This is a genomic window from Acinetobacter sp. GQ146, from assembly GCF_059758585.1.
In genome coordinates, this window is sequence record NZ_JCAXDV010000001.1 from 461374 (window position 1) to 517305 (window position 55932).

Genomic DNA, 55932 nt, shown 5'->3' on the forward strand with positions numbered 1-55932 from the left:
TTGATTGATTGGCTTCGTCAAAAAGTCGGTTATGGTGCAGGTCAAGCTGGTGTATTCACTTCAGGTGGTACACAGTCCAACTTGATGGGTGTGCTACTTGCGCGTGATGCTTGCATCTCGAAAAACTGGAAAGATGAAAACGGTAATCCGTGGTCTGTACAGCGCGATGGTATTCCTGCCGAAGCCATGAAGAACGTTAAAGTCATTTGTTCTGAAAATGCTCACTTCTCTGTGCAAAAGAACATGGCGATGATGGGTATGGGCTTCCAGTCTGTGGTCACTGTTCCTGTAAACGAAAATGCTCAAATGGATGTAGATGCTTTGGAAAAAACCATGGCACATTTACAGTCAGAAGGCAAAATCGTTGCGTGTGTGGTTGCGACTGCAGGTACGACCGATGCGGGTGCAATTGATCCACTCAAGAAAATTCGTGAAATCACCAACAAGTTTGGCGCGTGGATGCATATCGATGCGGCTTGGGGTGGAGCACTGATTTTATCGAATGAATACCGTTCAATGTTAGATGGCATTGAATTGTCTGACTCGATTACGCTGGATTTCCATAAGCACTATTTCCAAACCATTTCTTGTGGTGCATTCTTGCTCAAAGACGAAGCGAACTATCGTTTCATGCACTACGAAGCTGAATATTTAAACTCAGCCTATGATGAAGAACATGGTGTTCCAAACCTAGTATCGAAATCTTTACAAACAACTCGTCGTTTTGATGCGTTGAAATTGTGGATGACGGTTGAAGCATTAGGTGAAGAGCTTTATGGTTCAATGATTGATCACGGTGTTAAATTGACACGTGATGTTGCTGATTATATTAAAGCAACAGATGGTCTAGAGCTTCTCGTAGAACCACAATTTGCATCAGTATTGTTCCGTGTCGTGCCACAAGACTACCCAGTAGAGTTGTTGGATACATTGAACCAAAACGTTGCCGATGAGCTATTTGCTCGTGGTGAAGCAAATATTGGTGTAACCAAGGTTGGACAAGTGCAATCATTGAAAATGACGACACTCAGCCCAGTTGCAACTTTAGAAAACGTGAAGAACTTGTTGTCACTAGTACTTGCTGAAGCAGACCGTATTAAAGGTCCAATTCAAGCAGGCACCTATACGCCAGCAATTGACTAATCGTCATGTTGTTCAAAAAAGCCCGGAAATCTTCCGGGCTTTTTTATGGCTGAAATATTCCATTGTAGACAGCATTGATGCAACTCCCTGTACTTGCATAAAGGCTACAGGCGAGGTTGTTATACGGTTTTTCTAAACATGGCTTGTTCTAGCAAGCGTTACTGCTAATGTAGGGGGGCGATCAGCTTACTGTACAGCCACATAAGCAAAAGGCGGATGTCCTTTCCGCCTTGTTCATCGAGTCAAGTCAGTTAAGGCTTAACTGGCATGCGGGAAATTATAGTTTTTGTTTTTAATCATAAAATGATTCTGTTCCTTAATTTTTTTCAGAACAATGTAAGATTTAATATGACCAATAAAACTATAAGTAAGTAAACGTTCAGTGACAAAATGAGAAAGCTGCTCCAAATTCTCAGCAACGACTTTAAGAATAAAATCTGCATCGCCGCTGATGGAAAAAGCATCTTGAATATTGTCTTCGGCCTCGATTAACTCTTGAAATGCCTGTTGCGACTTGGCTTCGTGAGTTCTTAGATTGATATGAATCATGGCAGTGACCTCAAATCCGAGCGCCTGTTGCTGGATTCTTGCAGCATATCCCAATATCACACCTTTTTGTTCAAGCAATTGTCGTCTTCTTGAGCACTGTGATGCCGATAAGCCGATTTGATCTCCAATCTCCTGATTGGTGAGTCGTCCATTTTTTTGTAGTGCCTGTATGATTTGCCAGTCAAACTTATCCATTGCATAAAATCCTTTTGTGATACACAAATCTTGTATTTTTATTCGAATCCGTTTCCATTATGCACGAAATTTAGCACGTAAATGAAATATTATTTTTCTAAGTAATAAAAATTTGTCTCAAAGGATAGAGCAATGTTCATAGAAATCGGTGAGTTTTTAAATCTACGTTTAAAGCAAATGGGTATCCAGCATCTTTTTGGTGTCCCTGGTGATTTTAACCTGTCTTATCTCGAACAAGTCGAAGCGGATTCAGAACTCGAATTTATTGGAAACTGTAATGAACTGAATGCAGCCTATGCTGCGGATGGTTATGCACGCATCAATGGTTTTGCTGCATTGGCGACGACCTATGGTGTGGGTGATTTAAGTGCCATCAATGGTATTGCGGGTGCTTATGCCGAGAATGTGCCATTGGTTCATATTTCAGGGATTCCACCCTTGCATGCGGTACAAAAGGGAATTCTGGTACACCATACTTTAGTGGATGGCAACTATGACAACATTATGAACTGTATGAAAGAGTTCACGGTTGCACAAACCCGTTTAACACCAGCAAATGCAGCCTTTGAAATTGATCGAGTGCTACGTCAGTGTTTCTTAGACCGTCGTCCTGTGCACATCCAGTTAGCTTCAGATATTACGCATGTCAAAATTGAAGTGGATGAACAACCACTAGATTTAAGTTATCCATCCGTTGATCCTGATGTGCTGCAAAGTGCTGTGAGTCGCTTATGTGAAGTGCTTGCACGTGCTAAAAAACCAGCTTTATTAATTGATAATGAAGCTTCGGTATTTGGTGTAACATCTTTGCTGAATGATTTATCGCAAAAATGTTCAATTCCATTTGCCAGTATGTCGACTGCCAAAAATATTATGGATGAAGGTTCAGCACGCTATGTGGGGACTTATGTGGGTGGGGCAAGCCAAGCACATGTAAAAAATACGATTGAGCAATCAGATTGCTTAATCGGGGTTGGGGTGCGTTTTACCGATGTTGGTACAGCTGTGTTTACCCATAAAATTGCCACTGAAAACTACATTGAAATTAAACCCTATGGCTTGAATATTTTTGGACAAGACTATCCGGGCATTGAAATTGGTCAACTACTGGTTGAGTTAAATAAAAAAGTAGCTGCACGTAAAGCACCTAGTTCAGTTCTGGAAAAACCATTACACAGCAGCGTCAAGGACGTTCCAGAGCAACAAAAACTGAGTCAAGATGTACTTTGGCAGTCTATAGCGGGCTTTTTGAAAGAAGATGATGTGATTATTGGTGAGGTTGGTACATCAAATTCAGCATTATCGGGCTTAAAGCTGCCTGCAACGGCCAAATATATTTCCCAGCCACTTTGGGGTTCAATCGGTTATACCTTGCCTGCGTTATTAGGAAGTTCACTGGCTGCACCAGAGCGTCGCCAAATTTTATTCATTGGTGATGGTTCATTCCAATTGACCGTACAAGAATTGTCGACCATTATTCGCCATGGTTTAAAGCCCATCATTTTCTTACTCAATAACGGCGGTTATACCATTGAACGCCTGATTATGGGAGAAAATGCAGCCTATAACGATATTCAAAACTGGAATTATACTGCGATTCCAAGTGTGTTTAATGGGGTACGGGACCATAGCACTTATGTGGTAGAAACCGTGGGTCAACTCAAAACAGTTTTAGACAATGTAGAGCAAAATCAAGGTTTAACCTTTGTAGAACTCAAACTCCCTGCAATGGATGCACCAGCCAGTTTGAAAAAATTTGCTGAAGTGATTGCACGTTTTGATTATGGAGATCGAGCGTTTGATTTGTTAAAGGAGCGTACTCAACCAGTTGCTTGTCAGAATGTTAGCTCATTCTGAATAGAGGACAGGACGGTCTTCTCTAAAAATAGGAATAATATTTAGGTCAGCTTATGCCCGAGGTGCGATTATTGTACTTCGGCTAGGCTGCTGCAAAAAAGTGTACAGGACGTCACACAACATCGGAGATTAGATTATGGATGAAAATAATCAGCATGTATTGAAACAAGGACTATCCAACCGGCATATTCAACTTATTGCACTGGGCGGTGCTATCGGAACCGGTTTATTTTTAGGTCTTTCCCAAACGATTAAACTGGCTGGGCCATCAATTTTATTGGGGTATGCCATTGCCGGGATTATAGCCTTTTTAATCATGCGCCAATTGGGCGAAATGGTGGTTGAAGAGCCTGTGAGTGGCTCATTTAGTTATTTTGCCAATAAATACTGGGGCAAAATGGCTGGATTCATGTCGGGTTGGAATTACTGGGTGCTTTATGTACTGGTCAGTATGGCTGAATTGAGTGCCATTGGTACGTTTATTCAGTTTTGGTGGCCGGAAATTCCAACATGGCTGACGGCATTATTTTTCTTTATTTTAATTAATGCCATTAATTTGGTGAATGTACGATTCTTTGGTGAAACTGAATTTGTCTTCTCCTGTATTAAGATTGTTGCCATCTTAAGTATGATCGGCTTTGGTGCTTATCTTTTATTTTCAGGTAATGCAGGCCCGCAAGCGGGTATTGCCAATTTATGGCAACATGGCGGCTTTTTCCCACATGGTATCCACGGATTTGTCATGGCGCTTGCGGTGATTATGTTCGCGTTTGGTGGCTTAGAGCTGATTGGTATTACTGCGGCAGAAACCAAAAATCCTGAAACGACTATTCCTAAAGCAGTGAATCAGATTGTTTACCGTATTTTGATTTTTTATATCGGGGCCATTGGTATTTTACTGTGCCTATTTCCATGGAATATGGTGGCAGAAGGTGGTAGCCCATTTGTACTTATTTTCCAGTCATTGAACAGTAATGGTGTAGCAAATGTCTTGAACTTTGTGGTGCTGATTGCCGCGATCTCGGTATACAACAGTTGTATTTATTGTAATAGTCGTATGTTACACGGCTTAGCCGAACAAGGTAATGCCCCTGCATTTTTGAAAAAAGTAAATGCTCGTGGTATTCCAATGCCAGCAGCAATTGTTTCGGCATCTATTACAGCCATCTGTGTTTTGGTGAATTACTTGATTCCTGGGCAAGCTTTTCAGCTCTTCATGATGCTGGTTGTTGCAGCCTTGGTTATTAACTGGTTGATGATTTCAGTGACCCATCTGAAATTTAACAAAGCCATGAAATTGCAAAAGCGTCTTACCAAATTCCAAAGTATTTGGACACCTTGGAGTAACTATCTTACCATTGGTTTTGTCTGCTTTATTTTGATTATCATGTTCTTAACTCCTGATATGCGACTGGCTGTGATTTTAGGTCCAATCTGGATGGCTGTTTTGGCATTGATGTATTTCTTCAAATATCGTAAGAAAATAGAGGTTTTGCCAGAAGTGCAATCAAACTGATAGCAGATTGCGACTCATGCAGGGATTGCTCGACGAAAGTTGAGCAATCCTTTTTTATCTCTAACAAGCTCGCATTTGAGATGCTGGAGTTGTCATATGCAGTTTAGTGTAATGGATTGAGATGTCATAAACATTTCACCAAGAAGAATGTGGAATGCTTCAAAATTCAATTGATGCAGTGCAAATAAGCATTAAAAAATGACATTCAGATGAATTGTTACACTTTACATATTGGAATGAAATAATAAAAGTAAGATTATAATTAATGTTACATGCTGAATTTAAAAGAATTTTAAATAAATCATCACTCAAGCATCAAATATCATAAAAGCGTCATATTGCTGTAACTTATTTGTCATATTTTAAAATCAAAATGCACATATCGAAAAAAGTACAAAACTGAATAAAAAAAGTGGCGTACTCCAAATTGCATACATATTAAGAGAGATGAGCATGCGCTTAAACCACATCGCACTTGCATTGGCAGTAACAGGGGCAGTTGTAACCACAACTGCAAATGCAGCACGTGACACAATCCAAATTGCGGGTTCTTCTACAGTACTTCCATATGCAAGTATCGTAGCAGAAGAGTTTGGTAACACCTTCCCACAATACAAAACTCCAGTAGTGGGTTCTGGTGGTACTTCTGGCGGTTTAAAGCAATTCTGTGCGGGTGTGGGCGACAATACAATTGATGTTGCAAATGCTTCTCGTAAAATTAAAGATTCTGAATTAGCAGCGTGTAAAAAAGCTGGCGTAAACAAGATTCAAGAAATCAAAATTGGTTATGACGGTATTGTATTTGCATCGAATTCAAACAAAGCGGCTTATAAATTAAAGCCATACCATGTATTCGCGGCTTTGGCTGAAAAATTACCATCAAATGGTAAATTGGTGCCAAACCCATATACACGTTGGAATCAAATTGATAAATCACTTCCAAACGAAGCAATCACTTTGGTTATTCCAGCATCTAACCACGGTACGCGTGAAGTGTTCCAAGAGAAAATGGTTGAAGCAGGTTGCGAAGCTTATGATTACTTCAAGAAGTTAGATAAAGATGCTCAGAAGAAAGCATGCTCAACTTTCCGTAAAGACGGTAAAGTCATTGAAATTGCGGGTGACTATACTGAAACATTGGCGCGTTTGAAAACTTCTCCAAATGCAGTGGGTGTATTCGGTTTAGGTTTCTATGATCAAAACCGTGACAAGTTACGCGTTGCAACAGTAAACAACGTTGCACCTTCTGAGAAAACAATTTTGAATGGTTCGTACCCAGTTTCACGTCCATTGTTCTTCTACGTGAAAGGTGAGCACCTTCAATCAATCAAAGGCTTACAGCAATACACAGAATATTTCTTAAGCAAGAAAGTATCTGGTAAAGGCTCTAAATTGGAAAAAGCAGGCTTGATCTCTATGTCAGACAAAGAGCGTGCAAAAATCCTTGCTGATTTTAAAGCAGGCAAAGCGGTTAAGTAATTCGGTGAATTAGGCAAATGGTGGGATCTCCCACCATTGGCTTTTTGTACTTAGTGAGTTTTTTCAAAGAATGAAAATTGAAAAAACGGTGGAGAATACATGAATCTGCTACTTATAGGCGTGTTACTGGCGTTAATTGCGATAGCTTACCAAATTGGTCTCGCAAAAAGTCGTAACTTAGCAGGTAAGGGAAATAACTCAGCAATGTTGCATTCGCGCCCAGGTTATTATGGGGCATTGGTTGCGCTGTGGTGTGGTATCCCTGCTTTTTTAATTTTGATTGTTTGGAATATTGTTGAGCCAAATATTTTGCGTCACATTGTGATGAACAATGTTCCTGCAAATGTGTTGAGTGGTTTAGACGCTGCGGGTGTTGAAGTACTTCTAGATCGTGTACAAGCAATTGCATCAGGTTTTGGCGTGAGTGATCAAGCTGCTCCATATGAAATTGCGGCTGCACAACAATTGGCAAAAGTTGAAAGTATTGGTTCATTTGCAAAATTAGCCGTGGTAATTTCTGCCGCTTTAGCCGGTTTGGTCTGGGCAAAAAGACATGTACAAGGGCAGTATCGTGCTCGTAACCAAGTAGAAAAAATCATTAATATCGGTTTGGCATTGTGTTCGGGCGTGGCAATTCTGACAACGGTTGGTATTGTCATGTCGATGTTTACTGAAGCCATGCATTTCTTCCGTTTTGTCAGTCCAATGGATTTCTTCTTTGGTACCGAATGGAACCCAGGGTTTAGTACTTCAGGCAATGCAGAAGGTAGTTATGGTTTGCTCCCATTAATTTGGGGAACCTTGATGGTCAGTGGTATTGCACTCCTGGTTGCCGTACCTTTAGGTCTTATGATTGCCATTTACTTGGCTGAATATGCTTCATCAGGATTTCGCTCTTGGGCTAAGCCTGCGATTGAAGTCCTCGCTGGGATCCCGACCATTGTATATGGTGTATTTGCCTTAATGGTGATTGGCCCCTTCTTTAAAATGCTAGGCGAAACAATTGGGTTGAATATTAATGCGACCAGCGCATTAACTGCGGGCTTCGTGATGGGTGTGATGATCATTCCTTTTGTGTCGTCATTATCGGATGACATCATTACACAAGTGCCTCGTGCATTACGTGACGGTTCTTTAGGTTTAGGTGCAACCAAGTCGGAAACGATTCGTCAAGTGGTGATTCCAGCAGCCTTACCGGGCATTATAGGTGCCTTCTTATTGGCAGCTTCACGTGCAATTGGTGAAACCATGATTGTGGTACTTGCGGCAGGGAATAGTCCATTGCTGCACATTAACCCACTCGAAGCAGTGTCTACCGTGACAGTCACGATTGTTAACCAGTTAACAGGGGATACAGACTTTGCTAGTCCACAAGCACTGGTGGCTTTCGCTTTAGGTTTGACCTTGTTTGTCATTACATTAGGTCTGAACATTGTTGCACTGTATATCGTGCGTAAATATCGCGAGCAATACGAATGAGTACATCAAATTCTTCTCCTATGGGTCAAACTTTCGATCCACAAGCTGCGGCTGAATTACGTGACAAACGTAAAAAGACCATTGAGAATTCATTGGCTAAGCGTCATCGCAAGGAAAAAACCTTCCGAATTTTCGGCTTGGCAGCAGTAATCTCTGGCTTATTCTTCGTGGTTTTGTTGTTCGGCAGCATTTTGGCAAAAGGGTTACCGGCTTTTTGGCAAACCAGTCTTTCTGTTCCAGTCTATTTTGATCCAAGCATTATTAATGCTGGGCCTAAACCTGTTCAAAGTGCAGGTGAATCTCCAGCGCATTACCAAGAGCGTTACGTGGCTTGGCAAACCGAGATGGGCATGGTGGATTGGGATGCACTCATCGTGAATGGCATGATCAAAAAAGATCCTAATTTGGCTGATCAGCGTGATGATTTGACCAGCATCTACACAGGTTCTGAATCATACCGTTTACGTGACATGGTATTTGCTAATCCATCTTTGGTGGGTAAAACTGAAGAAATTAAAATTCTGACTGAAGCAAATGTGGATGTATGGTTAGCTGGAAATATTGATCGTAGTCTTCCGGATGATCAACAGCAGTTAAGTCCTGAAATTCGCCAACTGGCAGATGACTTAAAAGCTAAGGGCATTATTGAAAATACCTTTAACACCAAAATTTTTACGAACCCAGATTCACGTAGTGCACCAGCAACTGCAGGTTTGGCAGGCGCATTCATGGGCTCATTGTTCATGATGTTAATCGTGATCTTCATTTCGATTCCGATTGGTGTGGCTTCTGCAGTCTATCTTGAAGAGTTTGCACCAAAGAATGTGCTTACGGACATTATTGAAGTCAATATTAACAACTTGGCTGCGGTTCCTTCCATTGTGTTTGGTTTGTTGGGTGCGGCAATTTTTATCGGCTGGATGCATCTTCCAATTTCTGCACCTGTGGTCGGTGGTTTGGTCTTAAGTTTAATGACCTTACCAACGGTAATTATTACCACACGTGCCTCGTTAAAAGCCGTTCCACCTTCGATTCGTCAAGCTGCTTTAGGTCTGGGTGCTTCACGTGTACAAACCGTATTCCATCATGTTCTGCCGTTGGCATTACCAGGGATCTTGACGGGCGCCATTATTGGTGTTGCACAAGCATTGGGCGAAACTGCACCGTTATTATTGATTGGTATGAGTGCCTTTGTTGCCAGCGTGCCAACCACTCCATTAGATCAATCGACCGCCTTACCTGTGCAAATTTTCTTGTGGCAGGGTAATGAGTTACGTAACTTCTTTGAAGGACGTACTGCGGCAGCCATTATCGTACTTCTTGCATTAATGATTGGATTAAACAGTCTTGCAATTTGGTTACGTAAGAAATTTGAAGTCCGCTGGTAATTGAGGGCAATATATGAATACTGTAGTAAATAACTCTTTAGAGCAGGACAAGTCAGTGAATCCACAACAGACTCAATTTACATCTCCTGATGCTGATTTAAATCGTCAAACTTCGTTTATTTCACAGTTTGATACGCAGGCTTCTGCAAAAAAAGAAAGTCAAACGGCTCAAGTCAAACTGAGTACTTCGGATGTTCATGTCTACTATGGTGAAGCTGAAGCGATTAAAGGAATTGATTTAGAAATTTATCAAAACGAAGTGATTGCATTCATTGGACCATCAGGTTGTGGTAAATCAACTTTCTTGCGTACTTTAAACCGTATGAATGACACGATCGATTCTTGTCGTGTCACGGGTAAAGTGATGCTTGATAATCAAGACATTTACGATCCAAATTTAGACGTGGTGTTGTTACGTGCTCAAGTGGGTATGGTATTCCAAAAACCAAACCCATTCCCTAAATCAATTTTTGATAATGTGGCGTATGGACCAAAGTTACATGGTTTGGCGCGTGACAAATATGATTTAGAAGAAATTGTAGAAAATAGTTTGCGTAAAGCTGGTCTTTGGGATGAAGTTAAAGACCGTTTGAACCAACCGGGTACAGGTTTATCAGGTGGTCAGCAACAACGTTTGTGTATTGCGCGTACCATTGCAGTAAGCCCAGAAGTTATTCTGATGGATGAACCATGTTCGGCACTCGATCCAATTGCGACTGCAAAAGTAGAAGAGTTAATTTCAGAACTTTCGAATCAGTATACGATTGCGATTGTCACGCACTCTATGCAGCAAGCCGCACGTGTTTCTGATCGTACCGCTTACTTCCATTTAGGTGATCTCATTGAAGTGAACTCGACAGAAAAAGTCTTTACTCAACCTGATCATCAGCTGACAGAAGCTTATATTACCGGTCGCTTCGGTTAAGCGAAGAAAAACAGCAAAACCGCAAATTTAAATTTGCGGTTTTTTTATTCCCGTGAGAGGCGGATATATGCAATCAATTGCACTGTATTTTTTGCCGATTGAATATTGCGATATTCTTGCAAAATCTATATTGAATTTTCGGAATAAAAGCCCCATCTTATAGTCAGTCTAAACAAAATTGAGAATTACTTACATATGTTATTTCAATTGCCCAAGTTGCCTGCGGAAATACGAGTTAGTCACTTAAATGCACGCGTAAATGAACAAAGAAAAAAAATCGGGCAAACCACAGCTTCTAAATTAGAATTATTGCAATTGAGCCAGCAGCTTGCTAAAGAAGCTCGCGCGCGCAAAAAAAATAATCAAAAAGTTTATGTATTGGACTTTAAAGGGGATACCGCAGCCTCTGCTGTCGATAATATTCGTGAAGAAATTACCCTGATTTTAGCGACGGCGAAAGCGGGGCGTGATCGTGTGGTGGTGCGTCTAGAAAGTCCAGGTGGTATGGTTCATGGCTATGGCTTGGCGGCAGCCCAATTGGTTCGTCTGCGTGACGCAGGCTTTCATTTAACCATCTGTGTAGATAAAGTCGCTGCCAGTGGGGGTTATATGATGGCTTGTATTGCCAGTGAAATTATTTCTGCACCATTCGCTGTGGTTGGCTCTATTGGCGTTGTGGCACAAGTGCCAAACTTTAACCGTTTATTGAAGGAACACCACGTCGATTTTGAATTGTATACCGCTGGGCAGTTCAAACGCACGGTGACCATGTTTGGTGAAAACACGCCTGAAGGTAAAGCCAAATTTGAGGAAGAATTGCAACAGACACATGAGCTGTTTAAGCATTTTGTCGAAAAATATCGTCCACAACTCAATATGGAGAAAGTGGCCACAGGCGAACACTGGTATGGTCGTGATGCCTTAGATTTGAATTTGGTGGATAAGCTACAAACCTCAGATGAGTATTTACTGGGCTTATTACCGCAACATGATGTCTATGTAATTCAAACCCGTCGCAAACCGACTTTGGGCGAGAAAATTGGCCTACAAGCTGCGCAAATTGTAGATTCGATTGTGCCTGTGGTGATGAATAAGGTGATGGAAAGCTTATCTAGTGCAAACAGTAACTTGGTGCAAATGCGTGATCCAAAGCTTTAAATAGATACTTTCCTTTAAAAAAAGGTGCTGTTATAGGCACCTTTTTTAATGCTCTCGACAGGGAAAATTATCTTGAGTGGCCTAATCAATTAGGCATCATCCGAATGGTCGGAGAGGAGTAGTTGTCCAATCCCATAGATAATCGCCCCGATTGTCGCCAGAAGCATATCTTTATGTGCATCCCACATGTCACCTTGTTGCCCATTGTAGTTTTCGGCATCTTCAGGGGAGAGTCCCATAGCAATCAGCCATTCAATCCATTCGTAGATTAAACTACTTGCCATGACAAATTGGATCACTAAAAGAAAATATACATAAGGCTTCAGTGTTGGGAGCCAAACTTGAAGAAGGCGATAGAAAAAAGGGTAGAGGAATAAACCATAAAATAAATGCACGACACGATCATACATATTGCGTGTCCATCCCATGGTTTGATTTAAATCAAACTGGAAGTGCTGAATTAGCCACTCATTATACGGCACATAGGAGTAAAGATAGTGTGCAGCAAGAATATGAATCAGTAAAAAAGCCAAATACAAAACATAAGTAATAAAGGTTAAGCCGATTTTGTAGAGGGCCAACAATAAAGTGATGAGCATCAATACTGTACCGACTTGATGCAGTAAATAAGATTCAAATTCCAGTGGGTCAATACTGGCAACGCCAATTGCCAGTACAACAATGGCTAAGCAAATATAATGTTTAAGGTGAAGTTGATACTCTATCATGCTGTTATTTTCGTCAGTACATAAACATAGGGCATAAAAAAAGCGAAGCCGTAGCCTCGCTTTTCAAATTAACAGCTAATTAGATTTTAGCAATTAATTCTTTAATTTGTTTGGCTTGTTCAGCAGCATTACCCGTGTAGCTAGCAGGTGTCATTTCAGCCAAACGCGCACGGTCAGCAGCAGGCACAGCTTCAAGTTCTGTACCATTGACAAAGTCCACCATCATGTCGCGTGTCATTGCTTGACCACGAGTAAGGGCTTTCAATTTTTCGTATGGCTTTTCAACGTTATAACGACGCATAACTGTTTGAATTGGTTCAGCTAATACTTCTTGAGCGTTGTCTAGGTCTTCAAGAATACGCGCAGCATTCAGTTCAAGTTTACCAATACCTTTTAAGCAAGCTTCAAAAGCGATTAAGCTTTGTGCAAAACCAACACCCATGTTACGAAGCACAGTTGAGTCAGTTAAGTCACGCTGCCAGCGAGAAATAGGAAGTTTTTCACCTAAGTGCGCCAATACTGCGTTGGCAATACCTAAGTTACCTTCAGAGTTTTCGAAGTCAATTGGGTTAACTTTATGTGGCATCGTTGAAGAACCCACTTCGCCTTCTTTCAATTTTTGTTTGAAGAAACCTAAAGAGATGTAACCCCATACGTCACGGTTAAAATCGATCAGAATAGTATTGAAACGACGTAAAGCATCAAAAAGTTCCGCCATGTAGTCATGTGGCTCAATTTGAGTGGTGTACGGGTTGAAGTCTAAACCTAAAGATTCAACAAATGCTTGTGAATGCGCAGGCCAGTTGATATCTGGGTAAGCAGACAAGTGAGCGTTGTAGTTACCCACAGCACCATTAATTTTGCCAAGCAATTCAACGTTTTGGAACTGCTTGATTTGACGCGCTAAACGATACGCCACATTCGCCATTTCTTTACCCAAAGTGGTTGGGCTTGCAGTTTGACCGTGGGTACGAGAAAGCATCGGTTGTTCAGCATGTTTTTCTGACAAAACAACAATTGAATCAATGATTTGTTGCATAGAAGCAACCAGTACATCACGACCATTTTTTAACATTAATGCGTGAGACAAGTTGTTAATATCTTCTGAAGTACATGCAAAGTGAATGAATTCACCCGCATTTTTAAGTTCATCAATATTGGCAATTTTTTCTTTTAAGAAATACTCAACTGCTTTTACATCGTGGTTGGTGGTACGTTCAATGTCTTTAATGCGGTTTGCATCATCTTCAGAGAACTCAGCAACGATAGCATCTAAAGCTGCATTGGTTTCAGCAGTAAAAGCTGGAACTTCAACAATCTCTGGGTGGTTCGCAAGCGCTTGCAACCAACGCACTTCAACAGTCACACGAGCATGAATTAAACCAAACTCAGAGAGGAAAGGACGGAGTGCGTCACATTTGCTAGCGTAACGTCCATCTAATGGAGAAAGTGCAGTTAAAGCGTTCATGGTGATTCCTTAAACTTTGGAATAAAACGTAAAACGAAAATTTCGTACAGCATCCGGTTAGACCACCTGATACTGCAAACGAGCGAGATCTTGAATATCTTGGAGCAATTTACGCTTGCTAAAGATCATGCCCCAAGAGTTGCCGCCTAATTGACGCCACAAATGTGCCATTTGTAGACCCGTAAACAAGGCAGCACGAATTCGATTGGTGTGTCCAGCATCTTTAAATGCTTCTGCATTACCGCGAACCATAATGCGCGGATTGATTTGACCTGCGGTTTCAACATAGGTCTGCGCAAGATTGGCAATAATGCTGGGATGGCTGTAGTTATTGTCAAAAAATGAGAGTTGTTTCAGAATTTTTTGTTGTGATTTTTCAATAATTTCAACGAATTTAGGATTGCTATACACTTTCTTCTCGAGTTGTAGTAATGCCATGGCGTAAGACATTGGAAGTTTCGTGTTGGACAGCTTGGGTAAACGAGATTTTGGTGCTGGATTGAAAGGCTGGGTAATGCTGCTTTCGAGTGTCTTTAGACCTAATGAAATATCTGCAAGTTGATTGAAAAAATCTAGAGTTTGGCAAGACTGATTGGACGTGGGACGAATATTTAAGCTGGCTTTGATCAGCTGCTCTAAATAGAAGTTTCCGCTATCTCCGATGCTCTGTCGTCCAGAAATAGCGGTCATATGGGTGAGTTGCGTTGCCTGAAATACAGCCGCTAAAGCCAACGCTCGATTTTGGCGTTGACTAAGCGTTTGAGGCTGTTGAAACGGTAACTCAACCATACCGAACAATCCTTTTAAATAAAATCAGGTTTAGGGGCATTGGTATGGTGAATCACACCACCACCTAAACATACATCATCAAGATAGAACACAACACTTTGACCCGGAGTGACAGCACGCTGTGACTCATCAAATTCGACGCGAACGCCATTCGGCATCGTGTCATCTTTATATAATACGCAAGCTTGATCGGGTTGGCGATAACGCGTCTTTGCTGTACAGCGGAAACCTGTCGCAGGAATCTCTTGTTCACCTGCAACCCAGTCAATCGATTCGCTCCAAAGTACGGTACTGTGCATCAATGGATGCTCATGACCTTGACCAACGACAAGACGATTATGCTCAATATCTTTGTGTAATACGAACCAAGCACCTTCTTCAGCACCTTTCATACCACCAATGCCAATACCGCCACGCTGACCGAGCGTATAGTACATTAAGCCGTGATGTTCACCAACCTCTTTGCCATTATCCAGAACAATTTTTCCAGGTTGTGCAGGTAAATATTGTTTCAAGAAGTCATTAAAACGACGTTCACCAATAAAACAGATGCCTGTTGAATCTTTTTTCTTGGCAGTCGCTAAACCGAGCTGTTCTGCAATACGACGTACTTCGGGCTTTTCAATTTCACCGACAGGGAATAAGGTCTTGTTAATTTCACGGCCATGAACCGCATGTAAAAAGTAGGTTTGATCTTTATTTTTATCTAAACCACGGAGTAAAGGCGCATACTCCTCACCACGAGAGTTGGTCATGGTTTCACCACGACGGCAATAATGACCTGTGGCAATAAAGTCGGCACCTAAATTCACCGCATGGTCGAGGAAGGCGCGGAATTTAATTTCTTTATTACACAGGATATCTGGGTTAGGCGTACGACCCGCGGCATATTCAGCAAGGAAGTGTTCAAACACACGATCCCAATATTCCATCGCAAAATTGGCGGTATGTAACTTAATCCCGATTTTATCGCAAACGGCTTGTGCATCAGCCAGATCTTCCATGGCAGTGCAGTATTCGGTGCCATCATCTTCTTCCCAGTTTTTCATGAAAAGTCCTTCAACTTGATATCCTTGTTGAAGAAGAAGTGCGGCAGATACAGAAGAGTCTACACCACCAGACATACCGACGATGACACGTTGTTGCATAGGATTAAGCATCCAGATTTGAAATTAAAGGAGAGTTTTGGTGCTCATAGATGAGCGATAAAGGGTATTTTCGACCTGCCAGCGCATCTTTCACGGCTTTAATTACCAATGGGCTTCGAGCGCGAGCTGTTTCTTGAAGTTCGTCTAAACTCATCCATTTGGGACCAATAATGCCTTGATCAAGTTCAGCTTCAGGAAAATATTCTAAGACATGTGCTAAAAAACAAAATCTAAAATAAGTACGGTCTGGAAACATGGGCGGGGTATAGGTGTAAATGCCCAATAAAGCATCGACCTCAACCGCATGACCTGTTTCTTCCATGGTTTCACGCACAGCCGCCTGAATAATGCTTTCACCACATTCCACATGTCCAGCAGGCTGGTTAAACACGGTATGTGTGATCCCTTCACTGTGTTCTTCAACAAAGAGGAACTTTCCGTCTTTTTCAACGACAGTAGCAACGGTAACATGAGGCGCCCAAGCGGTCATAAAAAACTACCATGGAATAAAAGGAGTATTCTACAAAATTTAGGGGGGGATGGCTATGTTGATGGGGAGTTTTCTTCGAGCTAATCCATTCTCTGTTGTTTAAATTATGAAGCTTTATTCCCTAGATGCTATAGATTGATGCATGGGTTTGAGTCAACAGGTATTCGATAAATAAATGCCATGCCAATGTGCCAAATTATGAGTCGCATTTTTGCAAGATTTTAGGGAGTAAAATCTAACACTCTTATGTTGATGTATGATATTGATTTTAAATACTAAATGTGTTGAATAGAGAGTTTTAGTTTCTTGGAAAAGTGGCTAGCGTTATACTTGTGAAATTCACATCTGCTAGAAAAATTATTCGAATCTAACGCTATTGCTATTTCTAGATGCTTAGTCTATTTTATTGAGTATGAATTATTCTTCCTTACCGAAACGACCTCGTGGTAGACCAACCAAACATGGTGGTAACTATGCAGACACGAAAGATGTGTTAATCCGCAGAGGGATCGAGTTGCTGACTGAACGTGGTATGAATGCCATGAGCTTGGATGATCTGATGAAATCAGTTCAAGTTCCTAAAGGGTCTTTTTATCATTATTTTGCAAATAAAGAGGCTTTTATTTTAGAAGTTTTGGACGCTTATGAACTTTATTTTGTGAAGCGATTAAAGCAGTTTTTAAGCCAACCCGAACTTTCTCCATTGGAAAGGCTGCAAAATTTTGTAAAAGATGCGGGTGAAAAACTGCAAAAATACGACTTTAAACGAGGTTGTATTTTAGGCAACTTAGGCCAAGAAGTTTCGTATTTGCCGCCTGAGATCATCGCCCGAATCGAAAGTATCTTTAAGGTATGGGAGAAAGTAGTTTCTGATTGTTTGTATCAGTCAGATTCACCATATAGCGTTGTTGAGTGTGATGAAGCTGCTTATCAGTTTTGGATTGGATGGGAAGGTGCGGTGCTGAGAGCGCGCTTGGTCAAATCTGCCAGTCCTTTAGATGCATTTTATCGCTTATTTGCTGTCAGTGTAGAACAGCGAAATCGTGTTAAAAATTAAGTAAAAAATGAATGCAGATGTATGCATTTATTTTTTACTTAATTCTAGACAGGTCGTCTAATTAAATGAAGAGGAAGTTCTATGTACAAGGGTATTGAAATCACTAAAGATGATGCGGGTTACAGCTCAAAAATTACAGAGATTGCTGCAAAGCCTTTACAAGAAGGAGAGGTTAGAGTCGAGGTAAAGTATTCAACATTAAATTATAAAGATGCTTTAGCCATTACAGGGCGCGCTCCAGTGGTACGTAGTTTTCCGTTGACCCCAGGCATCGATTTTTCAGGCGTAGTGATTGAATCAAGACATCCAGCATGGACAGCGGGAGATGAGGTTGTGTTGAATGGCTGGGGCGTGGGTGAAAAGTATTCTGGAGGACTGGCTGAACAAGTCACTGTTTCAGGTGATTGGCTCATCAGAAAACCTTCTATTTTTTCTTTTAAAGATACGATGATCATTGGTACAGCAGGTTATACCGCAATGTTGTGTGTCATGGCTTTACAAAAACATGGTATTAAACCAAGTGATGGAAAGATTTTAGTGACAGGTGCAAATGGTGGAGTTGGTAGTATTGCGATTATGCTTTTGAAGCATCTGGGTTATGAGATAACCGCTTCAACAGGTCGACCTCAAGAATCAGAATATTTAACTTATTTGGGTGCGAGTGAAATTATTGATCGTGCTGAATTAGCTTCATCAGGTAAGCCATTGAGCAAAGAAATTTGGGCAGGTGTAATTGATACTGTCGGTAGCCATACTTTAGCCAATGCATGTGCTGGAACCAAATATCGAGGAGCTGTTGCTGCGTGTGGTTTGGCTGGTGGTATGGATTTTCCTGCTACAGTAGCTCCATTTATTTTGAGAGGAATCACGTTATATGGCATTGATAGTGTGATGGCACCGATCGAATTAAGAACAGAAGCTTGGCAGCGTTTGGCTACCGAATTAGATCAAACAAAATTGGAAACAGTAACGACTGAAATTCAGTTAACGGATGCTATAAATATTTCAAATGATATTTTAGATGGAAAAATTAGAGGTCGAGTAGTTGTAAAATTATAATCTGAAAAATTCATTCATAAGGGCGTATTGATGAATAAGACTGACGGATCAATATGATTACATTTTGTGGTCAAGGAGCATTTTTTCGTCTTCTAGAGCCATTGCTGTTAAACATAATGGTGCATCTTTAATAATTTTAAAAAAGCCCCAAACTATGGGGCTTTTTAATTAATCTTGCTCTCGGTAATTATTCGCCACCTTCACATAATGACGTGCAGAATAAGTTAGAAACTCTTTTTCTTTATCCGTTAATGGACGTACCTGCTGTACTGGACTGCCAACATACAGATAACCACTTTCCAGACGTTTACGCGGTGGAACAAGACTGCCAGCACCAATCATCACGTCATCTTCGATAATGACATCGTCTAAAACGATACTGTTGATTCCAACCAAAACTCGATTGCCAATAGTACAGCCATGCAAGGTTACATGATGCCCAATGGTGACATCTTCACCAATAATAAGGGGAGAACCATTCGGTTTAGCGTCATTCTTATGGCTAACATGCAGCATGCAGTGGTCTTGTACGTTACTGTGTTTGCCAATTTTAATGCTGTTCACGTCTCCACGAATCACAGCAAAGGGCCAAACTGAAACATGATCAGCCAGTACCACATCACCAATCACAATCGCAGCATCATCAACATAGCAAGAGGCATCAATTTTGGGTTTGCTATCAAGATAAGGGCGGATATTTTTTTTCATATTCATACAGCATCATTCAGCAATTTACCCTAGAGTATAAAAGAAAAAAGCACTCGTATTTGCATACGAATGCTTTAACTTTAGTTTAAGCAATCAAGTCTTAAAATAAGTTAGCGAAGAATTGTTTAATATGGTCGAGTAAACGTGCGAAGAAACCTGCTTCTTCAACTGACTGTAACGCGACTAATGGCTTTTCAGAAATCACCTTGCCGTCTAAGCTTGCAACATATTTACCCACCACTTGACCTTTTTGTAGAGGTGCTGTGAGTTTAGGCTGTACAACCAATTGGGTTTTGATGGCATCAGCTTTGCCTTTAGGCATAGTTACGTTGAAGTTTTCTGCAAGTCCAATTTGAACTTCATTTTCTTTACCAAAATAGACTTTTGCTTTGGCTAAAACTTGGTTGGCAGGTTGTACTTTTACCGTTTCAAAGTTTGCATAGCCCCAAGCCAATAAGCTACGTGTTTGTGATGCACGTTCCTGAATTGTTGGCGCACCAAAAATCACAGAAATTAAGCGCATTGGACCACGTTTAGATGAAGTGGTTAAGCAGTAACCTGCTTCTTCAGTGTGACCGGTTTTTAAACCATCTACGCTTGGATCAGTATAAAGCAGGGCATTACGGTTGCCTTGTTTAATTCCATTAAAGGTAAATTCTTTTTCAGAATAAATTGGATAGTATTTTGAACTGTCGTGAATAATATGTTGCGCGAGTGTCGCCATATCTTTTGCAGTTGAGTAGTGACCATCTGCAGGCATACCAGTTGAGTTGATGAAATGCGTATTGCTCATCCCCATACGTTTCGCTTCTTCATTCATCATGTAAGCGAAAGTACCCTCATTACCTGCAATGTGTTCTGCCATTGCTTTAGATGCATCGTTACCTGATTGAATGATAATGCCACGTAACATTTCTAATGCTGTCGCTGTGCCATTAAGAGGAACATACATACATGATTCGGTACTACTGCCACGACACCATGCAGATTCGTTCATGCGGACTTTTTCATCTTCAGTCAGCTCGCCCTTCAACAGTTTTTGTTCAATGATGTAACTGGTCATCATTTTTGTCATTGAAGCAGGTGCTAACTTTTCATTTTCATTTTTTGCTGCGAGGATTTGCCCCGTCTCATAGTCCATCAAAACATAAGATTTATTATTGAGTTCTGGCGGCGTAGATAAGACAGTTGCTGCGAAAGAGAAACTTGGTAATAGTAATGTTGCAGCAAGGGCGCTTTTACGGATCATTTCTAGCGGGTTCCAATATCTTGATATAAGCAGAAAGAACCTAGCATTCTAGGGTAAAGCATAGCCGACTTCCACCGGTGAAATCGGCTTATTGCAAAAGTATTGTAACCAATTTGTTTCAATTGCTATAGCTGGTTAATTCTTGACAGATTTCTTGGTTTTTATCATTGCCTGCATTTTGGGCATCTAATTTTGCTTCAGCTAAAATCGGTTTAAATGCTTTTGCTTGGCTAAGTTTGGCAAGGGCATCCACGGCATTTTTTTCTTCAGGCATATGCTCTTGCACTAACTTGGCATAGCCTTGTTCAAAGCCGTCTTTATTTTCGACTAAGCTTGGGCAAATTTCTGAAAGTACATAAATGGCAGCAAGCTCTTGCTGTGTCACAGTTTGATTGAGGGTGACTTCAATATTTTCATCTTTGCTTTCTTCTGCGTGGCTGAATGAAAAAGTAAGTGTTGTTAACAAGGCCAATGAAGCCATTTTGAAAGCTTTTAATTGCATAACCAATAAACTCAAAAAGTAAATCTATTTGCGCTAAGGTTAAACCGATTGCAAAGAAATGGAAGGGGATAAATGTATATAAATGGTTGAAATGATAAATAAGTTATGAACGATACTTTTCTACATCAATCTACGAATGCCTGAATATAGAAGCCATTCGTAGATCATGTACTTAATTAAGCTTGATATTCAACAACATCCATACAGACTGCTTGTTGTTCTTCTTTGCTGGTTTCATGCGCGGCTTTACGCGTTTCGTGCAAAATTGATTGGTATTCAGCATCTGACTGTAGTTTGTCTAAGGTCATCGCAGCATCAGAATGTTCTTTTAAATACATTTGAGTGAGGGTATTTACGTTACTGTTGAGTTTGGCATTTTTACCAATAAGGGCAGGGCAAACTTCTGCCATCACTTGAGTTGACGCAATGTCTTCTTTCACCATGGTATTGGCTTCTTCCTGAGTTAAGCCTTCGGTAGCATTGACAGCTTGAGCAAAAATAATCGCGCAGCTTAACCCCATAAAACGACGAAGTGATACATTTTTAATCATTGTAAGACACTCATTTAATGATTGATATTGCGCGTTAATATATATAATTTCACATATAATTCAATGAAATGTTCTAGTCAGTCACTTTTTAAAAGGCGTGTTTTTTTGTGAATATTCTGATTGCGAATGCGCATCTAATATCTATATTATTGTTTATAATAAATTTATTTTACTTTATTGGTTATATTACCCGTTAAGTTACCCGTTTTTATAAAAGCAATAGGTATAATAAAGCCTGCTATGAGCAGGCTAAATTTTTTGGTTTAAATTCTTCAACTTTTTGCTTCACATAAGACTCATGCCAGTAGACATCTTTCTTATTTAATCGCACTGGTTGTTCAATTTCACCCAATTTGACCTTATTGTAAAACGCATCTTTTTTAATTGAAAGCAGCTGCATAAATTCTTTCGCTCGCACGCGACGATCAATATTCATCAAGTCGCCTCCTTCAAACTTTCCAACTTCATAAAAGTAATCCAGTGCGTATTTGCACGCTTACCACTAATGTGACCAAACACTGGCTTTTGATCTGTTAAGGCTAATATTTCACTAACCTTAATTTGAGTTTCATTCCACTTAAAAATCAAAACGCCACCATTGGCCAACACGCGAAAGCATTCTGCAAAACCTTTTTGAATATCTTCACGCCAGTTTTCCTTTAGCTTTCCATATTTCAAAGCAAGCCAACTTTGTTTGCCAGCTTTAATTAGATGTGGTGGATCAAACACTACCAAATTGAATTGACCATCTTTGAAAGGCATCTGACGGAAATCCATTTCTAGATCTGGTGATACCTCAAGAATGCGTCCATCACACAGAATATGATTTTCAGTTCTGATGTCACCGAACAGCACGTTCGGATTTGTACGATCAAAATGCATCATGCGAGAGCCGCAGCATGGATCAAGGATTCTTGCTGTCATGACTTAGCTCTTGTGCTTTGATCATCGTTTAAAATATTCATAACTATCGCCAGAGTTCGTATTTAATAAACAGTGTTCCATTCACTATTAGCATCACGTCAAACCATAAAATTAGACATTCCATGTGAACCAACCTTCGAGAGTTGTACTCGGTGTAATTGTTTATTTATCTACCCTGACAAATCTAGCTCACTTAAGTGAACTTTCTTATCCTTACACTGGCAATTTTCAGCATCTAATGTATCGATATAGTGTTGACCACTTATTTCATAGAGAAGTGAAATTTTCTCATTGGAATCATTAGCTGCTTTTTGTAGATTTACCATATTTTTAGGATAAATTGTCATAATATCATGAGCTTTTGATGGTTTTGACGAATCCATGTGGGCTGATTTTTTTACTTCAGATATCGACTCCATTATTTCCTCCAAAGTGCTTCTTTAAACTTGGCATCAATCACCAGTTCCTCAATTTCACCAACACTGACGTTGTGGAAAATGTGGTCCATCTTTGCCCCGAACACTGTAAGTGTTCGGGTGATTGTTGAGTATTTGAATTTCATGATGCATTCCCCAGTGGGCTAAAGAATGGATCTAACTACGCACGACGTTTTTGTACCAACTCCATTAGCTTTGGTTGGATGAACTCATCGCATGAGGAGACATCAATTTCTAAAGCATCCAATTCAGTAAGATCCACAGCTTTAGAAATGCGAACTGATAAGGAGGCATCATTAACTGGTGGATTCAACTCAACCAAACGAGCATTGATTGCATCAATCAAAGGTTTACGCTGTTCTTCGGTCCAAGAACCTGTGTATTTAACAAGTGCATTTGCTTCTGCAGGTGTTTTAGCATTCTTAACGCGCTGAATGTATTCATCCAAAGACTGCTGATATTGGATAAGATTTTCAGCATCTTGTTGAAGTTGCTTCAAGCTTTCTAAACCGAGTATATGTTCATTACTGGCAAAAAATGATTCACGCTTTAACTGGATGCGATTTGTAAGTTCAGCATATTCGCTTGCATGAACTTTTGATTTATTTCCCTCGAGATTGCGCTCAACTCCTTGTAATTCATAGTCAGACTGGCATTTCTCAATTGCATCAACGAACTTGTGAATAGCAGGGTCAGATTCATCAAAGTGATCAGTTTCAATTTCTCCAGATTCTTTCGCTTTTAATTCTTTAGTTTTATCCGCAAATTCACATAGACTATTTTTCTGGTCTTCACTTAAAAGGCTATTTTGTGTAGCTTGGCTAAGAATTCCATTTATAGTCTCAATAGAACTAGTATTTGCTATTCCTGATTTGTGAGCTTGAAAGACCTCTTCAGCAGAAACATTGGATGAGTATGTTGTTTGCCCTCGTGACTCAATATCCGGAACTTGTTCCAACTCTGGCTTAGTTGATACCTTGCCCTCATCACTTTGTTTTTTGGATGCTGAACGTTTCTTAGGTTTTTCATTACCAAGTCTGGTTACCAAGCATTCGCCAATTAACTCGCGACCTAAAACTTTAGATAGAGCTCGCAATTGAAGTTTGGCATTCTCTTCATCACGTTGTACAAACCCTGAATTGATAGAATCTATAAGTGCACTACAAGTCATCTTGCCGAATTCACTGATATAGATAGTCTGACCATAAGTATTGGTGACATATACATCCTGACCTTCTTGAATTTCTTCAAGCTTTAAAGGTCTAGTAAATGTGATACCTGCAACTTCAATTGTTTCGATTTTGATGCAAAATTCATAACCGGGTTTAGCAAAAATAGTGGCAGGGAACTGGCCTATATCATCAAATTCAATTAAGTCACCAATAGCTCGGCACAAAACAGTCTGACCAGCCATCATTGCAGCAAAAGCTTCGGTACCATTTAAAATATTCATGTTCTTATCCTTTTAAATTATTAGTGACGTAATGCTTGCTGCTGTTGATTTTGTTGAGGAGGTGCTTCATTCCAACCCATCTGATCTGCTCGGGCACGGCAAGCTCGGCGAATGGCTTCGTTGTATTGTGTATTTGCAAAAGTATTAATCGCTTTGTCGAGTGTTTGAGGTCTTTTAGCTTCACGAATCGCTACAAGGGCATCGTTATAGCGTTGCCCAATGGTTTTTTGTTGTTGGTCATTACCATTTTGCTGGCTGGATCTTTGTTGATTACCTGTATTGCGGTTTGCCTGTTGAGTCTGGTTGTTGTTCTGCTGCGAGTTATTTCGCGCATTATTATTGACCTGATTATGGTATTCGTCAGAATCATAGTCTTTGGTGTCATCAATCAGAAATAAGCCATTAAGGGCATATTTACGCGCATAAGAACTGGACGCACCAAAAGTTTGAGCTACATCCATACCTTTCTTACTGATCTCTACACCTGCATGGGCTTGAACCGTAGTTTCTTTACCATTGGCATCGGTAAAGATAACTTTTGCTGTCACGACTACTACAGGTCCAACTTCCTGAACTTCATCAGTAATGACCAGTGAAGCATTGTATTTTTGCAGTAGGGGTTTAACTGCTTCCAGAATGTCTTCACAGTTACGGTAGTTATAGTTACCAAAGGTATTACGCTTGCTTTTAGGTGCTTTAAGTTCAAGTTGAATAAGCTGTAATACGTTCACAGGTTGTTCTACAGCATTTGAGTTTTGTTGATTTGTATTTGTCATGTCCGTTACTCCTTAAGCCCAAACTCGTCCCATACGTTTGTTAAACGCACGACGGTCTTGTGAAGGGATGTGTGAAGACTGCAAGCCAGTTGCTAAAGCTTTACGTTTCTGAAAGGTACGTTCACGTTTAAAGTTTTCGCGGATCCATGGCTTGCTTGCATGGGTCTCATCAGTAACTAAGACCAACTCACCAGACTTGTTTTGCCAGAAAATATCAGCACCTTTTTGGACATAGACCGTAGGACCAAGGCGCATAGTTAGATTGCGGTTTGCATCCATGCTGATGAACTCAGCAAATTTTGTTTTGACTTGAGCATTCATGAGTTTTGCTCCTGTTCTACTTCACCAAGGATGATTGAACCTTCTTCTGGCAAATCTAAATACCAGCAGTAGTAACCGGGACCGCTATGACCATCCTTTCTAAATTCGATAGCCATTTCAGTTTCAAGCTGGAACTGTAGGTCATCACCTTCCTTGGCTTCTTGAAAAAGGTCAGGTGCGCCAAATTCAACAGCTTCTTTAAGTTGCTGGCAGGACAGAATTACACTTCTTGCTTCTTGCTTCTTGCTTCTTGCTTCTTGCTTCTTGGGCTTTAGCTAACTCAGCAAACATGCGCTCAACAATTTCAGTGAAAGAACAGCCTTCCATGCTGTGATCTGCACCAAATTTACAAAGCTTATGGATAGTGCTTAAGTCGTGAATTTCGATAGTTTCTGGATTACTCATGGCTGAACTCCTGCTTTAACGATGTGTTCAACTTGAGCAGCGGTTGCATGTTGATCCACCGTGCAACTGAAAAGACCTGAAATAATCGAAACGCTACAGATGATTGCAGTGATAGAAGCGCGCACTAAACCTGATTTGCTTTTGTACTGCACTGTATTGGCAGCAGTAGGGTGCTGGTATAGATGAGAAGTCGTGCAGCTTGGGTTCTTTTCGAACTCTGGCATTTGACTGTGGCATATAGTTTGTTTCATACTTGTCTCACTCTTAGAGTAAAAGCACATTTGATTTCGAGGTCTGGTGTGCTTTTTTGTTATCTGGTGAAATTAAGTTTAGTAAACTGAACTGTATGAGTCAATAAATATGTTTAGAAAAATGAACTTTATTTATAATTAACTAAACTTAGGTTCCAAAAGGCAAAAGAAAACCCATCACATGGATGGGCTAGTTTGCGCTACTTTGTTGTTACAGGTCTTGTGCAAGTGACCTTGATAGCAGCTTATAAAATTTTCATTTCAGATTTAAGAAATAAAGAGCTTAGCATTGAATATTGTCTTTTCCTTTGTAGTAATCCAAAGCTGATTTCAAATCACGATCAAGTTTTACTTGAGTGTAATCTTGAGGGAAATCTTTAAGTAAAAGTGGCGCATACTCTTTGTTGTAAAAATTCGGATACTCAACACATAGGATCTGTTTACGCTCAGCTATAGGGGTTTGAGGGTTATCTAATTTATCAAGATACCCATCTATAATTGCATCTAACTTCTCGAATTTTGCTGATGTATCTGAATCATTCACTGGGGTGGATGATTCTTGTTTTGAGCAACCAGTAAGAACTAGTAGAGTCACAAAAGTAAAAAGAAATGTGGATCTCATTGAGTCACCTAATGAAAAAACTAGGGGAGACCCCTAGTTTTCAGTTTTCAATTATTGGCTGGAGGCACGCTTAAAGTTTTCATCATTCATACAGTGCTCAAGGCTATCCCTGAGAATACCAACCATTCTGTAAATGTGTTCAGGCTTTTCAATAAAAATTTGCCCATTATTTTGAACTTCCAATCCAGCGCGTTCAAGTTCGATTTTCCGAGAATCATCAACAGTAACATTGAATTGTATTGTTGGTCGCTTGCGATTCACATCATATCTAAAGAGCCATCTATTCGTTTTACTCTGATAAAGGACCGAGTAGTATGATTCTGTATCACGACCTTCGAGCTCAACTTCAGGAAATAACTCAGTCACAATTCTAAGCAAGTCTTGCTCTTCTTTAGTTGTAATAATTTTCTCATTATCAGGATTAACAATATAATCAGGCTCTGGAGCAACTATTGTTGTTTTAGGTTGCTCCTCAACCACTTTCTGTTCAACAGGTTGAGCTGTAATAATAGTAGGTGAAGACAAGCCTTTTACAACAGTATCACTTATAGCTTGCTGAACTGCTTGTTGCACAAATGGCTGAATTGATTCTAAGAATTTTGTGTTTAACTGTCTTTGGATATTTGCTTGTTGCGCTACGTAGCGAACAAAATCTATATCTACTTCATTGATACTTTTTTTAATAACTGTTTTAAATTGTTGGATATATTGATTTTCTTCAGCAAAAAATCTTAGTTTTTCTGCATGGAAGTTATCATGCTTGAATTCTGCTAATTGCGTTAGATCCTCAGGGTGAGCTTTCGTAAAATCAATTGTTAGAAATGGTTTTTCATCCATTACATTTGTATTTATGAGGTCGGTAAAGAAGCGCCACTCTTTACCATTAGTTATTGCTCCAATAGTAACCCCTAAGCTACTGTTAAAATATCTAGATAACTGGGGTGCATGATTGGTCAAATCAGATGAATATGGTTTTGCTTCAATAAACATAACAGGCTGACCATTGCAATATAAAGCATAATCAACACGTTCGGTTGCCTTTACGCCTGGGAAATCAGCAGCAAATTCTGCAAGGACTTTAGTTGGGTCGTATGGATTAAAGCCCAATATATCAAGCAATGGCAGGATTAGGGCCTGCTTTGTAGTTTCTTCTGTAGTGCAATGACTGCCTACTTTTTTTACATGATCGATATGGTCTTTAAGCCTTATTAAAAAATTATCCATGTTTTACCCTCTGTGTTTTATAAGTAATTTATTTAATTAATTATATTTTATTGTTATAAGGTTGCTGGGATTTACCCAGCTCGCCAAAATTGACGCCCGATAACTTTAAAATTTTTGCCGTTCTCTTCAGTTACGACTTTATCTCTATATTTGTCATTAAGACTATGAAGAATCAATGAACCATCAGCTTCTTTGAAAATCTGTTTGATCATGCCGTCACCAGCAAGGTAAACAGCGTAGATCTCACCATCAACTATGTCTGTTTGAGCAAGATTGATACCTACTAAATCACCATCTTTAATGAAATCAGCCATGCTATCACCCTTAGCTTTTATGATTTTCATTGTTTTTTCAGTGACATTCTTATCTTTTAAAAAAGATGGTGAGAAGGGGATTTTTCCATTGATAACATCAAAGTGAAACTCAATAGACTCACCTGAACCACAAGAAAAACTTGCTTCTACAACATCGATCCAAATGAAGTGGTCTCTGAGATCATCAGTGACGATAGTTGGCTCAATGATTTGAATAGAATCATTTGATTCCGATCCTTGACCGGTCAATATCCATTCTGGAGTTGTTTTTAATGCTTTAGCAAGCAACAGCAATCTATTGCCAGTAGGGTTGTTTACTCCACTGATCCAGTTTGTGACAGTTCCTTTGCTAGCACCTGTTGCCGCAATAAGGTCTTTATGCTGCAAATCAAGCACTTTCATTCTTTTTAAAATTCTATCTGCAGTACTTTCCATAATCACAACTTCCTAAACACTGTTCAAAATACTAAACAATAAAATTGACATATTCCTAAACTTATAGTTCAATAAACTAAACATATTAGTTCTGGAAACTAAACATGACAGTAGATGACCTTAAAGACTTTTATAAGGCTGAAAGTGATGCAGGACTTGCGCGCATCTTAAAGCGCAACCGTTCGGTTATTCACTATTGGAGAGAAGGCGGAATACCCCTTAAAACTCAGGCGACATTTCAAGTCCTCACTAACGGAAAATTAAAAGCAAATATCCAGCAACTCACCGCATAACCAATTATGTTTCGGTCAATGTTTTAAATAAACGTGAAATAAAACAGGGATTTCACAATGCAAGAAATATCACTAAGCAGTGAAGCACAGACGGCACTTTTTAAAATGATTAACCAGACTAAGGGTATTTCTCCAAAGGAAATTGCTCAGGTTACTGGTGACTCGCATAACACAATTTGCAACTACGGCAACGTAAGAATGCCAAATCACTTACCGAGCTTAAAGAAGCTTGAAACCATCATGATGTTCACGCAAAGCCCTGAACTTCTAAAAGTGTGGGCGCATCAATTGGGCTATGCATTAGTTCCAGTGAATTGTGATCCAAGCAAGCACCATGAATTGTCGATTTTTGAGGCAATGATGCAGCACAACATTAAGAGTGGTAAAGCCAACCATGTTGTGTATGAGGCTTATGAGGATGGGGTGATTACACCTGCTGAGTACGAAGAGATCCATCAACTTACTCAAGGCTTAACAGAGCTGATTGCTGCGGTTGATCAGGCAGCGCTTAAACAAATGAAGAAATACACGGCCAATTTTGAAAAAGAAAAAGCCTGACGTGCGAATCAGGCTTTTTCGGCAATTCAAAACACTTGCGGAGATGAATATGAGATCAAAATTAGCACGAGAATTTTTATTGTTCAATAAAAAATTTCGAAAAAAGTGATACGCAAAAAAATAGGTCTGTTGAGTTAGTTCAGACCTACAAAAGTGCATCAACCTTTTCACAGTTGAACATTTTTTATACCAAGTTTTATAAGAGTTTTCAAATGAAATTAAAGGAATTTAACGCAAACAAGTCTGTTGGTTTAGATCTAGCTTCTATATCAATTTAAAGGTTATTAAAAATGAATGTGAGATCGAATTCTGCGCGAAAGTTTTTATTGTTCAGTAAAAAATATCAAAGAGCGATTATCAAAAAAAAGCCTGAACATTTAGTTCAGGCCTATTAATGAGCTTCAATCCTTACGGAGTTGAGTATTTTTTATACCAATGTTTTAGGGTGTTTGCAAATGAAATTATACGAAATTTACATAAAAAAAAGCCCGACGTGCGAGATCAGGCTTTTCATATTCAAGAATTTAGGAACCCAAGAATGAAAACAAATTTAACACAACACCCATGTTCTGGCAAATGCACTGACTTTAAAGAAGAACAGTGCGCTACTTGTTTGCTGAGCTTTGAGTCACAAGCGGACTTTTTATCTGGTGATGTTGTGGTGCTTAAAGAACTCAATCTGCTTTTAACGACAGATTTGATCACCCTAAAGCATTTTGATGGGAAGTACTGGCATACAGATCATCGTATTGGCCGTGTGTCGGGATTGGCCATCCGTACAGCTACGGTAGCAGAACTGAATGCCAAACATCGTCTAAGCCAAATCGAACACTCAATAGCGGAGGTTCCATGATTACCAACAAGGTACTTAAGAAACAGCCTGAGTATAAACATGTACAAGGCGTTCAGTCATGGTATGAGCCAGCACTTCGCACTCTAGATGAGCTATTAGATATCCGTAGAGCAAATCTACGAAAGATTAACCGTGATGAAGCGAATGCCGCGGTGATGCGTGATGAATTTCTCGAGATGCTCATGAACGAACACCGGTTATCAGCTTGGTATGCAGGAGAAATCATAGCAAGCCTGTTACGTGCCGAGCGAATCATGATGTTTGGTCGCTTTATACAAATAATTGAAAAGGAAGGTGAAGCGTGAGCCTAGATGCAACGATATGGGCTTGGAAGGCAGATATTGAAAGTTCCTCCCAACGCTTAATACTACTCTCACTCGCTGATCGGGCTGGTGAAGATCATAAGTGCTATCCGAGCTTAATGCGGATGGTTAAAGATACCAAAATGAACCGTAAAACCATCATCAAGGGATTGGATGATTTAGAGCAAAAGCAACTCATCAGATTTACGGGTGAGATCGTGGGTAATGGCGTAAAAGTTTATCAACTGATCGGCATCATTGGCCGTGAAGAAGAAAACACCAGTACCAAAAAGGGGACTAGTGCTAAAAGCGGTACTAGTACCAATTTAGGCACTGGTTCCAATATTGGTACTAGTACCGAAAATGGAACGGGGAGTAGTACCAAAAACGGTACCGAGACCAGTACCGAAATTGGTACACAGAATCTCCCAAGGAATCTTCCAGTAGAATCTAAAAACAAAAAAGATTGGCTTTGCTTCAAAAAACTTCGTGAAGAAATTACTTTGGCCGATGACAGCATCGATCCAAAAATCATCCTGACAGCGAAATGGGCAGAACGGGAAAAACGCGCATTCGAAATTTATAACCGAGATAGATCTCTTTGCGATGAACTCATGAATTTCCACTTTGCTGATTGGCTGATCACCGCATATCGAAGCAAATATTCCCAAGACACCAAAGCTGGATATGGCAAAACACCTGTAGCCAACAATCCAAAACACCTTTCTGAAAAACAGATTGCAACCTTCGCACAGAAACTTTCACACCATCCTGAGTTTGCAAGCAAGTACAGCGAGCCGGGTGAGTCCTTTGAAAAACTGGCAGCGCGTATCGCCGTGAAACTTGAAGATCCAACTCAAGCCAAAAAGTGGGAACCATACCTCAAACAGGTTGGATTCTCTGGCACGTTGCTGGAGGTGGCATGAGATACGGTTCAGTTTGTTCTGGTATAGAAGCAGCAACAGTTGCATGGCATACACTTGGATGGAAGCCGACATGGTTTGCAGAAATAGAAAAGTTTCCGAGTCAGGTTCTTGCATACCATTATCCCGATGTGCCAAATCTAGGTGACATGACAGCAATTGCAGAAAAAGTAAAAAACAATGAGGTGGAAGCACCTGAAGTTTTAGTTGGCGGCACACCATGCCAAGCATTTTCTGTAGCGGGGTTAAGAAATTCTTTAGATGATGATCGTGGACAGTTAAGTCTCGAATTTGTGAGATTAGCAAATGAAATTGATACAGCAAGATCTATTCGAGGACTTAAGCCAGCCATTATTATCTGGGAAAACGTACCAGGAGTACTCAATACAAAAGACAATGCTTTCGGTTGCTTTTTGGGAGCACTCGCAGGTGAAGGGGCTGAGTTGCAGCCGACAGGGCGAAAATGGACGAACGCTGGTTGTGTGTTTGGACCACAACGACAAGTCACTTGGAGAGTCCTTGATGCTCAATATTTCGGACTCGCCCAACGACGCAAAAGAGTGTTTGTTGTCGCAAGTGCTAGAGCAGAAAGTGTCGCCGAAATACTATTTGAGCGAAAAAGCTTGCACCGGGATATTGCGCCGTGCGGAGGCAAGAAAAAAAGTACTTCCTCCAGTAGTGAACTTCACACTTACAGAGCAAGCACGACTATTAGCGGGAAAACCTACACTCCACCCATTTTAGCTTCTCATGGACAAAAGAAATGGCTAGGTAATCAGGAGGCTTTCTGTGGTGATTACTACATTAAACATGCGATTGGAGTTGGTGGATGCACGACAAATGCTGCTATATCAAATGAACTCTATCCAACACTCATGGCAAATAACGATCGAGGATATGTTGTTAAAACTTACGGGGTACAAGGCAATATTATTGGGCGATCTATTCAAAATGGTGGGGGATTTAAGGAAGAACAAGCGCCAACCTTAACCAGTGCTGATAAGCACGGTGTTTTGTATTGTGGGACGAAGAATGATCATTTAAGAGACTTATCACAAAATATTGCACCAACTTTAAGGACGGGTGGTAAAGGTGGTGGAGCTATAAATCAAGCTATATTTTATTTTGTTCCCCCTAACATTTTTTATTTAGCAAGATATCTCACTGAAGTTGAGTGCGAGCGTTTACAAGGCTTTTCAGATAACTACACCAATATCCCCAAAGCAGCATCCACATCAAGATATAAGGCACTTGGCAATTCAATGGCTGTGCTTGTCATGCGATGGATTGGAGAAAGAATTAGTCTTTATTTAGGTGGGGTTGCATGAGTTCTATCAGCGTTGCTCAGTACCGTGAAATGTTCCCACAACCGAAGAGAAAGAGCCAAGGGAACAAGTTCAAAGCCGTGAAAGTCGAACTTGATGGAATGACCTTTGACAGCAAGAAAGAGTTTGAACGGTACATCGAACTTAAAGCGATGCAGCAATGCGGGGAGATCCGAGATTTAAAGCACCACACCAAATTTGAATTGGCACCGAAGACAAAGATTGAAGGGGAGAAAAGAGCAAAACCAGCATTACGATACTTTGCTGATTTCACGTATTACCGCATTACTGGAGAGTTTGTAGTGGAGGATGTGAAATCAGTAGCGACAAGAAAATTAGCGAGTTATCGCAACAAGAAACACTTGATGAAAACAGTGCACAACATAGACGTAAGAGAAGTTTGAGGATAGAGCATGAATGCAGCGGTTAAAACAGAAGTGATGGATTGGTCTAAATACAACATTGATGGCTGGTTGGAGCAGTTTGGGGCTTGGTGTGAGACTGTTCGTATGAAAGGTGGTGGCTTACCAGATGGACTGCATGTGAATCAAATCTATTGGTTGATCCAAGAGGCAGATAAAGCTCCACGCAACAGTAAATCATACATTAAGTGTGAAATTGGTGATTTCGAAGCTGATCATATACAGGCTTTGCTTAAAAGCATTTTTAAGAGTGAAAATACTGATTTCACAACTAAATTTGCATTGATGTGCTTAGTGAAAAATAAAGTAGAAAACAAAGGCCTAAGTAAAGTTGCTGAGGAAACCAATCAATCTAAAGCACAAGCAGCAATTATGGTTAGTTGTGCTAAATTCTATCTATCTGGACATGATAAAAGATTGCGAATTTAGTAATGGATAAATTTACATTGGTGGTGACAGCTTCTCTTAAAGCTTATGATCAATTACTTAAAGCTTTGGGAGAGACTTATTTTGAATTTTCTATTAGTAAGGAATTCAAAATTGACAATAAGGGATATATTTACTTTGAGTTCGGCGATAGGGAGGTCGATGTTTGTACGCTACCTACCATTGAATATTTATATAATAAAATCCAAAAACTTAAAGAAATGGGTGAGACAGTAGATATTAGAAAAATCAAGGCTTGATCGTCTAGACGCAATATGGCATATTTCTGCTATAGTGGACGAAGTTATACAAATTCACTAAATATTTAAAAGCTCATCAAAAGATGAGCTTTTTTGCATTCTGAAATATGAAATTTTTATTAATGTGTATTTTAGATGCATTTTAGTATTGCAATCCATTTAGATTTTCTGCAAAATTCGCTTCAGATTTAGTAGATAGTTCCCTGACTAATCTTTTAAATTTTAATAGCCTGCAATACAATTTGCGGGCTTTTTTTATGCCCTTAGAAATGTTTTTTGCTTAAGCAATATCAGGGCACCCAATGCGCCATTAGCTCAGTTGGATAGAGCATCCGCCTTCTAAGCGGATGGTCGCAGGTTCGAGCCCTGCATGGCGCGCCATTTTTCTAGTTTACATATTGCAAAACAGGCTCAGGATAAATACGTCATAAAAAGTACAACTGGTGGGCCTGAGATCCAGACATAGATGTTATCGAAGAATAAAGGTAAAAATTACACATGATGATTATGAGCTAACTTTTTTCAATAAATGACTAAAGTATGTATATCAATTATCTTTATTTGAGAAATTAGTTTAATGAACTTGCGTGAATATTCATAATTCTTCAAAATGCGCGACACATCTCTCATATTGATATGTTTCTTCAGAGTTTGGGTCTGCATTAATCCGTAGTGCAGACCTTTTTTTTATGGCGGCACTGTTATTCGTTGTGGTTTAAACTGAATGCCACCACCCAGATTCTCAAGCTCATCCTAAAGTGGGCTTTTTTGTTGCTTCAAGTTCTTATATGCTCTAAAAAAATTCTGAGCATCATCATGAGTGTTTTAACAAAAGAAGAAGTTGAATGGTTACTTGCGAGAGCAATTAAAGAAAATGATGAGCTAAGAAAAGAAAATGATGAGCTATCTTTGATTGTCGCGGATGCGCTTGAAAGATTAAAACTTGCTGAAAATATGACTATTGAATCACAAAAAATGCTCAATAAGCTTCTTGAAGTAATTAAGACGAGATATGATGCAGAATTCAATATTGGTGATATGCAGAAGTGATTAATTTAACGTCTTCTGAAGTTGAAAGACATACAAAATCAGCAAAAATATATTGAATTCTCTTTCAAAAACTAGGCTGAATTCGCGCCATATTTAAGTAGATAATTCCCTGACTAATCTTTTAAATTTTAATAACCTGCAAAAGATTTTGCAGGTTTTTTTATTGAAAAAATATTGTGTAAGTGCGATAACTAGAACAGTTAATCACAGGAAGTGAAAATTGAGTAATTTGCAATAAACCTGTGATAGCTTTTCAGTTAGGTGTAACCATAAATTTATTAACCAATTATATAAATACGGTATTGAGATGTTTGTAAGAATAAATGATGTATTAGTAAATACTACTCTAATTCAATACATAGAAGTCAAAAGAGACGGAGCAACCAACTATGTAAATGTCCACTTTAATGTGGGGAGTATAAAAAGAATTAGGTTTAAGAATATTGCCGAATTAAATGACTTTTTAGAACAATTAGGTTCTAAAAACCCCCAATGCTTCAATTGTGCTGAAGTGGTGTGAGAGTACACCAAAAACTCTGAGTAACCGATTTACTATCCAAGATAAGAATAGAATTTGGGGTGCTCTATAACATCAGTTGTACAAATGTAGGGTTTCTTTAAATAGAGACTCTAAAATTTCTATTGAAATGCCTTTTAGGATTTATTATTTTTATAAAAAATTAACAGGGAATATTTAATTTATTAGTTTTAATCTAATTTTAGTCTAAAGAACTAGGGAAAATTTAATTTAAAATCATGAGGATAATAAAAAATGTGTGACTTAATTTTAGATTTAATTGATCAGATGGTTAAAAAAAATCAAGAAAAGGACGAGAAGATTAGCAAATTATTAATTGGTCATGGGTTTTATAATAAACTTATGGCAAACCCGCGGTTTGCTGAAGAGGTTATAAGTTCAGCATTAGATCCAGATGAGCGTTCTTATCGTGGAGTAAGGATCAAGGTTACTCATAATGAATATGAGCTAACATTCTTGACAGAGAACCGAATTAGCATTAGCAATATAAGCATCTAAAAAACAATAAAAATCTCTTGATTGGTTGTGCTTATTTATGCAAAATGTGCGACATATTTTTTGCGCTGTAAGTTTTTCAGAATTTGGCCTGTTTCTAACCCTAGAACAGGCTTTTTTTAATGATAACGAAACAGAAAATTGATCAGTAGTGTGTTTATTCAGTGGCAATTAAAGTAGGGTGTAGCTATAAACCCCAATATAAAACTTCTGTGCTGATCAATTTAAAATCAGATTTATTGTGAATTAAATGTGATATTTATCAAAAAATTACGAAATAAACTGATTGATTGATCAGCAAATACAGAGTAATTTTTTACATGGTTAGACGAAGTTAAATATCGCCTAGCTGGAACGACTGACACTCGGAAAGACGAGAAATACCATAACTGCTCACAGTAATGTGAGCATTTTTAATGCCCTGAGAAATGTTTTTTGTGTAAGCAAAATCAGGGCACCCATGGCGGTACTTTTATTCGTAGTGGTTTAAATTGAATGCCGCCACCCAGATTCTTTGAGCTCGATCAAATGATCGGGCTTTTTTATTACGTATCATTTCTGTGCTTTATTTTACGTATTAGTTTAAAGTTAAACTATCGTTTAAAAAAACAACACATGGTGAATGTAATGAGCGATATTACTTTAGACTTTTTAGATGAAACATTAGATAAAAACGAAAACAAAGACAGGAAAATTAAAAAGATAAGAATAGGTTACAAGCTGTATGAAAAATTCAGAAGCTCTTCTAAATTTGCTGACGAAGTTGATAATTCAGCTTTAGATCCTGACAAGCGTTGTTATCGAGGCGTAAAAGTTAAAATTACCCATGATGATTATGAGCTGACTTTCCTAACTGGTGACTAATTTTTTAAAAACATTTGTTTATATAGGGTATAGGGCGTATAAAGCAGGCATGTTGATGTGAGACAGAGCAGTCTGGTAGCTCGTCGGTTTGATAACGCGAAGGTCGTTGGTTCAAATCTAGCTCCCGCTTCCAAAGTAAAATCAAAGTTTATAGCCCAATCTCATAAGATTGGGTTTTTTTATGGTGGCATTCTTCTTCAAGTAGATTAAGGTTGAATAGTGCCACCTGATACCTCCACCATTAGTTTGGACACAGAATCCATTTAAACAGATGGCTGTATGTTCTAGCGCCTGAATGGTGCGCTTGATTTTGATCAAAATGCTAAAGCAATTAAATTCTATTATTGATGTTAATTTAATTCGAGATTTTGCTCAGAAGCTCTTTTACATGTCTAATTCTATAGTCTGATGGTTCCGTTTCAATGAAAGAGTAGTCATAAATATAGATAGCTTGGGTATTAAAAATACCATGACCATCATATTTAATTTGAATCCTGTAATCGCCTTGAGTATCTATAAAATAAATTTTGGTCGAGAGAACTCTTAATCCGGGTAAGAAAAAGTTGTATACCTTTTCTAGAATTTTTTTGAGATCAATTTGTGATATATCAACTGCGTGATCTCTATTGCTATGATCTGTAAGTGTTGGATTAGTAAGTACAATCCATGTTTCTAAGAAGAAGTGAGGGTGAAGAATTTGGACGTTGATATTGAAGTCATCACCTTTGTCATTGGTGTATTTCAGTTTAATGGTCATGCAAGACTCTCACTTTTATAAAGAATATTTGTACTAGTCTCATTTTTTTTCAAAATTGAATTAAAGGCAATGTTAAAAGTTAACTATGCAATCTATTTGGGGTGTTATTTATCATGGAGTTATGTGCGTATAAAACCTTAACTCGGAAAGTGCTGCCAAAAATTAAACCTCGTACCAAACCACTACCTAAAGCTACTCAAAAATACTTAGATGCATTTGAGCGAATTAAAGAAATTCTTGATCGCATGGAAATTAAGTATGAAGAATACTTTCATTTCAAAACGACTAAGCACTGGCGTTTTGACTTGCACCTTATTGAATATCGGATGTTGATTGAAATTGCGGGTGGGCCTTGGTCAGGTGGTCGTAAGGGCAAGCTTAAAGACAAAGCCTGGAGCATAGATCGATATGATCATGCTGAAGAGATGGGATTTCGGTTTATGCAGTTTGTTCCAGCAGATATTGAAATGGGGCGAGCAACAACTTGGCTTAGAAATTTAAAGGAAGCACATGGACCAGATCAGACCATTCCCGCCAACGGATCTGATTGATCAGGCAGAGGAAGAAGAGGCAATACGCCTTGCGCCCGCCGTGGAGCTAAAAGACTGGGTGATTAAAAACTTCTTAACGCTTGGTGGTGAACTTCATAATCCGGACCACGACCATATTGCTGAGCTACTACATGATGACGAAACATTCTTAGCATTTGCTTGGGCTTCATCTGCTTGTATGGCTAAAAAGCGAATGGTATTGGGTCAATGTGAAAAAGTGATGTTTAACCAAGGTGGTTGGAAGAAAGCACGCCAGGAACAACAGATGCGGGATTGGTTTGGCTATGTGCCTGTCTATCTCATTACTATTGATGCCAGTTTTTGTGAAAACTCGAATGACCATGACTTTTGTGCATTGATCGAGCATGAGCTTTATCACATTGGTGTTGAGCGCGATGAAGATGGTGAAATCATCTACAGCGACCACACTGGTTTACCTAAGCATTACTTGGCTGCTCATGATGTAGAAGAGTTCATTGGTGTGGTTAAACGCTGGGGAGCAAATGAGAACGTGAAAAGGCTTGTTGAGGTTGCTAAGCAAGCGCCGTTTGTATCAGAGAAGAATATTGCTGCGTGTTGTGGGACCTGTTTGATCGGGTAGTTTTCAATTTTTTTTGCCCACTTACCTTGATGTACCTTGATGGATGGTGAGTTATGGCAAGACTAAAAAAAGCTGAAAAAGTCTTTATTGTACGTTCACTTGCACAATTTATGACACCCACTCAAGTCGTGGGGGAGATCAAGGAAAAATTCAACATTGATGTATCACCTCAACAGGTGGAAACTTATGACCCAACAAAAGTGGCAGGTGCGGATTTATCACAAGAATTTGTTGACCTGTTTAATGAGGCACGCAAGATTTATATCGAACAGCCGATCTATAACATCGAGGGCGCCAATGACATTGTTCAGTTAAAAATCCTCAGTGATCTTTTAATGAAAAAGAAAAACAATACTCGAGATGCAATCAAGCTTTCAGATCAGATCCAAAAAATCATCAAAGGGTTTTACGAAAAGAAAATAGAAATCACTGGCGCTGATGGTGGACCACTACAAACCACGACCGTTCAAGCAACCCAAGAGCAAGTAAATGAAGCTGTGAGGAAAGCCCAAGAGGAATACTAAATGGATCTACAAACACAGGTAGAGAAAAAGCTGTGTGAGGATGAGCATTTATATTTCACACGAAGATTCTTTAAGCCTCGAATGGGCTTTAAGTTCATGGTGAATTGGCACCACCAGTATGTCGCTTGGCTAATTGATGAGGTGATTAAGGGCAATATCGCCAACCTAGTGATTAACGTTCCTCCAGGTGCGGGTAAAACTGAATTAACGACAAATCTGATACCGCGTGGACTTGCACTTAATGCTCGCTCTCGTTTCCTGTATTTGTCATTTTCACAATCCTTGGTCGAAGGTGTATCTGATACAGCCCGTGACATAGTGAAGTCTAAGGACTTTCAGGCTATGTGGAACTTACAGGTATCAAATAGTACAGATTCAAAGAAAGAATGGAAAATTACTGTAGATGATTACGATGTCGGGCATATCTACGTTGCGTCAATGGGTGGTCAGGTTACTGGTCGCCGTGCAGGTACATTAGCTGAACAGGGCTTTACGGGTTGTATCATTATCGATGATCCACTTAAGCCAGAGGATGCCTTCAGTAAACTCAAGCGTGATTCAGCAAACCGTAAAATCCTAAATACGGTGAACTCACGTAAAGCCAAGTCTGATACGCCAATCATCATGATTATGCAAAGACTACATGTTGAAGATCCAACGAACTTCGTCATGACAGGTAATCTACCAGGTGATTGGGAACAGGTCTCAATCCCGGCTCTGATTAATGATGCCTACATTGATACTTTGCCTGATCACATTCAGCGTTTGGTACCGAGAGATGTTGAACGTGATGAAAAGGGACGTCAGAGTTACTGGCCGCAAAAAGAAACTCTGAAATCTTTGCTACAGCTTGAAAAAGGTGGGCAAGACAAAGAGGGTGCCACGGTATCAAGATATACCTTTAGTAGCCAGTACATGCAGAATCCGAAAAAACTGGGTGGCGATTTAATCAAGGCTGAATGGTTTGGATCTTATAAGGACCTGCCTCCGCTCCAATGGCGTGCAATTTATGTCGATACAGCCCAAAAGATCAAAGAGCACAACGACTTTACCGTATTTCTTTTGGTTGGGTTGGGTAATGATGGAAAACTCTACCTGATTGACCTGCTCCGAGGTAAATGGGAGGCACCTGAGATGAATAGGCAAGCCAAGGCATTTATTGATAAACATAAGGACTATACTTATGAGACTAGGCCTATACGTTGGATGAAGGTCGAAGATAAAGCACATGGTACCCAATTGATTCAAAACCTCGGAACCTATGCGGGTGTGCCAGTTATTCCAGTACAGCGAAGCACAGACAAGCTGACACGGTTTATGGACATTCAAGTACCACTCGAAAATGACTTTGAAAATAAACCAGATGATCGTTTTGTATTACTGCCAACCAGTGCACCGTGGACTGCTACCTTTATTGAAGAATGTGAATCCTTTAATGCTGCAATGACACAAGATCACGATGACCAAGTGGATACATTGATCGATGCGGTAGAAGAAGCAACGGTAATGCAGAACTATCAAGAACCAATGACGGGTTAAGTTATGGCAAAGAAAGACAAAAAGAAAGAATCGAATAACCCCCAATCTGTTGGGGGTTATTTGTATTCGCAGCAAGCCGAAATGGCATTTCTGAATTTTCTGACACGCATGCCTGATCTGGATGAGGTGTTAAGAAAGGCGGGTGTACCACGTCATCGATTATCAGTATTGATGTATGACGATGAGATCTATCAGTGCGTAGAGAAGCGTCAAGATAAACTCGAAGCTGCTCCATTTCGCTTAGAACCATCGGAAGGTTTGCCTTCTCAAATCATTAGCAGTGAACTTAAAAAGTGGTGGTCTGAACTGGTCTTAGGCACTCAAGATGCACGTTGGTATGGATATTCAGTTCTTGAAGCTGTTTATACCAAACCTGAAAATCCATCGTTATTCATTGAGGGTCCCAACATTACCACGTTCATAGGCTGGCAATGGGTAGGTAAAAAGCCGATGCAGTGGTTTGAGCCTAAGAATGATGGGCGATTGATGTTATTGCAAAACTACAATGATCAGCGCCGTGATATCGAGTGTGATCAGCAGTTCAAGCACTTCTTAACCCAGTGCAAGCCGAGTTTTGAAAACCCTTACGGTGAAGCCTTATTTAGCCGTCTGTACTGGTTGTGGTTCTTTAAAAATGGAACGACGAAATTCTGGGCGAAGTTCGTAGAGCGCTTTGGTAATCCGATATTAAAGGGCAAGTCAAAGAATGTGCCAGCTATGCTTAAAGCATTACTCAATGCGCATGCAAGTTCGGTACTTTCACTTAATCCCGATGAAGATGTAGATATCATTTCAGCTTCAACAAATGGTAATGGTGGATCAGCAGCATTTGAGAGTTTTGATAAGAAGATTGAACGAAGTGTTCAAAAGTTAGTACTTGGCCAGACTTTAACGAGTGGAACGGATGGAGCAGGATCTAGAGCTTTGGGCGAGGTTCACTTAGAAGTCCAGAACAATAAGGTTGATGCTGATATCAGGATGATTACTTCAACCATTCAAGCCATGATCGATGCGATTTGTGCCTTGAACAATTGGGAGCGTCACATCATCGTAATTGGGGATGAGAAATCTTTGAATGCCTCTAAGGCTGATCGTGACGTGAAGCTAAAGAACGCCGGTGCCAATCTAACGAATCAGTACTTCATGCGGGAGTATGGCTTACAGGATGGTGATGTTTCAGATGCACCTCAAATCACTGTGCCATCACAGTTCAAAGCTTTACCACAAAGAGCCTTTAGCTTTGCCGCCAGTACCAAGATACTCTCGCCAGAGCAGCAAGAAGTTGAAGAGCTTACGGATGAGCAGCGATCGTTTGAGTTACTTGATCAGAAGCAAGTAAATGAGCTGATTCAATCCAGTGAAACACCTGAGGCTTTGGCATTTAATCTGATGAGGCTTATGCCAGGTGCAAGTGAAAGCCAATTTACGGCCAATCTTGAAATGGCTTTGTATGCAGCGGATGTGCTGGGGTATGTCACGGCAAGTGGGGATAAATGAAACCAATCACTTTTTTAGAGGCTCTGCATTTCGCTCAGTCTCGTAAAATCGTATTGCCGGATGAGTTCTACTCAATGGATCTCAATACACGGCAATTGGCAACTACTGTGAGTTTTCTGTCTGGTATTGAGCAGATTGAGACTGTCATTAAGTCGCTCAATAAGACCTTGGCAGAGGGTGGAACATTCAATGACTTTCAGAAGTTGATTCAAGAAAATGAGATCGTGCTGAGTAAGCATTATCTCAAGAATGTTTTCCGAACCAATATCCAGACAGCTTATGGCCATGGACGTTGGCAACAGCAGCAAAAGAATAAGGCGAAACGTCCTTATTTGATGTACTCAGCGATTGATGACACACGGGTACGTCCCAGTCATTTGGCATTGAATCGAATCATCAGACACATCGATGATCCATTTTGGTTGCTGTATTACCCGCCGTGGGGATTTATGTGCCGATGTACAGTGATTGCTTTGACAGAGAAAGAAGCTCAAAAGCTCGGTATTACTTCTGATGAAGATCTACCACAAATTGCAGAGGATATGGGGTGGTCTACCAGTCCATTAACATTCGGTGAGATGCAGGATGTAGTCGATCAGAAGATCGCTGACTCAATTCTGGATAAGGAATATCTGCTCGAGCAGAAACAAGTAATTCAGGCCGAATGGACTGCTAGCAAGAAGCTCACAAGCCTGTTATCTCCAATGAATGATTCCAGCCGAGATCTATTCAATACGATTGCCGACACGGTGGTACCACTTGATCCGACACTCAGACCAAGTGCGATCAAGACATTGGTTGATTATGTACAAGGCAATGCTGCTGCATTAACAGCTTACGTCCAGAAGCCTGCTATCTCGTTGGCAGAGGAAGTGCTTAAGCGTTGGGTGAAAGAGGATATGGCCAAGATTCAGGCTGTATCGGCAAATACCATGGATGTCGTCACAGGATCTACAACACTGGCTTATGCAGCTTCGCTTGAAGTGGGCAAAGTCATTACGCTTGATTCGCCGTTACTGCTTACTGGAGCACATTCAAACATTGTGATTCAAATCGATAATGCAAAGGGCTTGGGTATTGATCTTGAAAAGCTCAATGCAGGGCAAGGTGTGTTGTTTGAAATGGGTTTGATTTTTGAGGTGGTTTCGGTGGAGATGGTGGAGGGTGAGATGATCTATACATTAAAGGCATTGGTGAATTAGATGAGTGAAAAGTGCGAGTCTTGCCGACGTGTATTTAATGGTCGAAATGGTAATGGTTATTCACCATGTAGTTGTGGGAAGAAAGTGGTTGTGATTGGTGGACCATCAAGAGTGAATAATCTTGTTCGTGCTATGTGCTGCGCTCTATCGCGATCACCAAAGAAACCATGAGTAGAAATTAACTGAAGCCGCCTAATGGGCGGTTTTTTATTGAGGATAATAAAATGCGTGTAATAGGTATTGATGATTCAAACTATGTTGTGGTTGAAGAAGGTGCAAAGCTGCCTAAGTTCATCCGGACAGTAAAAATCGAAACTGCGGAAGAAGAGCGTCAATTACGATTATTTTTAACAGGCGCCTTACAGGTTGATGCAGATGGTTGCCACTCAATGGGTTGTGACTTTGGGTTAAAAGCTTTAAATCAAAATCCAGATGTATTAAATGGAAATGTGGCTTTGGGTATGAACCCTAATGGGAGTAATGCATTAGCGGGTAGCAATACTTCAGAAGCCGCTCTTAAGCTAGATTATTCTCTCGAAGAGAAGTTGCGAATAATTGATACGTTGGCATCTGCGATACAGCGCAATGAGCCAATGATGTATGAGCATACAAAGGAGGCTGAAACAAAACTTCTAGCCCTAGTTAAAAGTATTTAAAACACAATCATTCAAAACCGCCTTTATAGGTGGTTTTTTTATGCCTGAAATTACTCAAAAAACTCAGGTAAATAGATAGCAGAATCTTAATCATAAGGTTCTGAAAAGCAAAAAGCCCATGACGGCAATCATGAGCTTTTTAAATCTCAACCCACCGACTAGAGTAAGAGGAGATACAACTTATGGCAGATTATATCACAGCAATTACAGGATTGATCAATATGACATCAGGTTTATCAATGGGAATGTTATTGTTTTATTTAGTGGCAGCCGTGCTATGTATTTTGGCTTGGAAATTACCTGAATTAATTAAAGCATGTCGAAAAGCAAAAGATGATGACTAGAACTAGAGCATCAAATCCCATACCGCCGTAAAGGCGGTTTTTTTATGGAGCATGAAAATGCCAGAAGAACAGAAGCAAGATCATTTTTGCTTTCGGCTCGGTGATCTAAGCGTAGATCCTATCGAGGAAGGCAAGAAAAAGCGCACCTTTTCAGGAATTGCTTATAGCGGTGAAGTCATTACAGATCACTGGTATTGGAGCCGCGTGATTTTTGATTTAGATAGCATGCAGATCAAAGGACGAATTCCTGCCTTACTGGAACATAGTTCTCGACAGCGAGCAGGCGCAATCAACTCCCATACGATTAGTCATCAAGAGGGTTTAGTTGTCCATGGCGACTTAATGAGTAATGAATTCGGTACTCAAGTAGCCCAAGACTCTGATGACGGCTTTCCATGGCAAATGTCAGTACGTATTGAGCCAGCCAAAACTGAAGAAGTAGCTGCAGATCAAACCGTCATTGTGAATGGAAAGACACTTCAAGGACCAATCACGATCTTTCGTGGAGGTCGAATCCGAGAAGTTTCATTTTGTGCCTTAGGTGCAGATGAAAACACCATGGCAGTAGCCGCAAGCCATAACCCCACTAACCCAACCAAAGAGGAAACGGACGTGACTGAACTCGAACAGGCGAAAGCCGCACAGAAAAAAGCTGAAGAAGAACGTGATGCTGCTCAGAATGAACTGAAAAAGTTCAAAGCAGATAAGCGTGAAGAAGACATTAAAGCACTGGAAACGACTTTGAATAAGCAGTTCAGTGCTGAAGAAAAGACTTCATACACCAATATGGATGATGCTTCATTTGCATTCATGTCACAGCAACTAAAGCAGTTCTCAGGACAACAACCAGCACCACCTGCAGGTCAACAACAGCAAACTAACACCGTTCCATCTCACTTACAGCATTTGTTTAGCCATCAAGCCACAGGTGGTCAGGGTGGACAGCAGGGGCAAGGTCAGCCGCATGGCTCTGCATTAGATCAAGCATTCGCACAATTTGCTGCAGCACAACAAGGAGCTCATAAGTCATGAGTCAAACAATTACAGAAACTATTGTCAGCAAACAGCTGATAGTTGGTGATGGTGTACGAACAGAAAACGCTAAACCCACTACGGGCACTGCATATAAACGTGGGGATCTCGTACACGTTGATGCAAATAACGTGGTAACACACCCAACATTTACGGGGAATACGTTAAGTGCGTGGGAAGCCATTGTCGTGACCGACTTTACGGCAGAGCAATCGACTTATCACGTCAATAACGGGCTGGAGATGCCGATCTATGTACAGGGTCCCTTCGATGTTGAAGTGGTGACTGTGAATGGTACGGAACTCACTGCAGCTCAGGTAGATGGCGTTCGGGCACAGGCATTAAAGAACAAACTTGAATTGCGCAAAGTCGCGGAGTAACCCTTAATGAGTCAATCATTTACATTCCAAAATATGCCAGTTGAATTACTGGACGTACCTCAACTGGTTTTGTTGACGGATACCACTCAACGTGTAGATACATGGTTGATGGACCGTTTCTTCCCTCAGCGTGTTTCATACACCGATGATGTTGTTCCAGTAGGTGAATTGAATACAGCAACCCCACTTGCTCCATTTGTCACACCGACAGCTGCTGGTCGTCAGATCAAAGTTGGTGAGTCAGGTAAAGTGAAATCGGTCAAACCGGCTTATTTAAAGCCGATGATGACGATCACACCTAGTAAGTCTCAAAATACGGCTTTGATCTCTCAATTACGTCGGTTTGGTGTGATTGCAACAGGTTCAAATCGTCTTTCTGATGCGGATCTGCTTTTGATTGACCAAGCTCAGAAAGCTTTATACCTTCGCCAGTCAATTGAAAACCGAAAATTGCTGATTGCACGTGATGTCTTGCTCTACGGCAAAACCACATTCGCCTCGGCTGACTTCCCAATGTACGAAGTTGACTATGAGCGTAACCCAGCTTGTAACTTCACTCCATTGATCAAATGGGGGCAAGTAGGTGCAACTGCAGTAAAAGACATCCAAACCATGATTGACTTGTCAGTTGAACATGCCGGTGTTTCTCCGAATATGGCATTAACGACATCTAAGGTGTTCAATACCATGATTAAGGATGCTGAGTTTAAAGAAAAATTCATTGCGCCGTATGCGGGTATTAGCGTACCGATCACGCCGACTTTTGATCACTCTGATAAGCCGCAGTTCCGCGGTACGGTCGATAACATCGAAATCTGGACCTATGATGCCAAGCATAATATGGGTGGCAGTGTAGAGCGTTTCATTCCTGAAGATTTCTTTGGGTTGATTTCTGATGCAAATGGCTGGATTGCTCACTGTGCCCTGCAAAACGTAGAAGCATTTGGTCAGGCTTTAGAGTTCTATTTAAGCCAATGGCAAGAAAAGAACCCATCTAGCATTCAATTGCTTGCTGAGTCTTCACCATTAGCCGTACCTAACAACAAGAATGGTCTTGTTGGTGGTCGTGGCTTTGTATAAGGAATGAATAATGACGAAGTACATTGCAAAACAGTCCATTGGTCCTTTCCGACCAGGACAAGAAATAAAAGGGCTTGAAGCGAATCAACTTCAGGCCCTTTTAGCATCTGGGGCTATTGAAGAATATCAAGAGCCCGAGGAACCTAAGGCGGATGGTACTGCTGCACAGTTGGCAAATCTTGCCGCAGAAATCGCAGAGCTGAAGGCGAATGAAGAAATTCTCATTGTTGGTAAAACTCAAGCTGATGCAGAAGTTGCCGAGCTGAAAGCGAAGGTTGATGGTTTGGAAAAATCGCTGAATGCTTCTGAAGCTGCTTTGAAAAAAGCGAATGCCGAGGCTAAGAAGGCCACAACGCCAACTGAAAAATAAGTAGGTGATCTATGTATGCAACGCGTGAAGACATAGAGGCTCGGTTTGGTGCAGGGGAGATGGAAAACTTGGAAGCTATGCAATCCACCTCGAATGCAATTGAGGAAGCCCTTCGTGACGCTGCTGAGGAGATTGATAGTTATGTGGCAGTGAAATACAAGCTGCCACTGCCTAGCATCCCAAGTACGTTAAAACGAGTCGCATGCAATATTGTGCGATATCGTTTGTATTTTCAGCAACCAACTGAAGAAATTGAAAATCGCTATGAAGCAGAGATTAACTATCTCAAGCGAATCGCTGATGGAAAGGCTGTTCTCAATATTCTTAATGACCAAAACCAAGTCACTGAAGAAAAGCCAGTGAATGCTCCAGCAACGATGCCGATCGGCAGTACATATCGTGGTGGTGTATTTGGGGATGCAACTTTAGACATGATGCCTAGCATCAAGTGAGGTGAGGATGGCCTTCTCGATATCACTAAAAGCAAGTGATGAATCACCGATTATTGCAGTACTTTCTAGAATAGCTGGATTTAATAAAACTCAGTTATTTGAGGAAATTGGCGCGTACGGAGTTACATCAACTCAGTTCCGATTTGCTGATCAGCATGATGTGAATGGCAATCCATGGAAGCAATCTTGGAGAGCCAAAGCGCAGAATGGACAAACAGGTCGTGATACAGGCGCATTGATGAATAGCCTCAACCATCAAGTTTTAGCAAATGGTGTGGAATGGGGCTCAGATATTGAGTATGCGCATGTTTTTCATTTTGGTGCTCATATTGTTCCTAAGACGGCTGAGTACCTTGTTTTTAATGTGATGGGACGCTGGCGTAAAGTCAAAGAGGTTGATATTCCAGGGCGAGAGTTCTTGGGTATCAATGAGGATGATGAGAGCAGCATTCTAGATATTATTGGAGCACATATTTTTGGCTAATTTTTTTGCTGTACGAAGTGAGATTGCGCAGAAGCTTGCTGACGTGGTTGGTTTAAAAAAGATCTACACACCAAACAATTCTGTCAAAGTCACTGAAATGTCGCAAATCGTGCCTGCGGCCCACGTTAATTTTGTGCGGATATCACCCTCTGATAGTGCGGGCAATGGAAAGGTCAATATGCTTGCCAAGCAATGGTCTGTCACGGTTGCTTGTCGTAATGCGCAATCACAACAAGACGATATCAGCGCTGTAGCGGATGAAGCGGGTAGTTTTCTGCAAGAAATCATTGAGCTATTGAGTGGTTGGCAACCACCATCTTCAGCTAGACCGTTAAGTCTTGTTGCTGTGCGAGATGGTTACGGTCCTGCATTTGTCTATTTAACGGCCATATTTGAATCAAAGGAATTCATATGAAGCAATATAAAGCCCGACAACCCGTCGGGCGTTTTCGTACTGGGGATATTGTTGGTGGCTTAACTGCTGCACAGATCCAAGACTTACTGCAGCGTGGAGTGATTGAAGAAGTGAAAGGAACTTCAGAGACCAAGTCTGCAGCAACAACTAAAACAGCAAAAGAGGTAAAAGCTGATGGCGAATAAACCCGATTTAATTTCCCTACAAGGGGAATTGTTTTTAGCAAAGATGATTAATGGTCAGCCTGCTGCATTATTACCTGTGGGAAATATGCCAGAACTTCAACTTCAAATCAGTTCAGAATCTACAGATCATTATGAATCTAAAACAGGTATGCGTGCCAAAGATGCTGTACTGCGTAAACAAACGGGTGTTTCGGTCAGTGGTACGCTTGAAGAAGTAACCAAAGAAAACCTAGCAATGGTTATGAGTGGTAAGTCTATTCAAGTTGCTGCTTCAACGATTACCGATCAAGCGATTGGTGCGGTTAAAGCTGGTGAAATGGTTGATCTAGGCATTCGCAATCTAACAGGTGTTTCATTCAAAGGTCCTGCTGATGCAGCAATCACAGCTGATAAGTACACTTTGGATGAAGTATTTGGAACTGTAATTTTCAATGAAGAAATTACTGATGTGAAATGGTCTGGTGCTGCTGGAGCAATCACACGAACTACAATCGCAGATAACGTTGGTGGTGAATACCGTTTCTTCTTTAAAGGGGTTGATACTTATCAGGGTGACAAGGTTGCGGTAACGCTATGGCGCCTTGAGCTATCGCCTGATACGGAATTTGATTTAATTCATGAAGACTTCGCCAGCTATAACATTGAAGGTGAGTGCTTGGCTGATATTACCAAGGCGAACGATGCAGAGCTGAGCATTTTTGGCCATATCGATCGTTTCTCGGTTACCACTTAATGTTTTAGAGGCACAAAGAATTTCAGGCGCATGAGCGTCTTTTTTTGTGCCTGTTTTTAGGATTCCATCATGAATGATTTCTTTATTGCTGCAAACCGTAGCTTGAGCCTAGGAGTTGGTGATGTTTCACTTGAGGTTCGGCAAATTACGATGAGTCAGTTTGACCTATGGGTGAGTGCTGCTGATCCCATAAAAAATACACTGGGCACTGTGAGTGATTATTCAGATGGGATTCTTAAGGAGGTACTTGAAAAGCATTTGATTGAATGTGTTGTGATGCTTCAACTCATTACTGATCTAGACCATCAGTCGATCTTAAGAACAGCACAAGATCAAAGGGTATTCCTTCAATTACTGCAAACTGCTCTTAACGCTAATCAACCCTATTTCGTTGATAAAGAGCAGAAATTAAAACGCCGTAAGAAGCGAACTGAAACAAACGATAATGGTTCAACTTGGTTTGATTCATTCCAGTTGTTGGTATCACATGGCCATAGCCATGAAAGCATTATGAATATGACATATGGTGCCTTTAAGTTCTATACGGAAGCAGTGGTGAAACGTGAAAAGCAGAACATTGCTACGCAATCCAATATTATTCGTATGGCTCATCATGCCGCAGCCAAGCCATTTAAAAGTTTTGTTGATGAATTAAAGGAATAAAAATAGACTAGATCACGGAATATGGGGGTATTCATGAAAAAACTTATAATTTTAGCTTTAACTGTTATTTCTACCGCTGTTTTTGCAGCTGAGCGTACGACAAATAACTTCAGAACCAATTCAGGTGATTTGGTTTCTGTTGGCCAAACCGAAGCAGCTCTTATCGAGAAAATGGGTAAGCCTAGACCAAAACATTACATTCTTGATGATGGTCAGTTTTACTGTGCAGCAACGGAGTATGTTTACCGTGTTGATTTGCAAGTATACAAAGTACTGTTATGCCGTGGAAAAATTGTCAAAATTGAATGGTGGAATGCTTAGGATTGAGTATGGCTGAGATATTTTCAATAAGCCGTGCAGCGAGTAATGCTGCTGGGATCTAAACCTTACATCGTGAGCGGTAAAACTGTTTAAAATCAATAGGTGTAAAAAAACCTTGTTCGACTACCAGATCAAACAAGGTTTCTGCGTTAACACTGGAATATTAACAATCTCAATTTAGCACAAAATTTTTCAAACACAAATAGGTGAAATTACGAATCAATTTGACAGTTGATTTGATTTTCATACTGAACGGATGAGCTAAGTATATATAAGCTCTTTTGAGAGAAGGCTCTCAATACAAATTTTGAGTGTGAAAAGTATTGCCAGTGATCGTGGTTGAGATATCTCTCAGGGAAAAGTAAAGAGATGTATTTTAAATTGTAATTGCTAATGTGGGTTATCAAAACCAGCTGTGCCTATTTGAAAACCTGAACTAATACTATGCCAATCAGCAAAACCTAAAGGGTCGCATTTTAAATGTGACCCTTTTCTTTTATGTGGCCGTTTAAAGCTAAAGGAATATTCATGTCTGGAAAAAATTTAACTTTTAAATTGGTGATGGATGCAGACACGAAGGATTATGTCTCCAATACCAAGCAAGCCCAAGATGTTACGGTTAAAGTATTTGAGGAAATTAAGAGAGAAGCTGAGGAAGTCCGGAAAGCTTCTGAGTCTATTTCTAAGGAACTTGAAAACATTGTTCCTAAGGGCACCAAAGAATTAGTTGAAAGTCTTACTCAATCACTGACTAAAGCTACAGAAATTATTAATGGTGCTGGCGAACATGCAATCGAAGCCGCGAATAATTTTACTGATTTTGGTCGTAAGTCCGAAAAAGCGATTGATGTAGTTAAGTCAGATCTAGCCGAAGCAAAAAAGAAACTTGAAGCTTTTGCGAATACTAATGCTACTCCATCTGACATTGAGCGTGCACAGACAGAAATAGATCAACTTGAAAAAGAAGTACAACAGGTTGATCAGGCTTTTGATAGCTTTAACGGTGCAGTCGCAGATGTTGGCAATCAAGCAGAAACATCAAATGCAAAAGTAGAAACACTTTCAAAAGGGTTTGGTGCAGCCAAATTCGCCGTGACAGCCTTAGTTGGAGCAATGGGGGCATTAGGTATTGGGCTTGGCTTACGTGAGCTTGCTCAAGCAGCAGATTCTTATACCAACCTCTCAGCACGAATCAATATTGCAACTCGTGAAGGTGGAAACTTTAATCAAGCCATGGCCGGTGTGCATCAAGTTGCCTTGATGACCAACTCTAGCCTTGAAGCTACTGGTGATTTATTCACTCGAATCAATACGATCAGTAAAGATATGGGGATGTCACAGCAACAAGCTCTGGATCTAACTAAGACGGTTACGCAGGCAATTCAAATTGGTGGTGGTTCAGCCCAAGCGAGTGAAGCAGCTGTACAGCAGTTTATCCAAGCCATGCAAGGTGGGGTGCTCCGTGGCGAAGAGTTTAACTCCATCATGGAAAACGGCTATGGACTTGCTGAGGCATTAGCTAAAGGTTTAGGAGTTACCACTGGTGAACTGCGTAAGATGGCTGAGAATGGTGAGCTTTCATCAGAGCGAGTCATTAAGGCTATTCAATCTCAGTCAGCATCGATTCAAGAAACATACAGTCAATTCCCGACAATGATTTCCAATGCTCTGCAAAAGATTGCTACCTCTTGGCAGATCTTGATTGGTGAAATGGATCAGGCAAATGGTACATCGGCAGCTGCAGCAAATGCTTTATCAGCCATCGCGGATAACCTTGGAATTATCAAGATGTTCTTTGATGATGTTGGAGAGGGCTTTAATTGGTTCGGTAGCAAATTGGCTGAAATAGATCCTTCTACAATTGAGGCGATTAAGTCTACTTTGGCTGAAACATATGAAACTATTAAGAACCTTGTAGCGAGCTTTGCTGGTATTGCGGAAACTGGTTGGAGTGCATTCACATCAGTCTTAGATGCTGTCTCTCCATTATTTAGTGCACTACTCAGTGGGCAAAATGATGTAAGTGGTTTAACCACATTATTTAATGTGTTTCGAGTTGCACTTGGCGTGGTTTCAGATGCAGCAACTGGTCTGAATATTGGGTTGAAATTGTTGTTAGCTGGACTGCAATTTCTATCTGGAGGCTTATCAGCACTTCAGGCCAAAGCATTGGACTTTCTTGGGTTTGATGCTTTAGCAAAACAAGCGCAGGATGCTTCAGACCGGTTATTTGCCCAGGCAGAAAAAAATGCAGCTGAAGCAAAGAGGCTGGCTTTGGAAACTAAGTCCGCCGTCGTGTCAGCCATTGAAGATATGCGCAAGACTGAAGCAGAGAAAAACGCTGAGCGTGTTGCAGACAATCAAAAAACACTTAATGACTTAAAAGTCCAAGAGGAAAAGCATAAGGCTGATTACAAAGCTATTAGTGATGAGCGTCTTCGCTTGGAGCAACAATTATTTGATGCTCGTAAGACTGGCAATCAAGCATCTATTGATCTGGCCACTAAAGGCTTGGCTGAACTTGATGCCAAAGAAAAGGCATATCAAGCTGAAAGCCAAAAAATTACAGATGCCAAGATTGAGTCAGCGCAAGCTATTGCGACAGCCATGATTCAATCAGCTGATGCAGCTGGCATGGCCCAGCTTAAAGTGCTAAATGCTGAGCTTGCTACACAGGGTTTAAAAGCTGAGTTTGATAGTACTGGTAAGGTCATTGTCAGTGCTATGGATAATGGCGCTAAAGCAACTGAAAACCAAAGCAATGCAACGGATAAGGCGCGTAAAGCAGCTGCTGCTCTGGGTATTGATTTAGATATAGCACTTAATCGTGTATCAGAAAAATTTGCTTCAGATCAGGGCCATTTAAATAACTATGCGAACGGTTTGGCAGCTATGGGGGCAACAGGTGCTCAGGCCACCGAACTAATTTATCAAGGTTGGCGAAAGTGGGCTGAGCAAGCTAAATCACCAGCCGAAATAGATGCCGCAAAAGCTCAACTTAGCTCTTTTGAAAAGCAAGGCGTGTTCTCTGCGAAACAAGTAGAAATGGGAATGCGTTATCTTGATGAGGTGAATGGCAAACTCCCTGAAAATATTTCTGAGGTTGAAAAAGCCTACAAATCACTTGGTGTAACGTCCAGTGCGGAAGCCAATAAAATGGCAGATGCACAGATGAAAGCATTTAATGTTATGACCAAGAGCGGAACGGCTTCGGCTGAGCAGATCCGCCAAGCATTAATCAACATGGCAGATAAAATCTATGCCTCTGGTGATGCTGCAAAAATTGCTTGGTATGAGGGGCAGCTTGCAGCAAATGGATTGGCTTCGAGTGTAGATGATGCTGGTAGGAAATCTGTTTCCGCTATGAATAGTCTGGATGATGCAAACAAGCGCGTCGGTGACTCAGCTCGCGCAGCGATTAGTGGATATCGAGAGTTGGGTCGTGCTGCTCAAGAAGAAGCGAAGAACTCCATTGATGCCTGGAACGAGATGATGGATGCTCGATCTAAGGCCGAGAAGGAGAGCACGACGCAGCGTGTAGGTGCTGATTTCACGACTTATAACGTTTCTGATATCCAGTCGAAATTGAACAGTATGGGCTATGACGATGCTGAAGCCGCCAAGATTGCCAAGAATATTCTGAATCAAGCTCTTGAGATTGATAAGAATAAGGCGCGAGAAGCTAGAGATACTGGAGGAATATTTGGTGACTACAATGCTAAGGCATTTGAGAAGCTAATTGCTCAGGGGCAAACCTCAGCTTTTGGTACCCAAAAGGTGAACGAGTTGCTAGCGCGTTATATGTCAGGTCAAGGATCAGCAAAGTCTGGTACCAAGAGCACATCTGTAAATGCTTTAGCACCTGAAATCAATGTGGCAGTACCAACAGCAACATTAGAGCAACCATCTGCAAAGACAGTGACCTATAACCTTTCACTTGGAGGGAAGACCGTTCAAGTTTCAGGTGACGAGTCATCCCAACTAGATATGAATGCATTTATGAGTGAATTGGAGAGATTCGCTAAAGGTATGTAACACATGAAACTAATACGCAAATCAACAAACGAAACCGTCCCATTAGAGGACGGTTTTTTATGGTCGGATGAATTTGATTGGAAGCCAATTGAGCAGACGCAAGAGCGTGCAGTAGATGGCACATTGATTATCCAGGAAGGAAAAAAGAAATCAGGGCGACCTATTAGCTTGCAACCTGCAGCAGATGGTATGGGGTGGGTTAAACGATCGGTGCTTTCCACTCTAAAAAACTGGTCAGCAATTCAAGGCGAGGAGTTTATCTTGAAGTTTGAATATGGCAGTGATCAACGACAGTTCAACGTCATTTTTAATCACACTGAAAATGCGATCGAAGCTAAACCGGTAAAAGGGATTCCAGCGGCTTCAGAGAATGAATTTTACAGTGTCACTATGCGATTTACGGAGTTAAGCGATGCCAATTGAAACCAATAACCTAGTTTTATATAAGTCAGAACGCTTAACTGATACGGATGATGGTGGCGGCAAATACTCCGGTCAGGTGATTGTCGATGGGCAGAGTAATAACTTATTCAATGATGTCTCAGAGATGGATCGCACCATGGGTCGCGTGTCTATGCGCAAGATCTTTCCTGCTGTCACAACCAATGATACTGATACTTTAATGGGGGCTACGGTTTTCATCTCGGAAAACCCAAAAGATCCTAACGTATCGGCATTATTGTTTAGTACAGAAAACTGGACAGATGAACGAGTTGCTGCACAAAACCGCGTGGAAAACTATTTAGCGAAAGGTGGGCAGATTGCAGGTATCCCGCTGGATACTTTGTGGCAAGGCATGAAAGTCATTCAAGTAGCGATGTTTAAGCAGGAAGTCGAGGCAAATGTCGGGGATACGATTGTTCTGGTCTCGAATGAGGGGCTTTCTAACCAGCAAGAGCAATATATTCGAATCACTAAAGTTGAAACCCGCACTGCAATTTTAATGGTAGATGGTAAGCCATTTGAATACAAAGTAGCGACTTACGATATCAATGATCCGCTTGATCGTGACTTTGTTGGTCTTTCTGCACTGCAGTGGTACAACGGCAATAAATCCACCACGATTATTCGGGATACATTGGTGGCTGATACGGGTAAATACTATGCCAGTGTGGATGTAACAGAGAATGCAAATGTCGGACAGTATACGGTACAGGCAGCCAGCATCTTTTCACAGTTGGTCCCATCAGCACAAATCGAAA

66 protein-coding genes and 1 tRNA gene (2 of these 67 cut by a window edge) are annotated in these 55932 nt (G+C 40.5%); 45 read left to right on the forward strand and 22 right to left on the reverse strand.

Going from position 1 to position 55932, the window contains the following annotated elements:
• Window positions 1–1143, forward strand: the 3' portion of a protein-coding gene (locus AC6CHI_RS02160) for a pyridoxal phosphate-dependent decarboxylase family protein (RefSeq protein WP_498119232.1). The gene continues 390 nt to the left of window position 1, outside the view; only the last 1143 of its 1533 coding nucleotides appear in the window; its start codon lies beyond the left edge, outside the window; its stop codon occupies window positions 1141–1143.
• A gap of 258 nt (window positions 1144–1401) precedes the next feature.
• On the opposite strand, the gene AC6CHI_RS02165 is transcribed toward AC6CHI_RS02160, so the two are convergent.
• Window positions 1402–1887 (reverse strand): Lrp/AsnC family transcriptional regulator, encoded by a 486-nt coding sequence (locus AC6CHI_RS02165; RefSeq protein ID WP_458890690.1) that lies wholly within the window; start codon window positions 1885–1887, stop codon window positions 1402–1404.
• A gap of 132 nt (window positions 1888–2019) precedes the next feature.
• On the opposite strand from AC6CHI_RS02165, the gene AC6CHI_RS02170 reads away from it, so the two are divergent.
• From AC6CHI_RS02170 to sohB, 7 genes are all read left to right on the forward strand, one after another.
• Window positions 2020–3744 carry an alpha-keto acid decarboxylase family protein gene (locus tag AC6CHI_RS02170; RefSeq protein ID WP_498119233.1) on the forward strand — a complete coding sequence of 575 codons (1725 nt, stop codon included), beginning with the start codon at window positions 2020–2022 and terminating at the stop codon, window positions 3742–3744.
• A gap of 136 nt (window positions 3745–3880) precedes the next feature.
• Entirely contained in the window at window positions 3881–5260 is a 1380-nt protein-coding gene (locus AC6CHI_RS02175) for an amino acid permease (protein ID WP_458890688.1), read from the forward strand.
• Window positions 5261–5713: 453 nt separating this feature from the next.
• Entirely contained in the window at window positions 5714–6739 is a 1026-nt protein-coding gene (locus AC6CHI_RS02180; RefSeq protein WP_458890687.1) for a substrate-binding domain-containing protein, read from the forward strand.
• Between the two features lie 99 nt (window positions 6740–6838).
• A complete protein-coding gene (pstC, locus tag AC6CHI_RS02185) occupies window positions 6839–8218 on the forward strand; it encodes a phosphate ABC transporter permease subunit PstC (RefSeq protein ID WP_498119234.1) in 1380 nt (459 codons plus the stop codon).
• Window positions 8215–9606 carry a phosphate ABC transporter permease PstA gene (pstA, locus tag AC6CHI_RS02190; RefSeq protein WP_498119235.1) on the forward strand — a complete coding sequence of 464 codons (1392 nt, stop codon included), beginning with the start codon at window positions 8215–8217 and terminating at the stop codon, window positions 9604–9606. The genes pstC and pstA overlap by 4 nt, the downstream gene beginning before the upstream one ends.
• 13 nt (window positions 9607–9619) lie before the next feature.
• Complete coding sequence (gene pstB / locus AC6CHI_RS02195) at window positions 9620–10531, forward strand: phosphate ABC transporter ATP-binding protein PstB (protein WP_498119236.1); 912 nt, start codon at window positions 9620–9622, stop codon at window positions 10529–10531.
• Window positions 10532–10726: 195 nt separating this feature from the next.
• On the forward strand, window positions 10727–11689 hold the full coding sequence (gene sohB, locus AC6CHI_RS02200; RefSeq protein WP_498119237.1) for a protease SohB: 963 nt from the start codon (window positions 10727–10729) through the stop codon (window positions 11687–11689).
• 89 nt (window positions 11690–11778) lie between these two features.
• Here the strand turns inward: sohB and AC6CHI_RS02205 are convergent, their stop codons facing one another.
• From AC6CHI_RS02205 to AC6CHI_RS02225, 5 genes are all read right to left on the reverse strand, one after another.
• Window positions 11779–12417 (reverse strand): DUF2238 domain-containing protein, encoded by a 639-nt coding sequence (locus AC6CHI_RS02205; RefSeq protein ID WP_498119238.1) that lies wholly within the window; start codon window positions 12415–12417, stop codon window positions 11779–11781.
• A 79-nt stretch (window positions 12418–12496) separates the two neighbouring features.
• Window positions 12497–13885 (reverse strand): adenylosuccinate lyase, encoded by a 1389-nt coding sequence (gene purB, locus AC6CHI_RS02210; protein ID WP_498119239.1) that lies wholly within the window; start codon window positions 13883–13885, stop codon window positions 12497–12499.
• A 57-nt stretch (window positions 13886–13942) separates the two neighbouring features.
• The gene (gene hflD / locus AC6CHI_RS02215) at window positions 13943–14674 is read right to left on the reverse strand and encodes a high frequency lysogenization protein HflD (protein WP_458890680.1); all 732 of its coding nucleotides are present in this window, start codon (window positions 14672–14674) and stop codon (window positions 13943–13945) included.
• A 14-nt stretch (window positions 14675–14688) separates the two neighbouring features.
• A complete protein-coding gene (gene mnmA / locus AC6CHI_RS02220) occupies window positions 14689–15822 on the reverse strand; it encodes a tRNA 2-thiouridine(34) synthase MnmA (protein ID WP_458890679.1) in 1134 nt (377 codons plus the stop codon).
• 4 nt (window positions 15823–15826) lie between these two features.
• Window positions 15827–16312, reverse strand: coding sequence for an NUDIX hydrolase (locus AC6CHI_RS02225; RefSeq protein ID WP_458890678.1), 486 nt, complete (start codon window positions 16310–16312; stop codon window positions 15827–15829).
• A gap of 412 nt (window positions 16313–16724) precedes the next feature.
• Here AC6CHI_RS02225 and AC6CHI_RS02230 point away from each other — a divergent pair, with 412 nt between their 5' ends.
• Window positions 16725–17369 carry a TetR/AcrR family transcriptional regulator gene (locus AC6CHI_RS02230; protein WP_498119240.1) on the forward strand — a complete coding sequence of 215 codons (645 nt, stop codon included), beginning with the start codon at window positions 16725–16727 and terminating at the stop codon, window positions 17367–17369.
• An 81-nt stretch (window positions 17370–17450) separates the two neighbouring features.
• Window positions 17451–18428, forward strand: a complete 978-nt coding sequence (gene acuI / locus AC6CHI_RS02235) for an acrylyl-CoA reductase (NADPH) (protein WP_498119241.1) — start codon at window positions 17451–17453, stop codon at window positions 18426–18428.
• A 168-nt stretch (window positions 18429–18596) separates the two neighbouring features.
• On the opposite strand, the gene AC6CHI_RS02240 is transcribed toward acuI, so the two are convergent.
• The 15 genes from AC6CHI_RS02240 to AC6CHI_RS02310 all read right to left on the reverse strand — a co-directional run bounded on the left by AC6CHI_RS02240 (window position 18597) and on the right by AC6CHI_RS02310 (window position 28600).
• Window positions 18597–19136: a gamma carbonic anhydrase family protein gene (locus AC6CHI_RS02240; RefSeq protein ID WP_498119409.1), complete on the reverse strand. Its 540-nt coding sequence runs from the start codon at window positions 19134–19136 to the stop codon at window positions 18597–18599.
• Between the two features lie 100 nt (window positions 19137–19236).
• Window positions 19237–20385 carry a D-alanyl-D-alanine carboxypeptidase PBP5/6 gene (gene dacC / locus AC6CHI_RS02245; protein WP_458890675.1) on the reverse strand — a complete coding sequence of 383 codons (1149 nt, stop codon included), beginning with the start codon at window positions 20383–20385 and terminating at the stop codon, window positions 19237–19239.
• Window positions 20386–20503: 118 nt separating this feature from the next.
• Window positions 20504–20887: an MCR_0457 family protein gene (locus AC6CHI_RS02250; protein WP_498119242.1), complete on the reverse strand. Its 384-nt coding sequence runs from the start codon at window positions 20885–20887 to the stop codon at window positions 20504–20506.
• A 176-nt stretch (window positions 20888–21063) separates the two neighbouring features.
• Entirely contained in the window at window positions 21064–21438 is a 375-nt protein-coding gene (locus AC6CHI_RS02255) for an MCR_0457 family protein (protein ID WP_498119243.1), read from the reverse strand.
• 238 nt (window positions 21439–21676) lie between these two features.
• A complete protein-coding gene (locus AC6CHI_RS02260) occupies window positions 21677–21874 on the reverse strand; it encodes a helix-turn-helix transcriptional regulator (protein WP_336929329.1) in 198 nt (65 codons plus the stop codon).
• Window positions 21874–22362 (reverse strand): class I SAM-dependent methyltransferase, encoded by a 489-nt coding sequence (locus tag AC6CHI_RS02265; RefSeq protein WP_498119244.1) that lies wholly within the window; start codon window positions 22360–22362, stop codon window positions 21874–21876. The genes AC6CHI_RS02260 and AC6CHI_RS02265 overlap by 1 nt, the downstream gene beginning before the upstream one ends.
• Window positions 22363–22532: 170 nt before the next feature.
• Window positions 22533–22781: a hypothetical protein gene (locus AC6CHI_RS02270; RefSeq protein WP_498119245.1), complete on the reverse strand. Its 249-nt coding sequence runs from the start codon at window positions 22779–22781 to the stop codon at window positions 22533–22535.
• A gap of 178 nt (window positions 22782–22959) precedes the next feature.
• On the reverse strand, window positions 22960–24252 hold the full coding sequence (locus AC6CHI_RS02275) for a hypothetical protein (protein WP_498119246.1): 1293 nt from the start codon (window positions 24250–24252) through the stop codon (window positions 22960–22962).
• 20 nt (window positions 24253–24272) lie between these two features.
• Window positions 24273–25028 carry an ERF family protein gene (locus AC6CHI_RS02280; RefSeq protein WP_498119247.1) on the reverse strand — a complete coding sequence of 252 codons (756 nt, stop codon included), beginning with the start codon at window positions 25026–25028 and terminating at the stop codon, window positions 24273–24275.
• Window positions 25029–25040: 12 nt separating this feature from the next.
• Window positions 25041–25349: a hypothetical protein gene (locus AC6CHI_RS02285; protein ID WP_498119248.1), complete on the reverse strand. Its 309-nt coding sequence runs from the start codon at window positions 25347–25349 to the stop codon at window positions 25041–25043.
• A gap of 198 nt (window positions 25350–25547) precedes the next feature.
• Window positions 25548–25754, reverse strand: coding sequence for a hypothetical protein (locus AC6CHI_RS02290; protein WP_498119249.1), 207 nt, complete (start codon window positions 25752–25754; stop codon window positions 25548–25550).
• Window positions 25751–26005, reverse strand: coding sequence for a hypothetical protein (locus AC6CHI_RS02295; protein ID WP_498119250.1), 255 nt, complete (start codon window positions 26003–26005; stop codon window positions 25751–25753). Before AC6CHI_RS02295 ends, AC6CHI_RS02290 begins: the two co-directional genes overlap by 4 nt.
• Window positions 26006–26288: 283 nt before the next feature.
• On the reverse strand, window positions 26289–26627 hold the full coding sequence (locus tag AC6CHI_RS02300; RefSeq protein WP_498119251.1) for a hypothetical protein: 339 nt from the start codon (window positions 26625–26627) through the stop codon (window positions 26289–26291).
• Window positions 26628–26678: 51 nt separating this feature from the next.
• Complete coding sequence (locus tag AC6CHI_RS02305; protein ID WP_498119252.1) at window positions 26679–27851, reverse strand: type I restriction endonuclease; 1173 nt, start codon at window positions 27849–27851, stop codon at window positions 26679–26681.
• A gap of 71 nt (window positions 27852–27922) precedes the next feature.
• On the reverse strand, window positions 27923–28600 hold the full coding sequence (locus AC6CHI_RS02310; protein ID WP_498119253.1) for a S24 family peptidase: 678 nt from the start codon (window positions 28598–28600) through the stop codon (window positions 27923–27925).
• A gap of 104 nt (window positions 28601–28704) precedes the next feature.
• Between AC6CHI_RS02310 and AC6CHI_RS02315 the strand changes: the two genes are divergently transcribed.
• The 13 genes from AC6CHI_RS02315 (at window position 28705) to AC6CHI_RS02375 (ending at window position 36909) form a co-directional block, all read left to right on the forward strand.
• Window positions 28705–28893, forward strand: a complete 189-nt coding sequence (locus tag AC6CHI_RS02315) for a hypothetical protein (protein ID WP_498119254.1) — start codon at window positions 28705–28707, stop codon at window positions 28891–28893.
• A gap of 57 nt (window positions 28894–28950) precedes the next feature.
• On the forward strand, window positions 28951–29451 hold the full coding sequence (locus AC6CHI_RS02320) for a phage regulatory CII family protein (RefSeq protein ID WP_445597443.1): 501 nt from the start codon (window positions 28951–28953) through the stop codon (window positions 29449–29451).
• Between the two features lie 538 nt (window positions 29452–29989).
• Window positions 29990–30304, forward strand: coding sequence for a hypothetical protein (locus tag AC6CHI_RS02325; protein ID WP_498119255.1), 315 nt, complete (start codon window positions 29990–29992; stop codon window positions 30302–30304).
• Window positions 30301–30609 carry a hypothetical protein gene (locus AC6CHI_RS02330; protein WP_498119256.1) on the forward strand — a complete coding sequence of 103 codons (309 nt, stop codon included), beginning with the start codon at window positions 30301–30303 and terminating at the stop codon, window positions 30607–30609. Before AC6CHI_RS02325 ends, AC6CHI_RS02330 begins: the two co-directional genes overlap by 4 nt.
• Window positions 30606–31532, forward strand: a complete 927-nt coding sequence (locus AC6CHI_RS02335) for a helix-turn-helix domain-containing protein (RefSeq protein ID WP_498119257.1) — start codon at window positions 30606–30608, stop codon at window positions 31530–31532. Before AC6CHI_RS02330 ends, AC6CHI_RS02335 begins: the two co-directional genes overlap by 4 nt.
• Window positions 31529–32857 carry a DNA cytosine methyltransferase gene (locus AC6CHI_RS02340; protein ID WP_498119258.1) on the forward strand — a complete coding sequence of 443 codons (1329 nt, stop codon included), beginning with the start codon at window positions 31529–31531 and terminating at the stop codon, window positions 32855–32857. Before AC6CHI_RS02335 ends, AC6CHI_RS02340 begins: the two co-directional genes overlap by 4 nt.
• Entirely contained in the window at window positions 32854–33258 is a 405-nt protein-coding gene (locus AC6CHI_RS02345; protein WP_498119259.1) for a DUF1064 domain-containing protein, read from the forward strand. Before AC6CHI_RS02340 ends, AC6CHI_RS02345 begins: the two co-directional genes overlap by 4 nt.
• Before the next feature lie 9 nt (window positions 33259–33267).
• Window positions 33268–33705, forward strand: a complete 438-nt coding sequence (locus AC6CHI_RS02350; protein ID WP_498119260.1) for a hypothetical protein — start codon at window positions 33268–33270, stop codon at window positions 33703–33705.
• Between the two features lie 2 nt (window positions 33706–33707).
• Window positions 33708–33962 carry a hypothetical protein gene (locus AC6CHI_RS02355; protein ID WP_498119261.1) on the forward strand — a complete coding sequence of 85 codons (255 nt, stop codon included), beginning with the start codon at window positions 33708–33710 and terminating at the stop codon, window positions 33960–33962.
• Between the two features lie 304 nt (window positions 33963–34266).
• Window positions 34267–34343, forward strand: a tRNA-Arg gene (locus tag AC6CHI_RS02360).
• Between the two features lie 435 nt (window positions 34344–34778).
• A complete protein-coding gene (locus AC6CHI_RS02365) occupies window positions 34779–35012 on the forward strand; it encodes a hypothetical protein (RefSeq protein ID WP_498119262.1) in 234 nt (77 codons plus the stop codon).
• 772 nt (window positions 35013–35784) lie between these two features.
• Window positions 35785–36048 (forward strand): hypothetical protein, encoded by a 264-nt coding sequence (locus AC6CHI_RS02370; RefSeq protein WP_498119263.1) that lies wholly within the window; start codon window positions 35785–35787, stop codon window positions 36046–36048.
• Window positions 36049–36672: 624 nt separating this feature from the next.
• Window positions 36673–36909, forward strand: coding sequence for a hypothetical protein (locus AC6CHI_RS02375; protein ID WP_498119264.1), 237 nt, complete (start codon window positions 36673–36675; stop codon window positions 36907–36909).
• Window positions 36910–37264: 355 nt separating this feature from the next.
• Here AC6CHI_RS02375 and AC6CHI_RS02380 read toward each other — a convergent pair whose 3' ends face one another.
• The gene (locus tag AC6CHI_RS02380; RefSeq protein ID WP_498119265.1) at window positions 37265–37666 is read right to left on the reverse strand and encodes a hypothetical protein; all 402 of its coding nucleotides are present in this window, start codon (window positions 37664–37666) and stop codon (window positions 37265–37267) included.
• A 113-nt stretch (window positions 37667–37779) separates the two neighbouring features.
• Between AC6CHI_RS02380 and AC6CHI_RS02385 the strand changes: the two genes are divergently transcribed.
• The 22 genes from AC6CHI_RS02385 to AC6CHI_RS02490 form a co-directional block, all read left to right on the forward strand.
• Window positions 37780–38217 carry a hypothetical protein gene (locus AC6CHI_RS02385; RefSeq protein WP_498119266.1) on the forward strand — a complete coding sequence of 146 codons (438 nt, stop codon included), beginning with the start codon at window positions 37780–37782 and terminating at the stop codon, window positions 38215–38217.
• Window positions 38177–38818: a putative metallopeptidase gene (locus AC6CHI_RS02390; RefSeq protein WP_498119267.1), complete on the forward strand. Its 642-nt coding sequence runs from the start codon at window positions 38177–38179 to the stop codon at window positions 38816–38818. The genes AC6CHI_RS02385 and AC6CHI_RS02390 overlap by 41 nt, the downstream gene beginning before the upstream one ends.
• Window positions 38819–38871: 53 nt before the next feature.
• Window positions 38872–39342 carry a DUF2280 domain-containing protein gene (locus AC6CHI_RS02395; RefSeq protein ID WP_498119268.1) on the forward strand — a complete coding sequence of 157 codons (471 nt, stop codon included), beginning with the start codon at window positions 38872–38874 and terminating at the stop codon, window positions 39340–39342.
• A complete protein-coding gene (terL, locus tag AC6CHI_RS02400) occupies window positions 39343–40881 on the forward strand; it encodes a phage terminase large subunit (protein ID WP_498119269.1) in 1539 nt (512 codons plus the stop codon).
• Between the two features lie 3 nt (window positions 40882–40884).
• Window positions 40885–42378: a phage portal protein family protein gene (locus tag AC6CHI_RS02405; RefSeq protein ID WP_498119270.1), complete on the forward strand. Its 1494-nt coding sequence runs from the start codon at window positions 40885–40887 to the stop codon at window positions 42376–42378.
• Window positions 42375–43580 carry a phage head morphogenesis protein gene (locus AC6CHI_RS02410; RefSeq protein ID WP_498119271.1) on the forward strand — a complete coding sequence of 402 codons (1206 nt, stop codon included), beginning with the start codon at window positions 42375–42377 and terminating at the stop codon, window positions 43578–43580. The genes AC6CHI_RS02405 and AC6CHI_RS02410 overlap by 4 nt, the downstream gene beginning before the upstream one ends.
• Window positions 43581–43804: 224 nt before the next feature.
• A complete protein-coding gene (locus tag AC6CHI_RS02415) occupies window positions 43805–44236 on the forward strand; it encodes a hypothetical protein (protein ID WP_498119272.1) in 432 nt (143 codons plus the stop codon).
• Between the two features lie 182 nt (window positions 44237–44418).
• Window positions 44419–44580 (forward strand): hypothetical protein, encoded by a 162-nt coding sequence (locus AC6CHI_RS02420; protein ID WP_498119273.1) that lies wholly within the window; start codon window positions 44419–44421, stop codon window positions 44578–44580.
• Between the two features lie 57 nt (window positions 44581–44637).
• The gene (locus AC6CHI_RS02425) at window positions 44638–45612 is read left to right on the forward strand and encodes a hypothetical protein (RefSeq protein WP_498119274.1); all 975 of its coding nucleotides are present in this window, start codon (window positions 44638–44640) and stop codon (window positions 45610–45612) included.
• A 131-nt stretch (window positions 45613–45743) separates the two neighbouring features.
• Entirely contained in the window at window positions 45744–45992 is a 249-nt protein-coding gene (locus tag AC6CHI_RS02430) for a hypothetical protein (protein ID WP_498119275.1), read from the forward strand.
• 6 nt (window positions 45993–45998) lie between these two features.
• Window positions 45999–47072 carry a major capsid protein gene (locus AC6CHI_RS02435; RefSeq protein ID WP_498119276.1) on the forward strand — a complete coding sequence of 358 codons (1074 nt, stop codon included), beginning with the start codon at window positions 45999–46001 and terminating at the stop codon, window positions 47070–47072.
• A 10-nt stretch (window positions 47073–47082) separates the two neighbouring features.
• The gene (locus AC6CHI_RS02440; protein WP_498119277.1) at window positions 47083–47442 is read left to right on the forward strand and encodes a hypothetical protein; all 360 of its coding nucleotides are present in this window, start codon (window positions 47083–47085) and stop codon (window positions 47440–47442) included.
• Window positions 47443–47453: 11 nt separating this feature from the next.
• Window positions 47454–47894 (forward strand): gp436 family protein, encoded by a 441-nt coding sequence (locus AC6CHI_RS02445; RefSeq protein WP_498119278.1) that lies wholly within the window; start codon window positions 47454–47456, stop codon window positions 47892–47894.
• A gap of 7 nt (window positions 47895–47901) precedes the next feature.
• The gene (locus tag AC6CHI_RS02450) at window positions 47902–48378 is read left to right on the forward strand and encodes a phage virion morphogenesis protein (RefSeq protein ID WP_498119279.1); all 477 of its coding nucleotides are present in this window, start codon (window positions 47902–47904) and stop codon (window positions 48376–48378) included.
• A complete protein-coding gene (locus tag AC6CHI_RS02455) occupies window positions 48371–48793 on the forward strand; it encodes a phage tail terminator protein (protein ID WP_498119280.1) in 423 nt (140 codons plus the stop codon). The genes AC6CHI_RS02450 and AC6CHI_RS02455 overlap by 8 nt, the downstream gene beginning before the upstream one ends.
• Window positions 48790–48978 carry a hypothetical protein gene (locus AC6CHI_RS02460; protein ID WP_498119281.1) on the forward strand — a complete coding sequence of 63 codons (189 nt, stop codon included), beginning with the start codon at window positions 48790–48792 and terminating at the stop codon, window positions 48976–48978. The genes AC6CHI_RS02455 and AC6CHI_RS02460 overlap by 4 nt, the downstream gene beginning before the upstream one ends.
• Complete coding sequence (locus AC6CHI_RS02465) at window positions 48968–49711, forward strand: phage tail tube protein (RefSeq protein WP_498119282.1); 744 nt, start codon at window positions 48968–48970, stop codon at window positions 49709–49711. The genes AC6CHI_RS02460 and AC6CHI_RS02465 overlap by 11 nt, the downstream gene beginning before the upstream one ends.
• A gap of 69 nt (window positions 49712–49780) precedes the next feature.
• The gene (locus AC6CHI_RS02470) at window positions 49781–50374 is read left to right on the forward strand and encodes a hypothetical protein (protein ID WP_498119283.1); all 594 of its coding nucleotides are present in this window, start codon (window positions 49781–49783) and stop codon (window positions 50372–50374) included.
• Between the two features lie 33 nt (window positions 50375–50407).
• On the forward strand, window positions 50408–50695 hold the full coding sequence (locus AC6CHI_RS02475) for a hypothetical protein (protein WP_498119284.1): 288 nt from the start codon (window positions 50408–50410) through the stop codon (window positions 50693–50695).
• A gap of 528 nt (window positions 50696–51223) precedes the next feature.
• The gene (locus AC6CHI_RS02480; protein WP_498119285.1) at window positions 51224–54730 is read left to right on the forward strand and encodes a tape measure protein; all 3507 of its coding nucleotides are present in this window, start codon (window positions 51224–51226) and stop codon (window positions 54728–54730) included.
• A 3-nt stretch (window positions 54731–54733) separates the two neighbouring features.
• Entirely contained in the window at window positions 54734–55153 is a 420-nt protein-coding gene (locus AC6CHI_RS02485; RefSeq protein WP_498119286.1) for a hypothetical protein, read from the forward strand.
• A protein-coding gene (locus AC6CHI_RS02490) for a hypothetical protein (RefSeq protein WP_498119287.1) crosses the window boundary here: on the forward strand, window positions 55143–55932 show its start. 1196 nt of this gene lie beyond the right edge of the window; 790 of the gene's 1986 nt are visible here — the first part of the coding sequence; its start codon is at window positions 55143–55145; the stop codon falls past the right edge of the window. Before AC6CHI_RS02485 ends, AC6CHI_RS02490 begins: the two co-directional genes overlap by 11 nt.

What these genes read in the sequence shown, in the direction of transcription:
- AC6CHI_RS02165 (WP_458890690.1), bottom strand. Translation starts at nt 1,887, where the DNA reads ATGGATAAGTTTGACTGGCAAATCATACAGGCACTACAAAAAAATGGA.
- AC6CHI_RS02170 (WP_498119233.1), top strand. Translation starts at nt 2,020, where the DNA reads ATGTTCATAGAAATCGGTGAGTTTTTAAATCTACGTTTAAAGCAAATG.
- AC6CHI_RS02175 (WP_458890688.1), top strand. Translation starts at nt 3,881, where the DNA reads ATGGATGAAAATAATCAGCATGTATTGAAACAAGGACTATCCAACCGG.
- AC6CHI_RS02180 (WP_458890687.1), top strand. Translation starts at nt 5,714, where the DNA reads ATGCGCTTAAACCACATCGCACTTGCATTGGCAGTAACAGGGGCAGTT.
- pstC (WP_498119234.1), top strand. Translation starts at nt 6,839, where the DNA reads ATGAATCTGCTACTTATAGGCGTGTTACTGGCGTTAATTGCGATAGCT.
- pstA (WP_498119235.1), top strand. Translation starts at nt 8,215, where the DNA reads ATGAGTACATCAAATTCTTCTCCTATGGGTCAAACTTTCGATCCACAA.
- pstB (WP_498119236.1), top strand. Translation starts at nt 9,620, where the DNA reads ATGAATACTGTAGTAAATAACTCTTTAGAGCAGGACAAGTCAGTGAAT.
- sohB (WP_498119237.1), top strand. Translation starts at nt 10,727, where the DNA reads ATGTTATTTCAATTGCCCAAGTTGCCTGCGGAAATACGAGTTAGTCAC.
- AC6CHI_RS02205 (WP_498119238.1), bottom strand. Translation starts at nt 12,417, where the DNA reads ATGATAGAGTATCAACTTCACCTTAAACATTATATTTGCTTAGCCATT.
- purB (WP_498119239.1), bottom strand. Translation starts at nt 13,885, where the DNA reads ATGAACGCTTTAACTGCACTTTCTCCATTAGATGGACGTTACGCTAGC.
- hflD (WP_458890680.1), bottom strand. Translation starts at nt 14,674, where the DNA reads ATGGTTGAGTTACCGTTTCAACAGCCTCAAACGCTTAGTCAACGCCAA.
- mnmA (WP_458890679.1), bottom strand. Translation starts at nt 15,822, where the DNA reads ATGCAACAACGTGTCATCGTCGGTATGTCTGGTGGTGTAGACTCTTCT.
- AC6CHI_RS02225 (WP_458890678.1), bottom strand. Translation starts at nt 16,312, where the DNA reads ATGACCGCTTGGGCGCCTCATGTTACCGTTGCTACTGTCGTTGAAAAA.
- AC6CHI_RS02230 (WP_498119240.1), top strand. Translation starts at nt 16,725, where the DNA reads ATGAATTATTCTTCCTTACCGAAACGACCTCGTGGTAGACCAACCAAA.
- acuI (WP_498119241.1), top strand. Translation starts at nt 17,451, where the DNA reads ATGTACAAGGGTATTGAAATCACTAAAGATGATGCGGGTTACAGCTCA.
- AC6CHI_RS02240 (WP_498119409.1), bottom strand. Translation starts at nt 19,136, where the DNA reads ATGAAAAAAAATATCCGCCCTTATCTTGATAGCAAACCCAAAATTGAT.
- dacC (WP_458890675.1), bottom strand. Translation starts at nt 20,385, where the DNA reads ATGATCCGTAAAAGCGCCCTTGCTGCAACATTACTATTACCAAGTTTC.
- AC6CHI_RS02250 (WP_498119242.1), bottom strand. Translation starts at nt 20,887, where the DNA reads ATGCAATTAAAAGCTTTCAAAATGGCTTCATTGGCCTTGTTAACAACA.
- AC6CHI_RS02255 (WP_498119243.1), bottom strand. Translation starts at nt 21,438, where the DNA reads ATGATTAAAAATGTATCACTTCGTCGTTTTATGGGGTTAAGCTGCGCG.
- AC6CHI_RS02260 (WP_336929329.1), bottom strand. Translation starts at nt 21,874, where the DNA reads ATGAATATTGATCGTCGCGTGCGAGCGAAAGAATTTATGCAGCTGCTT.
- AC6CHI_RS02265 (WP_498119244.1), bottom strand. Translation starts at nt 22,362, where the DNA reads ATGACAGCAAGAATCCTTGATCCATGCTGCGGCTCTCGCATGATGCAT.
- AC6CHI_RS02270 (WP_498119245.1), bottom strand. Translation starts at nt 22,781, where the DNA reads ATGGAGTCGATATCTGAAGTAAAAAAATCAGCCCACATGGATTCGTCA.
- AC6CHI_RS02275 (WP_498119246.1), bottom strand. Translation starts at nt 24,252, where the DNA reads ATGAATATTTTAAATGGTACCGAAGCTTTTGCTGCAATGATGGCTGGT.
- AC6CHI_RS02280 (WP_498119247.1), bottom strand. Translation starts at nt 25,028, where the DNA reads ATGACAAATACAAATCAACAAAACTCAAATGCTGTAGAACAACCTGTG.
- AC6CHI_RS02285 (WP_498119248.1), bottom strand. Translation starts at nt 25,349, where the DNA reads ATGAATGCTCAAGTCAAAACAAAATTTGCTGAGTTCATCAGCATGGAT.
- AC6CHI_RS02290 (WP_498119249.1), bottom strand. Translation starts at nt 25,754, where the DNA reads ATGAGTAATCCAGAAACTATCGAAATTCACGACTTAAGCACTATCCAT.
- AC6CHI_RS02295 (WP_498119250.1), bottom strand. Translation starts at nt 26,005, where the DNA reads ATGAAACAAACTATATGCCACAGTCAAATGCCAGAGTTCGAAAAGAAC.
- AC6CHI_RS02300 (WP_498119251.1), bottom strand. Translation starts at nt 26,627, where the DNA reads ATGAGATCCACATTTCTTTTTACTTTTGTGACTCTACTAGTTCTTACT.
- AC6CHI_RS02305 (WP_498119252.1), bottom strand. Translation starts at nt 27,851, where the DNA reads ATGGATAATTTTTTAATAAGGCTTAAAGACCATATCGATCATGTAAAA.
- AC6CHI_RS02310 (WP_498119253.1), bottom strand. Translation starts at nt 28,600, where the DNA reads ATGGAAAGTACTGCAGATAGAATTTTAAAAAGAATGAAAGTGCTTGAT.
- AC6CHI_RS02315 (WP_498119254.1), top strand. Translation starts at nt 28,705, where the DNA reads ATGACAGTAGATGACCTTAAAGACTTTTATAAGGCTGAAAGTGATGCA.
- AC6CHI_RS02320 (WP_445597443.1), top strand. Translation starts at nt 28,951, where the DNA reads ATGCAAGAAATATCACTAAGCAGTGAAGCACAGACGGCACTTTTTAAA.
- AC6CHI_RS02325 (WP_498119255.1), top strand. Translation starts at nt 29,990, where the DNA reads ATGAAAACAAATTTAACACAACACCCATGTTCTGGCAAATGCACTGAC.
- AC6CHI_RS02330 (WP_498119256.1), top strand. Translation starts at nt 30,301, where the DNA reads ATGATTACCAACAAGGTACTTAAGAAACAGCCTGAGTATAAACATGTA.
- AC6CHI_RS02340 (WP_498119258.1), top strand. Translation starts at nt 31,529, where the DNA reads ATGAGATACGGTTCAGTTTGTTCTGGTATAGAAGCAGCAACAGTTGCA.
- AC6CHI_RS02345 (WP_498119259.1), top strand. Translation starts at nt 32,854, where the DNA reads ATGAGTTCTATCAGCGTTGCTCAGTACCGTGAAATGTTCCCACAACCG.
- AC6CHI_RS02350 (WP_498119260.1), top strand. Translation starts at nt 33,268, where the DNA reads ATGAATGCAGCGGTTAAAACAGAAGTGATGGATTGGTCTAAATACAAC.
- AC6CHI_RS02355 (WP_498119261.1), top strand. Translation starts at nt 33,708, where the DNA reads ATGGATAAATTTACATTGGTGGTGACAGCTTCTCTTAAAGCTTATGAT.
- AC6CHI_RS02365 (WP_498119262.1), top strand. Translation starts at nt 34,779, where the DNA reads ATGAGTGTTTTAACAAAAGAAGAAGTTGAATGGTTACTTGCGAGAGCA.
- AC6CHI_RS02370 (WP_498119263.1), top strand. Translation starts at nt 35,785, where the DNA reads ATGTGTGACTTAATTTTAGATTTAATTGATCAGATGGTTAAAAAAAAT.
- AC6CHI_RS02375 (WP_498119264.1), top strand. Translation starts at nt 36,673, where the DNA reads ATGAGCGATATTACTTTAGACTTTTTAGATGAAACATTAGATAAAAAC.
- AC6CHI_RS02380 (WP_498119265.1), bottom strand. Translation starts at nt 37,666, where the DNA reads ATGACCATTAAACTGAAATACACCAATGACAAAGGTGATGACTTCAAT.
- AC6CHI_RS02385 (WP_498119266.1), top strand. Translation starts at nt 37,780, where the DNA reads ATGGAGTTATGTGCGTATAAAACCTTAACTCGGAAAGTGCTGCCAAAA.
- AC6CHI_RS02390 (WP_498119267.1), top strand. Translation starts at nt 38,177, where the DNA reads ATGGACCAGATCAGACCATTCCCGCCAACGGATCTGATTGATCAGGCA.
- AC6CHI_RS02395 (WP_498119268.1), top strand. Translation starts at nt 38,872, where the DNA reads ATGGCAAGACTAAAAAAAGCTGAAAAAGTCTTTATTGTACGTTCACTT.
- terL (WP_498119269.1), top strand. Translation starts at nt 39,343, where the DNA reads ATGGATCTACAAACACAGGTAGAGAAAAAGCTGTGTGAGGATGAGCAT.
- AC6CHI_RS02405 (WP_498119270.1), top strand. Translation starts at nt 40,885, where the DNA reads ATGGCAAAGAAAGACAAAAAGAAAGAATCGAATAACCCCCAATCTGTT.
- AC6CHI_RS02410 (WP_498119271.1), top strand. Translation starts at nt 42,375, where the DNA reads ATGAAACCAATCACTTTTTTAGAGGCTCTGCATTTCGCTCAGTCTCGT.
- AC6CHI_RS02415 (WP_498119272.1), top strand. Translation starts at nt 43,805, where the DNA reads ATGCGTGTAATAGGTATTGATGATTCAAACTATGTTGTGGTTGAAGAA.
- AC6CHI_RS02420 (WP_498119273.1), top strand. Translation starts at nt 44,419, where the DNA reads ATGGCAGATTATATCACAGCAATTACAGGATTGATCAATATGACATCA.
- AC6CHI_RS02425 (WP_498119274.1), top strand. Translation starts at nt 44,638, where the DNA reads ATGCCAGAAGAACAGAAGCAAGATCATTTTTGCTTTCGGCTCGGTGAT.
- AC6CHI_RS02435 (WP_498119276.1), top strand. Translation starts at nt 45,999, where the DNA reads ATGAGTCAATCATTTACATTCCAAAATATGCCAGTTGAATTACTGGAC.
- AC6CHI_RS02440 (WP_498119277.1), top strand. Translation starts at nt 47,083, where the DNA reads ATGACGAAGTACATTGCAAAACAGTCCATTGGTCCTTTCCGACCAGGA.
- AC6CHI_RS02445 (WP_498119278.1), top strand. Translation starts at nt 47,454, where the DNA reads ATGTATGCAACGCGTGAAGACATAGAGGCTCGGTTTGGTGCAGGGGAG.
- AC6CHI_RS02450 (WP_498119279.1), top strand. Translation starts at nt 47,902, where the DNA reads ATGGCCTTCTCGATATCACTAAAAGCAAGTGATGAATCACCGATTATT.
- AC6CHI_RS02460 (WP_498119281.1), top strand. Translation starts at nt 48,790, where the DNA reads ATGAAGCAATATAAAGCCCGACAACCCGTCGGGCGTTTTCGTACTGGG.
- AC6CHI_RS02465 (WP_498119282.1), top strand. Translation starts at nt 48,968, where the DNA reads ATGGCGAATAAACCCGATTTAATTTCCCTACAAGGGGAATTGTTTTTA.
- AC6CHI_RS02470 (WP_498119283.1), top strand. Translation starts at nt 49,781, where the DNA reads ATGAATGATTTCTTTATTGCTGCAAACCGTAGCTTGAGCCTAGGAGTT.
- AC6CHI_RS02475 (WP_498119284.1), top strand. Translation starts at nt 50,408, where the DNA reads ATGAAAAAACTTATAATTTTAGCTTTAACTGTTATTTCTACCGCTGTT.
- AC6CHI_RS02480 (WP_498119285.1), top strand. Translation starts at nt 51,224, where the DNA reads ATGTCTGGAAAAAATTTAACTTTTAAATTGGTGATGGATGCAGACACG.
- AC6CHI_RS02485 (WP_498119286.1), top strand. Translation starts at nt 54,734, where the DNA reads ATGAAACTAATACGCAAATCAACAAACGAAACCGTCCCATTAGAGGAC.